56 protein-coding genes (1 of these 56 only partly in view) are annotated in these 55584 nt (G+C 63.5%); 30 read left to right on the top strand and 26 right to left on the bottom strand.

The window, feature by feature from the left end:
- Positions 1-95: 95 nt before the first annotated feature.
- The gene (locus tag NKI46_RS19840) at positions 96-683 is read left to right on the top strand and encodes a TetR/AcrR family transcriptional regulator (protein WP_023733042.1); all 588 of its coding nucleotides are present in this window, start codon (positions 96-98) and stop codon (positions 681-683) included.
- A 215-nt stretch (positions 684-898) separates the two neighbouring features.
- Here NKI46_RS19840 and NKI46_RS19835 read toward each other — a convergent pair whose 3' ends face one another.
- Positions 899-1792 (bottom strand): LysR family transcriptional regulator, encoded by an 894-nt coding sequence (locus tag NKI46_RS19835; RefSeq protein WP_352747514.1) that lies wholly within the window; start codon positions 1790-1792, stop codon positions 899-901.
- A 154-nt stretch (positions 1793-1946) separates the two neighbouring features.
- On the opposite strand from NKI46_RS19835, the gene NKI46_RS19830 reads away from it, so the two are divergent.
- The 4 genes from NKI46_RS19830 to NKI46_RS19815 all read left to right on the top strand — a co-directional run bounded on the left by NKI46_RS19830 (position 1947) and on the right by NKI46_RS19815 (position 6878).
- On the top strand, positions 1947-2780 hold the full coding sequence (locus NKI46_RS19830; protein ID WP_023733040.1) for an SDR family oxidoreductase: 834 nt from the start codon (positions 1947-1949) through the stop codon (positions 2778-2780).
- A gap of 239 nt (positions 2781-3019) precedes the next feature.
- Complete coding sequence (locus NKI46_RS19825) at positions 3020-3511, top strand: (2Fe-2S)-binding protein (protein ID WP_023730815.1); 492 nt, start codon at positions 3020-3022, stop codon at positions 3509-3511.
- Positions 3508-4500 carry an FAD binding domain-containing protein gene (locus tag NKI46_RS19820; protein WP_023733039.1) on the top strand — a complete coding sequence of 331 codons (993 nt, stop codon included), beginning with the start codon at positions 3508-3510 and terminating at the stop codon, positions 4498-4500. The genes NKI46_RS19825 and NKI46_RS19820 overlap by 4 nt, the downstream gene beginning before the upstream one ends.
- Positions 4497-6878: a xanthine dehydrogenase family protein molybdopterin-binding subunit gene (locus NKI46_RS19815; RefSeq protein WP_023733038.1), complete on the top strand. Its 2382-nt coding sequence runs from the start codon at positions 4497-4499 to the stop codon at positions 6876-6878. The genes NKI46_RS19820 and NKI46_RS19815 overlap by 4 nt, the downstream gene beginning before the upstream one ends.
- Positions 6879-7043: 165 nt before the next feature.
- Here the strand turns inward: NKI46_RS19815 and NKI46_RS19810 are convergent, their stop codons facing one another.
- The 4 genes from NKI46_RS19810 to NKI46_RS19795 all read right to left on the bottom strand — a co-directional run bounded on the left by NKI46_RS19810 (position 7044) and on the right by NKI46_RS19795 (position 12374).
- Complete coding sequence (locus NKI46_RS19810; protein WP_352747510.1) at positions 7044-8144, bottom strand: ABC transporter ATP-binding protein; 1101 nt, start codon at positions 8142-8144, stop codon at positions 7044-7046.
- A gap of 14 nt (positions 8145-8158) precedes the next feature.
- Positions 8159-10345, bottom strand: a complete 2187-nt coding sequence (locus NKI46_RS19805) for an ABC transporter permease (RefSeq protein ID WP_352747508.1) — start codon at positions 10343-10345, stop codon at positions 8159-8161.
- Between the two features lie 108 nt (positions 10346-10453).
- Positions 10454-11479, bottom strand: coding sequence for an ABC transporter substrate-binding protein (locus NKI46_RS19800; protein WP_502896824.1), 1026 nt, complete (start codon positions 11477-11479; stop codon positions 10454-10456).
- 61 nt (positions 11480-11540) lie between these two features.
- Positions 11541-12374 (bottom strand): inositol monophosphatase family protein, encoded by an 834-nt coding sequence (locus NKI46_RS19795; protein WP_050591319.1) that lies wholly within the window; start codon positions 12372-12374, stop codon positions 11541-11543.
- Positions 12375-12592: 218 nt separating this feature from the next.
- On the opposite strand from NKI46_RS19795, the gene NKI46_RS19790 reads away from it, so the two are divergent.
- The 3 genes from NKI46_RS19790 to NKI46_RS19780 all read left to right on the top strand — a co-directional run bounded on the left by NKI46_RS19790 (position 12593) and on the right by NKI46_RS19780 (position 16263).
- On the top strand, positions 12593-13612 hold the full coding sequence (locus tag NKI46_RS19790; RefSeq protein WP_352747503.1) for a LacI family DNA-binding transcriptional regulator: 1020 nt from the start codon (positions 12593-12595) through the stop codon (positions 13610-13612).
- Between the two features lie 37 nt (positions 13613-13649).
- Positions 13650-13835 (top strand): hypothetical protein, encoded by a 186-nt coding sequence (locus NKI46_RS19785; protein WP_023684018.1) that lies wholly within the window; start codon positions 13650-13652, stop codon positions 13833-13835.
- 85 nt (positions 13836-13920) lie between these two features.
- Positions 13921-16263: a response regulator gene (locus NKI46_RS19780; RefSeq protein WP_031355711.1), complete on the top strand. Its 2343-nt coding sequence runs from the start codon at positions 13921-13923 to the stop codon at positions 16261-16263.
- Here the strand turns inward: NKI46_RS19780 and NKI46_RS19775 are convergent, their stop codons facing one another.
- The 6 genes from NKI46_RS19775 to NKI46_RS19750 form a co-directional block, all read right to left on the bottom strand.
- Positions 16264-17016: a Stf0 family sulfotransferase gene (locus tag NKI46_RS19775; RefSeq protein ID WP_352538596.1), complete on the bottom strand. Its 753-nt coding sequence runs from the start codon at positions 17014-17016 to the stop codon at positions 16264-16266.
- A 79-nt stretch (positions 17017-17095) separates the two neighbouring features.
- The gene (locus NKI46_RS19770; protein ID WP_198020049.1) at positions 17096-18235 is read right to left on the bottom strand and encodes a sterol desaturase family protein; all 1140 of its coding nucleotides are present in this window, start codon (positions 18233-18235) and stop codon (positions 17096-17098) included.
- 163 nt (positions 18236-18398) lie between these two features.
- Entirely contained in the window at positions 18399-18950 is a 552-nt protein-coding gene (locus NKI46_RS19765; RefSeq protein WP_352747499.1) for a chloramphenicol phosphotransferase CPT family protein, read from the bottom strand.
- 14 nt (positions 18951-18964) lie between these two features.
- Positions 18965-19822 (bottom strand): lytic transglycosylase domain-containing protein, encoded by an 858-nt coding sequence (locus tag NKI46_RS19760; protein ID WP_023748319.1) that lies wholly within the window; start codon positions 19820-19822, stop codon positions 18965-18967.
- A gap of 3 nt (positions 19823-19825) precedes the next feature.
- Positions 19826-21079 (bottom strand): flavodoxin-dependent (E)-4-hydroxy-3-methylbut-2-enyl-diphosphate synthase, encoded by a 1254-nt coding sequence (gene ispG, locus NKI46_RS19755; protein ID WP_023834970.1) that lies wholly within the window; start codon positions 21077-21079, stop codon positions 19826-19828.
- A 286-nt stretch (positions 21080-21365) separates the two neighbouring features.
- Positions 21366-21545: a YdcH family protein gene (locus NKI46_RS19750; protein WP_023684024.1), complete on the bottom strand. Its 180-nt coding sequence runs from the start codon at positions 21543-21545 to the stop codon at positions 21366-21368.
- Between the two features lie 239 nt (positions 21546-21784).
- Here NKI46_RS19750 and NKI46_RS19745 point away from each other — a divergent pair, with 239 nt between their 5' ends.
- The gene (locus NKI46_RS19745) at positions 21785-21988 is read left to right on the top strand and encodes a YdcH family protein (RefSeq protein ID WP_023673103.1); all 204 of its coding nucleotides are present in this window, start codon (positions 21785-21787) and stop codon (positions 21986-21988) included.
- Between the two features lie 24 nt (positions 21989-22012).
- Here NKI46_RS19745 and NKI46_RS19740 read toward each other — a convergent pair whose 3' ends face one another.
- The gene (locus NKI46_RS19740; RefSeq protein WP_023673104.1) at positions 22013-22828 is read right to left on the bottom strand and encodes an IclR family transcriptional regulator; all 816 of its coding nucleotides are present in this window, start codon (positions 22826-22828) and stop codon (positions 22013-22015) included.
- A 156-nt stretch (positions 22829-22984) separates the two neighbouring features.
- On the opposite strand from NKI46_RS19740, the gene NKI46_RS19735 reads away from it, so the two are divergent.
- From NKI46_RS19735 to NKI46_RS19700, 8 genes are all read left to right on the top strand, one after another.
- Positions 22985-23815, top strand: coding sequence for a transporter substrate-binding protein (locus NKI46_RS19735; protein ID WP_352747572.1), 831 nt, complete (start codon positions 22985-22987; stop codon positions 23813-23815).
- Positions 23816-23884: 69 nt separating this feature from the next.
- Positions 23885-24550: an amino acid ABC transporter permease gene (locus NKI46_RS19730; protein WP_023673106.1), complete on the top strand. Its 666-nt coding sequence runs from the start codon at positions 23885-23887 to the stop codon at positions 24548-24550.
- Position 24551: 1 nt separating this feature from the next.
- A complete protein-coding gene (locus NKI46_RS19725) occupies positions 24552-25202 on the top strand; it encodes an amino acid ABC transporter permease (RefSeq protein ID WP_023684027.1) in 651 nt (216 codons plus the stop codon).
- 4 nt (positions 25203-25206) lie between these two features.
- Positions 25207-26001 carry an amino acid ABC transporter ATP-binding protein gene (locus NKI46_RS19720; RefSeq protein ID WP_352747496.1) on the top strand — a complete coding sequence of 265 codons (795 nt, stop codon included), beginning with the start codon at positions 25207-25209 and terminating at the stop codon, positions 25999-26001.
- Between the two features lie 117 nt (positions 26002-26118).
- On the top strand, positions 26119-26580 hold the full coding sequence (locus NKI46_RS19715; protein WP_023673109.1) for a RidA family protein: 462 nt from the start codon (positions 26119-26121) through the stop codon (positions 26578-26580).
- Between the two features lie 20 nt (positions 26581-26600).
- On the top strand, positions 26601-27806 hold the full coding sequence (locus tag NKI46_RS19710; RefSeq protein WP_352747493.1) for an aminotransferase class V-fold PLP-dependent enzyme: 1206 nt from the start codon (positions 26601-26603) through the stop codon (positions 27804-27806).
- Positions 27807-27880: 74 nt separating this feature from the next.
- Complete coding sequence (purE, locus tag NKI46_RS19705) at positions 27881-28378, top strand: 5-(carboxyamino)imidazole ribonucleotide mutase (protein ID WP_023754121.1); 498 nt, start codon at positions 27881-27883, stop codon at positions 28376-28378.
- Positions 28375-29451, top strand: coding sequence for a 5-(carboxyamino)imidazole ribonucleotide synthase (locus NKI46_RS19700; RefSeq protein WP_352747490.1), 1077 nt, complete (start codon positions 28375-28377; stop codon positions 29449-29451). The genes purE and NKI46_RS19700 overlap by 4 nt, the downstream gene beginning before the upstream one ends.
- Before the next feature lie 38 nt (positions 29452-29489).
- On the opposite strand, the gene NKI46_RS19695 is transcribed toward NKI46_RS19700, so the two are convergent.
- Positions 29490-29918 (bottom strand): lysozyme inhibitor LprI family protein, encoded by a 429-nt coding sequence (locus NKI46_RS19695; RefSeq protein ID WP_352538653.1) that lies wholly within the window; start codon positions 29916-29918, stop codon positions 29490-29492.
- Between the two features lie 242 nt (positions 29919-30160).
- Here NKI46_RS19695 and ykgO point away from each other — a divergent pair, with 242 nt between their 5' ends.
- The 4 genes from ykgO to NKI46_RS19675 all read left to right on the top strand — a co-directional run bounded on the left by ykgO (position 30161) and on the right by NKI46_RS19675 (position 32744).
- A complete protein-coding gene (ykgO, locus tag NKI46_RS19690; RefSeq protein ID WP_006327841.1) occupies positions 30161-30286 on the top strand; it encodes a type B 50S ribosomal protein L36 in 126 nt (41 codons plus the stop codon).
- A 113-nt stretch (positions 30287-30399) separates the two neighbouring features.
- Positions 30400-30981 (top strand): tetratricopeptide repeat protein, encoded by a 582-nt coding sequence (locus tag NKI46_RS19685; RefSeq protein WP_023706264.1) that lies wholly within the window; start codon positions 30400-30402, stop codon positions 30979-30981.
- A 186-nt stretch (positions 30982-31167) separates the two neighbouring features.
- On the top strand, positions 31168-32232 hold the full coding sequence (locus tag NKI46_RS19680; protein ID WP_352747486.1) for an alpha/beta fold hydrolase: 1065 nt from the start codon (positions 31168-31170) through the stop codon (positions 32230-32232).
- A 5-nt stretch (positions 32233-32237) separates the two neighbouring features.
- Positions 32238-32744, top strand: a complete 507-nt coding sequence (locus tag NKI46_RS19675) for a hypothetical protein (RefSeq protein WP_352539180.1) — start codon at positions 32238-32240, stop codon at positions 32742-32744.
- Here NKI46_RS19675 and pyk read toward each other — a convergent pair.
- The gene (pyk, locus tag NKI46_RS19670) at positions 32702-34147 is read right to left on the bottom strand and encodes a pyruvate kinase (RefSeq protein WP_023745750.1); all 1446 of its coding nucleotides are present in this window, start codon (positions 34145-34147) and stop codon (positions 32702-32704) included. The genes NKI46_RS19675 and pyk overlap by 43 nt on opposite strands.
- Entirely contained in the window at positions 34144-34632 is a 489-nt protein-coding gene (locus tag NKI46_RS19665) for a DUF1036 domain-containing protein (RefSeq protein ID WP_352747483.1), read from the bottom strand. The genes pyk and NKI46_RS19665 overlap by 4 nt, the downstream gene beginning before the upstream one ends.
- Before the next feature lie 246 nt (positions 34633-34878).
- Here NKI46_RS19665 and NKI46_RS19660 point away from each other — a divergent pair, with 246 nt between their 5' ends.
- The 3 genes from NKI46_RS19660 to NKI46_RS19650 all read left to right on the top strand — a co-directional run bounded on the left by NKI46_RS19660 (position 34879) and on the right by NKI46_RS19650 (position 37328).
- Complete coding sequence (locus NKI46_RS19660; protein WP_352539181.1) at positions 34879-35676, top strand: N-formylglutamate amidohydrolase; 798 nt, start codon at positions 34879-34881, stop codon at positions 35674-35676.
- Between the two features lie 12 nt (positions 35677-35688).
- Positions 35689-35997 carry a DUF1244 domain-containing protein gene (locus NKI46_RS19655; protein WP_023690051.1) on the top strand — a complete coding sequence of 103 codons (309 nt, stop codon included), beginning with the start codon at positions 35689-35691 and terminating at the stop codon, positions 35995-35997.
- A gap of 155 nt (positions 35998-36152) precedes the next feature.
- On the top strand, positions 36153-37328 hold the full coding sequence (locus NKI46_RS19650) for an MFS transporter (RefSeq protein ID WP_352747479.1): 1176 nt from the start codon (positions 36153-36155) through the stop codon (positions 37326-37328).
- Here the strand turns inward: NKI46_RS19650 and NKI46_RS19645 are convergent.
- The gene (locus NKI46_RS19645) at positions 37292-38200 is read right to left on the bottom strand and encodes a LysR family transcriptional regulator (RefSeq protein WP_352666359.1); all 909 of its coding nucleotides are present in this window, start codon (positions 38198-38200) and stop codon (positions 37292-37294) included. The genes NKI46_RS19650 and NKI46_RS19645 overlap by 37 nt on opposite strands.
- Before the next feature lie 95 nt (positions 38201-38295).
- Between NKI46_RS19645 and NKI46_RS19640 the strand changes: the two genes are divergently transcribed.
- The 5 genes from NKI46_RS19640 (at position 38296) to NKI46_RS19620 (ending at position 43304) form a co-directional block, all read left to right on the top strand.
- A complete protein-coding gene (locus NKI46_RS19640) occupies positions 38296-39252 on the top strand; it encodes an SDR family oxidoreductase (protein ID WP_352652179.1) in 957 nt (318 codons plus the stop codon).
- A gap of 178 nt (positions 39253-39430) precedes the next feature.
- On the top strand, positions 39431-40291 hold the full coding sequence (locus NKI46_RS19635; protein WP_023693632.1) for an FAD binding domain-containing protein: 861 nt from the start codon (positions 39431-39433) through the stop codon (positions 40289-40291).
- A complete protein-coding gene (locus tag NKI46_RS19630; RefSeq protein WP_023684040.1) occupies positions 40291-40773 on the top strand; it encodes a (2Fe-2S)-binding protein in 483 nt (160 codons plus the stop codon). The genes NKI46_RS19635 and NKI46_RS19630 overlap by 1 nt, the downstream gene beginning before the upstream one ends.
- Positions 40770-43034, top strand: coding sequence for a xanthine dehydrogenase family protein molybdopterin-binding subunit (locus NKI46_RS19625; RefSeq protein WP_352747476.1), 2265 nt, complete (start codon positions 40770-40772; stop codon positions 43032-43034). Before NKI46_RS19630 ends, NKI46_RS19625 begins: the two co-directional genes overlap by 4 nt.
- Before the next feature lie 24 nt (positions 43035-43058).
- Positions 43059-43304 carry a MoaD/ThiS family protein gene (locus NKI46_RS19620; RefSeq protein ID WP_023684042.1) on the top strand — a complete coding sequence of 82 codons (246 nt, stop codon included), beginning with the start codon at positions 43059-43061 and terminating at the stop codon, positions 43302-43304.
- A 276-nt stretch (positions 43305-43580) separates the two neighbouring features.
- Here NKI46_RS19620 and NKI46_RS19615 read toward each other — a convergent pair whose 3' ends face one another.
- From NKI46_RS19615 to NKI46_RS19575, 9 genes are all read right to left on the bottom strand, one after another.
- Positions 43581-44363 (bottom strand): hypothetical protein, encoded by a 783-nt coding sequence (locus NKI46_RS19615; protein ID WP_245261172.1) that lies wholly within the window; start codon positions 44361-44363, stop codon positions 43581-43583.
- 56 nt (positions 44364-44419) lie between these two features.
- Positions 44420-44812: a phage holin family protein gene (locus NKI46_RS19610; RefSeq protein ID WP_023693628.1), complete on the bottom strand. Its 393-nt coding sequence runs from the start codon at positions 44810-44812 to the stop codon at positions 44420-44422.
- Positions 44809-45417, bottom strand: a complete 609-nt coding sequence (locus tag NKI46_RS19605; protein WP_352747473.1) for a hypothetical protein — start codon at positions 45415-45417, stop codon at positions 44809-44811. The genes NKI46_RS19610 and NKI46_RS19605 overlap by 4 nt, the downstream gene beginning before the upstream one ends.
- A gap of 534 nt (positions 45418-45951) precedes the next feature.
- On the bottom strand, positions 45952-46368 hold the full coding sequence (locus NKI46_RS19600) for a DOPA 4,5-dioxygenase family protein (RefSeq protein ID WP_245260353.1): 417 nt from the start codon (positions 46366-46368) through the stop codon (positions 45952-45954).
- A gap of 348 nt (positions 46369-46716) precedes the next feature.
- Positions 46717-46875 carry a DUF3309 family protein gene (locus NKI46_RS19595; protein ID WP_023702789.1) on the bottom strand — a complete coding sequence of 53 codons (159 nt, stop codon included), beginning with the start codon at positions 46873-46875 and terminating at the stop codon, positions 46717-46719.
- Between the two features lie 95 nt (positions 46876-46970).
- Entirely contained in the window at positions 46971-50141 is a 3171-nt protein-coding gene (locus NKI46_RS19590; protein WP_023737354.1) for an efflux RND transporter permease subunit, read from the bottom strand.
- Between the two features lie 65 nt (positions 50142-50206).
- The gene (locus NKI46_RS19585; protein ID WP_023715055.1) at positions 50207-51385 is read right to left on the bottom strand and encodes an efflux RND transporter periplasmic adaptor subunit; all 1179 of its coding nucleotides are present in this window, start codon (positions 51383-51385) and stop codon (positions 50207-50209) included.
- A 508-nt stretch (positions 51386-51893) separates the two neighbouring features.
- Positions 51894-53024 carry a patatin-like phospholipase family protein gene (locus tag NKI46_RS19580; RefSeq protein WP_023825035.1) on the bottom strand — a complete coding sequence of 377 codons (1131 nt, stop codon included), beginning with the start codon at positions 53022-53024 and terminating at the stop codon, positions 51894-51896.
- A 201-nt stretch (positions 53025-53225) separates the two neighbouring features.
- Entirely contained in the window at positions 53226-54314 is a 1089-nt protein-coding gene (locus NKI46_RS19575) for a citrate synthase/methylcitrate synthase (RefSeq protein ID WP_352747472.1), read from the bottom strand.
- A 92-nt stretch (positions 54315-54406) separates the two neighbouring features.
- Between NKI46_RS19575 and NKI46_RS19570 the strand changes: the two genes are divergently transcribed.
- Positions 54407-55546, top strand: a complete 1140-nt coding sequence (locus NKI46_RS19570) for a citrate synthase (RefSeq protein WP_023737351.1) — start codon at positions 54407-54409, stop codon at positions 55544-55546.
- On the opposite strand, the gene ftrA is transcribed toward NKI46_RS19570, so the two are convergent.
- On the bottom strand, positions 55543-55584 hold the 3' end of the coding sequence (gene ftrA, locus NKI46_RS19565) for a transcriptional regulator FtrA (protein WP_023737350.1). The gene runs 951 nt beyond the window's last position; only the last 42 of its 993 coding nucleotides appear in the window; the start codon falls outside the window, past its right edge — the gene reads right to left on this strand; its stop codon occupies positions 55543-55545. The genes NKI46_RS19570 and ftrA overlap by 4 nt on opposite strands.

Here is a 55584-nt window from a genome sequence, read left to right as displayed (position 1 = left end):
TCCACAGACATGAGGGCTAGCTTTTTGCCGTTGATTGAATTATGATCGTAATATCACATTACACCTATAATGCAATAGCAGAAAGGAAAAGCGCCATGCGCTACGAAAAGGGCCGAAAGGACGCCTCTCGCGATCGCATCGTCGAGGTCGCAGCCCAGCGTTTTCGCGGTGACGGCATCGCCGCGTCCGGACTGGCAGCCATCATGGGCGACGCCGGACTGACGAACGGAGCCTTCTATCCGCATTTCCAGTCCAAGGCGGAGCTTGTGCGTGAAAGCCTTGTAGCGGCACTGGAGGCCCAGTCGCAGCAACTGCAGGAGGTATTGGCAGCCGGTGGTCCGGAGATGGGCATAGCGGCGTATCTGTCAGCTGAGCACCGGGACAATCCGGGAGCCGGCTGCGCGTCGGCCGCCCTGTTGCCGGAACTCGCGCGTCAGCCGCCCGAAACGCGCCAAGTCTATACCGAACGCTTGCTGGTTCTGGTGCGCCAGTTGTCTGCAGTACTTCCGCAGACCAAGGACCCGGAAGCCGCCGCCCTGGGCGTTTTTGCGACCCTCATAGGCACGCTTCAGCTGGCCCGCGCGGCAGCGGGGACGGAATTGTCGGATCGCATCCTTGCGGCAGGAGCAGACGCCGCGCGCAGCCTGATCCAGCCACGTGAGGGCGAGAAGGCATCCATTTAGAGATAGAGCGGCAGCAGCAAAGAGCCTGACATCCTCATCATGGCGGGCCGCATTACAAGAAGGGTCGCTTTGCCTAAAGTCATGGGCCATTGCCAGCACGAGGCCATCTCAACCTGCATCAGGGAATGACCGCATAAGGGCCGGAAGCGACTTGTGCTGATGAGGGAGGGATAACTCACTTTGCCAAGTTAGAGCGGCGTGTTTTCGCCCTTCCGTCACGCCTTGAGACGGAGTGCCTCCACAAGAAGAGCGAACGCTGCAGTGTGCTGGCGTCGGCTGGGATAATAGAGGTGATAGCCCGGGAAGGGTTGGCACCAGTCTTCCAGCACCCGGATCAGGCGTCCGTCTGCGACGAACGGAGCGACCTGGCTTTCAAATGTGTATGCTAGTCCGAGCCCGTCGAGGGCCGCAGCCTCCAGCATTTCCCCGTCATTGATAATGAGTGGGCCATTCATCCTGACTTCAAGTTCCTCACCGCGTTTTTCGAACTGCCAGGCAAAGAGCCCGCCGCCGGTCTTCTGACGGTAGCTGATGCCTTTGTGTTCCCCAAGTTCGCGCGGTGTCTTTGGAACCGTTCGGGTTGCAAAATACGACGGTGATCCAACTACCGCCATACGCAGGTCCGGGCCGATCCTTACTGCCACCATGTCCTTCTGGACCTGCTCGCCGATCCGGATACCGGCGTCGAATTTGTTTGCAACGATGTCAACCAGACCTTCGTCCAGGCTCAATTCCACTTCGATATCCGGATACTCCAGAAGGAGTCTGGCGATGACGGGCCACAGTACTGATTTGGCAGCATACCGGAACGTCGTCAGGCGAATGAGGCCAGTGGGCTTGTCGCGCAGGGCGGCGACGGCGGCGATCTCGCTTTCGATGTGATCGAAGGCCGGTCGCAGGCTTCGCAGCAAGCGCTCTCCAGCTACCGTCACGGACAGGCTGCGGGTGGTGCGTGAGATCAGCCGGACTCCCATGCGCTGTTCCAGCGTTCTGACAGCGTAGCTGAGCGCCGACTGCGATAGACCAAGCTTTGCTGCGGCGCGCGTGAAGCTGCCCGCCTCTGCTACGGCGATGAAGACTGCCAGCTCGCTGAAATCTCCGCGCCTCATTTATCAATCCCATTTCTAACTTCATGCAGATTATAGAGGCTAATCGTATCGAGTCCTATTCCCTATGTCACCTGGCAGACAACGAAACGCTGAGACGGACGTGCCAAGCCAACGCGGCATAAACTGAAAGATACCGACCAGGAAGGATACGACTATGAGTAGAGTATGGATGATCACCGGCGCAGGGCGAGGCATGGGCCTCGACTTTGCCAAAGCGGTCCTGGCCATCGGCGATAAGGTCGTTGCGACCGGTCGTAACCCAGATCGGGTCGCCAAGGCGATCGGGCAGTCGGACAATCTTTTGGTCGTCACGTTGGACGTGACCAAGCCGGCCGACGCCGACGCCGCGGTGAAGGCAACCCTGGACCGCTTTGGTCGCCTCGACGTGCTCGTCAACAATGCCGCGGGCTTCTATGCCGGCTATTTCGAGGACCTGACTCCGGCCCATATCGAACTTCAGCTCGCGTCCACCCTGACCGGCGCCATGAACGTCACCCGCGCAGTCCTGCCGGTCATGCGCGCGCAGGGTTCTGGCAAGGTCATTGCCATCTCATCGACGGCCGGCCTGGTCGGCTTTGAGTTCTGTTCTGCATACGCCGCGGCAAAGTTCGGCGTTGATGGCTGGATCGAGTCACTGCAAGCCGAGGTGGCGCCGTTCGGCATTGAAACGATGATCGTGAACCCCGGATTTTTCCGCACGGAGCTGCTGACGGACGAATCCACTCAATATGCTCCGTCATTCGTCAGCGATTACAGCGAACGTCGCGCCCAGCAGATAACGGGCTGGAAAGCCGCGAACGGCCAGCAAATCGGCGACCCCGCCAAACTCGCGCAGGCGTTGATCACTCTGGTCGACAAGCCGGAGCTGCCCCGTCGGTTCATCGCCGGTGCCGATGCTCTTGCAATGGTCAGGCAGAAACTCGCTCTGCTGCAGCAGCAGGTCGATGCCCATGAGGAGCTATCCGGCTCACTAGCCTTCGACAGCTGAACGTCGCATCCAGCACTGCCGTCGTCGCAGGTCTATTTATGAGCGCCATCGATAGGCTCATGCGAATTCTGGGGGCTAATCCGAATGTCGCGCCCGTGCTCTCCTGAGGGTTGACCGTTGGGCAACCGGCCAACGACCGAACTTCGGAATGGACGTTCCCTTTCCCACTGATGCCGCCAGGCGTCGTCGGTCCGATTAGCTTCGCGTCCTATATCCCGCCCGCCACTCGAGGAGACGACATGCCAGAGCCCCGACAGCTAGCCTTGGACATCAACAGCCGGCGCCACCAGTTCAATCTTGATGTACGCGTGACTCTGCTGGATGCACTACGCGAGCATGCCAACCTGCCCGGCACGAAAAAAGGCTGTGATCATGGGCAGTGCGGCGCCTGTACCGTCCACGTCGACGGCGAGCGGGTATTGAGCTGCCTGACGCTGGCGGCCCAGGTCGAAGGCCGTCAGGTCACGACGATCGAGGGCCTCCAGGCTGCCGACGGCGTGATGCACGCAGTCCAGACCGCGTTCATCGAGCACGATGCATTCCAGTGCGGCTATTGCACCCCCGGTCAGATCATGTCGGCCGTTGCATGCATTCGTGAGGGCCACGCCGATACGGACGAGGACATCCGCGAATACATGAGCGGCAACATCTGCCGGTGCGGCGCTTACCCCCATATCGTCGCCGCGGTGCGCGATGCCGCCAGCCGCCTGAAGAAGGAGGCAGCACTATGAGACCTTTCGAGTATCTCCGCGCCAAAGATGCCGCGAGGGCGCTTGCCGAGGCTGCCAAGCCAGAGACAAGATTTCTCGCCGGTGGGACCACGCTTCTTGACCTCATGAAGCTGAATGTCGAGCGTCCTGCGCGGGTGGTCGACATCACGCGCCTTTCCGGCCTGGACACGATCGAGGTATCGGCGGATGCCATTCGCATCGGTGCGCTCGCCAAGATGAGCAAGGTCGCCGACCACGCCGATATCAAGCAGGCTGCGCCGGTGCTTTCCGAAAGCCTGTGGCGCGCTGCCTCGGCACAGCTGCGCAACATGGCGTCCATCGGTGGAAACTTGATGCAGCGAACCCGTTGCACCTACTTCCGGGACCCGGACGCTTATTCGAACTGCAACAAGCGCAATCCAGGTTCCGGATGCGCTGCCCTTGGCGGCGTCAACCGCAACCACGCGGTGCTCGGCACGAGTGACGCGTGCATAGCAATCTACCCCGGAGATTTTGCGGTTTCCCTGGTGGCATTCGACGCCACGGTCATCATCCGGGGAGCTTCCGAACGCAAAATTCCCGCCGACGAATTCTTCCTTCTCCCTGGCGATACCCCGCACCTTGAGCATGAGCTGTCGGCCGGCGAGATGGTCGTCGGGATCGAGATCCCGCGTTCGGCAGCCCTGGAACGCTCGCATTATCTCAAGGTCCGGGATCGCGCGTCGTACGAGTTCGCCGCGGCCAGCGCTGCTGTCGGAATCGAATTGGAAGCCGATGGCAAGACAATTCGCGAAGTACGCATCGCGGTCGGCGGCCTCGCCACCAAACCCTGGCGCCTGCGCGCCGTCGAAAATTTGCTCAAGGGAAAGACGCTCGACGAGGCGACGATTCGTAGCGCCTCGTCAGCCGCCGGCGACGGCGCGAAGTCGAGCGGACATAACGCATTCAAGGTTGAACTGGCACCGAAGGTCGTGGCCCGCGCCCTGATGACGGTAGGAGGTATCGCATGACACATGGTAACGCGTTCGAACTCAACCGCCGCACCGTCTTGAAGCTCGGCGCCGGCGTAGCCGCTGTCGCTGGCGCCGCTGTCGATCTCTCGTCAAAAGCCGTTGCGGCTGAGACCGTCCCCGCCAAGGCGCCAGCTCTCGGTGCCAGGCTTTCCCGCGCCGAAGGCCCGTTGAAAGTAACCGGGCAGGCTCGCTATGCGATCGAGCAGAAGCTGGAGAACCTGGCCTATGGCGTAACTGTCCAATCGACGCGGCCGGCAGGGCGTATCGTCAGTATCGATACGTCGGCCGCCAAGGCTCTACCGGGTGTCCTGGATGTCTACACCGCGCAGAATTCCCTGAAGCTCAACAAGCCGACCGTCTACAGCAAGGGCGGCGGAGCGACCGAGGAATTTACCCCAATTCAAGACGATGTGGTCCGTTTCAACGGCATGCATATCGCGCTCGTGGTCGCAGAAACCTTTGAGCAGGCAACGGAAGCGGCAAGTCTTCTCAAGATCGAATATGAGGACGGCGACCCTATTCTCGACATCAACGATCCCAAGGCAAAAGTGCAGCCCATCGATGAGATGGGTGCCGCGTGGGGCGATGCAGCGACAGCGTTGGCCAATGCCGAGGTCAAGGTAGACGTCACTTACACGACGTCACGCGAATACAATGTGCCGATGGAGCCGCATGCGTGCATCGCTTCCTGGGACAACGGGAAAATCACCGTCTGGGAGCCCAGCCAGTGGGTTGGCGGGGCACGGAGCGTCGTGTCGGAATGGCTCGGCATCGACATCGAGAATGTGCGGGTGATCTCGCCCTATGTCGGCGGTGGGTTCGGGTCCAAGATCGGGGCACATCCGCATGTGGGGCTGGCTTGCGCGGCCTCGCGGAAACTGGGCAGGCCGATCAAGGTTTCTCTCACGCGGCCGCAGACCTTTACCGGCCTTGGCGGCCGACCGGCGACACGGCAGACACTCTCAATCGGAGCCTCGAAGGACGGAAAGATAAGCTCGATCGTCCATGAGAGCTGGAACGAGACGGCGATTGACGAAGTCCATATCGAGGCTTGCAACAATGTGACGAAGATCATGTATGCGACGCCGAACTTTTCTTCACGTCTCAACGTCGTCCCGGTCAATACGGTCCAGCCCGGCTGGAAACGGGGCCCCGGCGAAAACCCCAGTGCCTATGCTGTGGAAAGCGCGATCGACGAGCTGGCGTACGCGCTCAGCATGGATCCGGTCACGCTGCGCCTTGCCAACTGGGCGGAGACGGATCCCAGCAATGGGATGAAGTGGAGCACTCGACAGTTACGCGAAGCCTATGCCGTGGGCGCGGAAGCCTTCGGCTGGTGGAACCGGAACCCGGCCCCTCGCTCGATGCGCGAAGGCCGCGAGTTGATCGGTTATGGAATGGCCGCCGGGTCATACCCCATGATCCGTACCGCGAGCGAAGCCAAGATCGTACTCCATGCCAGTGGACAGATCGAAGTCCTCAGCGCGGGCACCGACATGGGAACGGGGACCTATACCATTCTCGCCCAGACAGCGGCTGACGCATTGGGCGTTCCTGTTGAGACAGTCGCGGTGCGGCTGGGCGATACCCTCCTCCCCAGATCGGCGCTCGCAGGCGGTTCCCAGCAGGCCAACAACCTGACGGGAGCGGTGGACAAGGCGGCCAGGAATGCACGGGACGCCTTGCTGGCGCTTGCCGCATCCGATCCGAAGTCGCCGCTGGCAGCCTCGAAGGCGACTGACCTCACGTTCGAAAACGGCTCGGTGCAACCGACCCGACGGCCGAACGGCGGTATCGGCATCGCGGAACTCTTGAAGGCAGTGGGCAAAGACAAACTGGAAATCGAGGGTAACACCTTTGCTCCCGGCGCCACCGAGGAGATGAAGAACGGAGCTGACCGCAGTTTTGCACAGTTGAAGGGCGCTGTGGAAGGAGGCGTCTCGGCCCATAGCTGGTGTGCGCATTTCGTGGAAGTTCGGATCGATGAGGATTTTGGCACGATCCGCGTCAAGCGCATGGTCTCGGCATTCGATAGCGGCAGGATCTTCAATCCGAAGCTTGCGGAAAGCCAGTGGATCGGCGGTATGGTCATGGGTCTCGGGCAGGCTCTCCTGGAAGAAGGTTACGTCGACCAGCGAGACGGGCGCACCATCAACGCGAATTTTGCCGACTATGCCGTCCCGGTTAACGCCGATGTGCCCGACATCCAGGTGATTTCGGTTGGAATTCCGGACATGCAGGCAACCGCTCTTGGCGGCAAAGGCGTCGGCGAGATCGGTGTCGTAGGGGTCGCACCTGCGATCGGTAATGCCGTCTTCCACGCGACCGGCAAACGCATTCGAAGCCTTCCGATCACGCTGGAAAAGCTCGTTTGAGTTCGGTCGATGCGCCCTGGTGACCCTCAGGCTCGCAAATAGGCGAGCATGCAAAAACAACGATTCTAAACCCAAGGCAAAACTGGGTCGCTAATCCCTGGTCGCCGCCTGTTGTAACGTCACCAAGCAACGCCGGGAAAGTGTGCAACGGTTTTCCCGGCGCGTTCAATCGTCTTTGATCAGCACGATCTTCGCCGGATCGAAATCGATCCCGACCATCGTCCCTTCCGCCACGGCGGGTGTGACATCAGGCGATGTCGCGAACAGTTCGACCGCCGGATCGCTGATCGCGATGCGGTATTCCATGTGGTCGCCGAGATACGAGCTCTTGACCACCCGGCCCTTCATGGTGCCCGCTGGCTGGCCGGGCAAGATGCGCACGGCATTCGGGCGCACAGCGAGCATCGCCGGCCCCGGAGCGTTACCGCGACCCGGCATGTCGAGCAGCAAGGGTCCGACCTTGACCCTTGCACTGGTCGCATTGCTGGAAAGCACCTCGACGTCGAGCAGATTGGCGTCGCCCATGAAGTCGGCGATGAAGCGGTTGGTCGGCTCGTTGTAGAGGTCGCGCGGCGTGCCGTCCTGGGCGACGCGAGCGGCGTTCATGACGATGATGCGGTCGGAGACGGCGAGCGCCTCTTCCTGGTCATGCGTGACATAGACCATGGTCAGCGCCAGATCTTGCTGGAGACCGCGGATTTCGTCGCGCACGCGCCGGCGCAGCTTGGCGTCGAGATTGGACAGCGGCTCGTCGAACAGCAGCACCTTCGGCTCCAGTACGATGGCTCGCGCCACCGCGACGCGCTGCTGCTGGCCGCCGGACAATTCGCTCGGCTGGCGCTTCTCGTAGCCGGACAGGCCGACAAGCGACAGCTTTTCGGCGGCGCGCTCGGCTGCCTGCGCCTTGCCAAGCCCCATAGCCCGCAAGCCGTAGCTGACATTCTCCATCACGTTCATGTGCGGGAACAGCGCATAGGACTGGAACACCATGGAGACATCTCGCTCGGCGGCGGACAGCAAGGTGACGTCCTTGTCGTCGATCAGGATGCGCCCGGTGCTGGTCTGTTCCAGTCCGGCGATCAGCCGCAGCGTCGTCGTCTTGCCGCAACCCGAGGGCCCGAGCAGCGTCACCAGGCTGGCCGGCGCGATGTCGAAGCTGACATTGTCGACGGCGGTCACCGCGCCGTATTTCTTGGTGACGCCCTCGAACCGCACGGCCGGCCTGTCCGTGACAACCGGGGCAGCATTCTTCGCCGTCTGATCCACGCCGCTTCTCCCCATCAGATTGCCGCCACGACGGCTTCCGGACCCGCACGGCGCCGGCCGAGCCGGCGTTCGCCGACCAGCAGCTGGATGCCGATGAGGATGACCATCATGACAACGATCATCACCGCCGAATAGACAATCGCGATGCCGTATTCGCCGACATCTGCGCGCCCGACAATGTAGACCGTGGCGAGATTGAACCGGCCGCTCGCCAGGAAGATGACGGCGCTGACCGCCGTCACCGCGCGCACGAAACTGTAGATCATCGCGGTCACGATCGCCGGCTTCAGGATCGGCAGGATCACCCGCCGCAAGGTAGCAAAAGACCGCGCCCCAAGCGTCAGCGATGCCTCGTCCAGGCTCTTGTCGATCTGTCCGAGATTGGCAAGCCCGGCACGGATCGCCACCGGCATGTTGCGGAAGATGAAGGAGATGACGATGATCAGCCCGGTGCCGGTCAACTGCACCGGCGGCACGTTGAAGGCAAGGATATAGCTGACGCCGATCACCGTGCCGGGAATGGCGAAACTCATCATGGCCAGGAACTCGAACATGGTACGCCCGGCGAAACGCTGCCGGTCGAGCAGATAGGCCGTCAGGATGCCGAGCGCCGCGGTGAACGGCATCGCCACCAGCGCCAGGCCGATGGTCATCAGCAGCGACGGCCAGGCCGAGCCGCTGAAAAACCAGCCATTGACGCCTTTCTCGATCGAAAAGGCGGTGAGGAAATACTCGAGCGTCGGCGTGTTGTCGCGCCCGATCGATTGCACGAAACCGCCGCCCAGGATGATGCCGTAGACCACGATGGTCAGAACCAGCCACGGAACGACGGTGGCGTAGCAGCCGATCCGCAAGGCCTTGGGCAGCGTCGCCGGTACGCCGCCATCGCCCTTGCCTGCAACGGTGACGTAGCTGCGGCTGCCGATCCAGCGGCGCTGGATGACGAAGGCTGCCAGCGTGAACATCAACAGCACGATCGCCAGCACCGCCGCGCGGCCCTGGTCGTGCGCCGCGCCAACCACCGCGAAGAATATATCGGTCGACAGCACGTTGAAATTGCCTCCCAGCACCAGCGGATTGGCGAAATCGGCCATGCTCTCGATGAACGAGATCAGGAAGGCGCTGGCCAGGCCCGGCCGGATCAACGGCCAGGTGACGGTGCGAAACGTCCGCCAGCGACTGGCGCGCAAGGTCTGCGACGCCTCCTCCATGCTCGGGCTGACCCCTTGCAGCACGCCGACCAAAACCAGGAAGGCGATCGGCGTGAAGGCCAGCACCTGCGCGATGGTGATGCCGGCCATGCCGTAGATCCAGCGGCTGCGCGGAATGCCGAGATGCACCGACATGAGGTTGGTGACGATGCCGGCGCGGCCGAACAGCAGGATCAGCGCCAGGCCGATGACGAAGGGCGGCGTGATGATCGGCAGGATGGACAGGCCGCGCAGCAGCCATTTGGCCGGCAGCTTGGTGCGAAGCGCAATCAGCGCCAGAGCCAGCCCAAGCGCCGTGCAGAAAAAGCCGACGAGGACCGCGATCGCCACCGTGTTCCACGCGACGCCGCAGGAGCCCTCGCCATAGAGGCAGCGCAGGCTCCATATATTGGCGCTGAAGATCTTTTCGACGAACAGCGCCGGCACGACATTGCCGTCATTGTCCTTGATGGCCGAGGTGAGGATCGACAGCAGCGGATAGGCGACGAACAGGATCAGCGAAGCAATCACGATTGAGAGCGAGCCGACGACGAAGCGGTCGCCCTTGCACCAGCCGCGCGCGGCGAGCGCCTCGGCGATGAACATCAGCATCGCCACGGCATAGAGCGCCGCGCCCCAGCCAAGCCCCGGCTGCATCGGTCCCGGCGTGCCGGCGATCCGGGTAAGCAAGCCAAATCCCCAGCCCGAATGGATGATGGAAAAGCCTTCGATGGCCAGCCACAGCAGGCCCGCCGCGCCTGCAACCGCAAGGCTCTTGGGTTTGTTGCGCCCCACCAGCCAGCTCGCCAGCAGAAGCGGCAGGACAAGCGGCAACAGCCAGGGCCGGCCACCGAGCGCCAGGATGATGGCCGGTGTCGCATCCGCCGGCTGTGCCAGCCAGTCGAACGACAGGAAGCCGCCTTCGACTTTGTACCAAGGCAAGAGCACGAAGCTCGCCCACGCGGCCATTACCCAGGCGAGCGCGCTGCGTCCAGGAGCGGAACTGACCATGGAACCGGCCGCGGCCATTCAATGTCTTTCTGTGCCAAAGGATGGTGCGCCAGCTGCCGCGAAGGGCAGCCGGCGATCAGATGCTAGAGTGAGCGCAAAAGAACGCGCTCAGCCGCCGTTGCGGACCTCGTCGGTGAACTTCTTCAACAGTCGCTTGCGTTCGGCCGACGAGCCGTATTTGGCGAAGTCGTAGTCGATCAGCTTGATCTTCGAGAGGTCCGGCGCCTCGGGCGGCACCGGCGTGGCGGTGTTCGACGGGATCTGGAAGCTGCCGTTCGGCGCCGCGAGCTTCTGCGCATCCGGGCTCAGCGCCCAGTCGTAGAATTTCTGCGCCTCTTCGACATGCTTGGCGCCCGTCACGATGCTCATCGAGCCGATCTCGAAGCCGGTGCCCTCGCAAGGCGACACCACCTTCACGGCAGGGTTCTGTTTCGCGGCATTGATCACGTCGTGCTGGAAGGAGATGCCGATCAGCGTCTCGCCCTTGCCGACGGCGAGCGCCGGCGCGGCCCCTGCCTTGGTGTATTCGGCGATGTTCTTGTTGAGCTGCTTGAGATAGTCGAATGCCTTGTCCTCGCCCATCAGCTGGACGATGGTGGCAAGCATGGTCCAGGCCGTGCCCGATGAATTCGGGTCGGCCATCTCGATCTCGCCCTGGAATTCCGGCTTGACCAGATCGGCCCAGCACGCCGGCGCGGTCAGCCCGCGCTGCTTCAGATCTTCCTCATTGTAGCCGTAGCCGAGCGCACCGAGATAAATGCCGACCGTGCGGTTCTTCGACCTGTCGGCCTGCTTCAGCGCCCAGTCGCGCAGGTTTGCCAGTTGCGGCGACTTGTATTCCTGGGTGAGGCCCTCTTCCGCCGCCTGCAGATGCGGGTCGCCGGTGCCGCCCCACCAGATATCGGCTTGCGGATTGTCCTTCTCGGCCCGGAGGCGGGCGTAGATTTCGCCGGCGCTCATGCGGGTCATGTCGACGCTGACGCCCGTCTCCTTCTGGTAGGTGGTCGCCATCGCCCGGCACCAGGCCTCGTCGACGGCGCAATACATTGTGAGGCTGCGGGCGGCCGCCTGGGCGGCACTCGCCAATCCGAACAAGGCCAGCGCCGCGCCAAGGCCAAGCCAGGCGGCGCGCAAGCCTTGCTTACTGTCAAATGTCTTCATCGATATTCCTCCCTGTCTTCTCACTGGAAACGATCTACCCGTCGTCGAGCGGCACTCCGATCACCTGGGACAATGTCGCCGCAACGCCGGGTGCTGCCGCTAGCACGGGATTGCCCTTCGCCATGCCGTCGCCGTCGAGGAACCGGTTCACACGGCCGCCGGCCTCCTCCACCAGCAGCAATCCGGCCAGGCAGTCCCACGAATTGATGTGCAGCTCGGCATAGGCATCCGAGCGGCCGTCGGCCACATAGGCCAGCCCAAGCGCTCCGGAGCCGGAGCGCCGCACATTGGCGCCGAGTGCCCAGACAAGGCTCACCTTGTCCAGATAGTCGCGATTGGGAATCCTGGGCGACCAGCCGAACTCGACAAAGGCGCGGTCGAACGCTTGCGTCGGCGACACATGGATCGGCGCGCCATTGCGCGTCGCGCCTTGCCCGCGACGGGCAAAGTACGTTTCGCCGACGGCCGGATTGGCAATGCCGCCGATCTCGCTGCGGCCGTCCTCGACGAAAGCTATCGAAATGCAGAAATGCGGAATACCGCGCATGAAATTGGCGGTGCCGTCGATCGGGTCGACGACCCACATGCGGGCAGAGCCGATGCCACCGCCTTCCTCGCCCAAAAACCCGTCCTGCGGAAAAGCCTCTGCCAGCGTCGCGCGGATGTGCTCCTCGACCTTGCCGTCGGTTTCAGTGAGAAAATCCTGCGGGCCTTTCATCGCCACCGGCTGGACGGCGCCCTGCCGGGCATAGCCTTCCATCGCCAGTTGCCCGGCCGTGACAAGCAGTTTCCGGCAGACCTCGGCACGCCTGTCCATCTCGGCCTCGGACAGCCGGTCCGCCTTCGGATGCGCCGCCGCCCTGCTCATGCAGCCGGTCCGGACAGTCGCGCCCTCAATGCCGTCTTCGGCGAAATGGACAGGGTATTCCTCCGATGCCACTCTTGAGCCGGCTTGTATTGCACGGCTGTGCAAAGCTGTTGCATTCCGCCATGCCTGTCAAGTGCGGTGGGTGGCAATGGCAGAAGAGTTGCATTACATTGCACGGGCGTGCAAAGAATCACGAAAACAGCAGCGAGAGCGTTGGCTTGACGGTTCCGAGAATCCGCACCGGTTTTTCCAGCGCCCAGCAGGTTGCCGACCTCGCCGGGGTTTCGCGCTCGGCCGTGTCACGTACCTTCACGCCCGGCGCTTCCGTTTCCGGGGAAACCCGCGAGCGGGTGATGCTGGCGGCCGAGCAACTCGGCTATCACGTCAACCATCTGGCTCGCGGCCTGATGCGGGCCTCGACCGGCATTGTCTGCCTCATCGTTGCCGATGGTGACACGCCCTATCATGCCCGCCTGCAGAAGGCGCTGACCCAACATCTGCGGGACGCCGGCAAAATGGCCATGGTGTTCAACACCTCCGGCCCCAGCCACCATGTCGACCAGGCGCTGCGCAACACGCTGAACTATCGCGCCGATGCGAGCATCGTTCTGTCCGGCTCGCCGCCGCAGTTGCTGATCCGCACCTGTCTTGAGAACGGCCAGCGGCTGGTGCTGATCAATCGCGATGACCGCTTCGACGGCCCGCACAATATCGGTGTCGACAACGCTGCAGCCGCAGAGGCAGCGCTGCATGCCTTCATCCGGGCCGGCTGTACCCGCCCCGCCCTGGTGACCTCGGCTGCCGGCACGCCCAGCCTGCTCTCCCGCGAAACCTCCTTCCTTACCGCCGCGCAGAAGGAAGGGCTGGAGGTGACCGTGTGGCGCGAGGGCCGCACCGGCTATGCCACCGGAGCCGATGGCGCCAGGCGGCTCTTTTCCGGCCGACAGCGGCCGGATGCGGCGTTTTGCGTGACCGACCTGATTGCGTGCGGCTTTCTCGATGCGGCCCGCCACGAGTTCGGCATCAGCGTACCCCGCGATCTCTGCGTCATCGGCTTTGACGACATCGAACAGGCCGACTGGGCCTCTTACCGGCTGACGACGTTCTCGCCGCCGATCGAGGAGATCGCCAGGCGCGCCGTGCGGCTCGCGACCGGCGTGCGGGAGGAGGCTGGCAGCCGTCTGATCTGCCATGCGCCCATGGTCTGGCGCAGCACGGTGAGGCCGGGCCAGGGCTGATGCGAAACATGTGTCGGTCAAGACGGGAAACGTACTGATGTCCAAGAAAAAGGCCAGGAAGACCCGCCAGGCGGCAAGACCGGTGGAGATAGCTGTAGGCCCCGAAATCCGGAGCATGATGCGCAAGTTTGGCCTGACCGAGGAAGAAGCACTGCGCATGATGCGCGAATGCGATGCCACCCTCTATGGCGCCAACTCCGGGCACGTGCAGCCAGGATCTTGACGGCCCGCCAGGCGCGAACGGAATTTTAATGTAAATCAAGCGTAATCCCGACCGTTAAAATGATGCGTATGTGTTGGGGTTGCGCATGCCGGAATATTCTTTCTTCATCCGCTCGATCCGGATCCGCTACATCTCGGGATTGCTCATCTTTGCGCTGGCTTCCACCGCGGTGATGTTTGCGCTCAATCGCGTCAATTCCTTCCGCCACGACATCGACGCGCTGAGCAGCAATCTCGTCGTCTTCACCCGCGACCTGCGCAACGCCTCCAGCTTTGCCGAAACCGCCAGCACGACCTGGCGCACCGAAACCCGTGACGGCCTTGCCGCCGCCGCGCGCGGCCATTCGCAACGCCTGACCAGCGAGATCGAAACACTGTCCGCGGAGTTGGCCGCGATCAAGCCGAGCCTGTCGGCCAAAACGCTGGACGAACTCTCGTCGGCCGCCGTCAACGGCGACCTGTTCTGGTCGTCGCGCGACATCGTGCGCAACTTCAACCTGATGTCAGCGGCGCAACAGACCGACGAATGGAGTTCGCGCGAAATCCTCAACCAGAACGACCTGTTCGTCCAGCCGATGCTGGTGCGTGTGCGTACCGCCATGGATGGCGAACGCCATCTGGCCGACGCCTCCAGCGACAGGCTGCTGTTGTGGGCAAGCGGCCTTCTGTTCGCGGTTCTTGCCATCGTTGCCCTCTGGATCTTCCGGCCGATGGAAAAGGCGATCCGCCGCGCCTTCACCGAATCCGCCGCATCCTTGTTCAAGGCCGAAGCGGCCGACCGCGCCAAATCGGAATTCCTGGCCAATATGAGCCATGAGATCCGCACGCCGATGAATGGCGTGCTGGGCATGGCCGAACTGCTCGCCAAGACCGAGCTTAACGCGCGCCAGAAGACCTTCACCGAAGTCATCGTCAAGTCCGGCAATGCGCTGCTCACCATCATCAACGACATCCTCGATTTCTCCAAGATCAATGCCGGTCAGCTGACGCTCGATCCTGCACCCTTCCGGCTTGCCGAAGCGGTCGAGGACGTGGCCACACTGGTGTCGGCGCGCGTCGCCGAAAAGAACCTCGAGCTGATCGTGCGCGTCGACCCGCGCCTGCCTGCCCATGTCGTCGGCGATGCCGGACGGTTCCGTCAGATCGTCACCAATCTGCTCGGCAATGCGGTGAAGTTCACCGAGAAGGGCCATGTGCTGATCGATGTCGGCGGCGAGGTGGTCGACGGCATGGTCCAGCTCAAGGTCCGCGTCGAGGACACAGGCATCGGCATTCCTGCCGAGAAGCTCGAGAACGTGTTCGAGAAATTCGCGCAGGTCGACGGCTCGTCGACGCGCCGCCATGAAGGCACCGGCCTCGGCCTTGCCATCGCCGCCCGCCTCATCGACCTGATGGGCGGCAAGATCGGCGTCGAAAGCGAGATCGGCCGCGGCTCGGTGTTCTGGTTCGCCGTGCCGCTGCCGGCGCATCAGCAGGACACGCGCAACGAGATCGTGCCGGTCGATGTCACCGGCGCCCGCGTGCTGGTCATCGACGACAACCCGGTCAACCGCGAGATCTTGCTGGAGCAGCTCAGAAGCTGGAGCTTCGACTGCGCGGCCGCCGAAAGCGGCGCCGTCGGCCTCGCCTTTCTAGACCGGGCCAGCCAGCTCGGTGCTGCGGTCGACTGCATCATCCTCGACTACCAGATGCCCGGCATGAACGGCGCCGATGTCGCCAAGGCGATTTCCGCCGACAGCCGTCTCTCCGCCATCCCGGTGGTGCTGCTGACCTCCGTCGACCAGGTCGATTTCGGCAAGATGGTCATCGATTTCGGCATCGCCGCGCATCTCACCAAGCCGGCGCGCTCGGCCATCCTGCTCGGCACCGTCATCTCGGCCATCCAGAAAGCGCGGGCCCAGATCGGCAAGGCCCAGTTCGTTCGCGAGCCTGTTGTTCCGCAGGCGGCACCCGTGACGCCACCCGCCTTCACCGTCATTCGCGGCCCGGCAATTCCGGCGGCCACAGTGCCTGAATCGATCGCCACGCCAAACGGCCCGATCGATATTCTGATCGCCGAGGACAATGACGTGAACCAGCTGGTGTTCGGCCAGATCCTCAATGGGCTTGGCCTCAGCTACCGCATCGCCAGCAATGGCCGCACGGCCGTCGAGATGTACCGGGCGCTGCGGCCGAAGCTGATTCTCATGGACGTCTCCATGCCGGAGATGAACGGCTACGAGGCGACCCGCGCCATCCGGGCGGCGGAGGCAGCGAGTGGCAATCACACACCAATCATCGGCGTCACCGCGCACGCACTGAAGGGCGACCGCGACAAATGTATCGAGTCCGGAATGGACGACTATCTGCCCAAGCCGGTGTCGCCCGACCGCCTCGGCAGCAAGATCGGCACATGGCTCAGCGAAACGGTCGCGGTAAAGAGGGCTTGATCAAATCGCCGCGTCCAGACGATAGCGGCGCATCCAGTCCAGACTAATCTCGTCCGAGAGCTTGGCGACGCCCGGCTTTACGTCGGCGGCATTCGGCGCCGGAACGCCCAGGGCCTTGCAGATGGATGCCAATGCCGCTGCCGGATCGCCTGACAGGCGCTCATAGCCGATGCGCAGCGGGACGATCCCCTGCTCCGCGAACCAGACGTTCCAGCCCGCGTCATAGGCTTCGAGTTCGGCAAGCTCGCGCTGGATCCGCTTGAAATCGTAGCGGGGTTCCTGCGGCGGTGCGACTCGTTCGATCTCGGTTCCGTCGGGCGCGATGTGCCAAAGCCCGGTCTGCTCGGCCTTGATCAGCGACACCGCCTGCGCCAGCTTGTTTTCGCGCGAAAGATGGATGTAGAGGACCCGCCCGAAGGCCTTTTCAAAGCGTGCTTTGTCCGATGGCAGGTCTGGGTAGATCCGGTCGAGGATTGCCGAGAGTTCATCCAGGTTTTCCCGCATCAGGCGCAAGCCGAAGACGCCCGTTCCGCCCCTTCCCGCGCTGATTGCCGCACCGAGATAGGCGAGGTCGAAATCATGCGCGCTCATCGTCTCGGGATGCGGCAATTTCCACTCTTCGGCCCATTCCGCCTTGTCCTCCCGCCTATAGAAGGAGTGCGGATCGCCGGCTGTTTTCATCGATGCCAGCAGACCGCACAGCAATGTGCTTCCGGTTCTCGGCGTGCCGCAGATTATGTAGCCGTCACGCATCTGGGGGCTCTGTCGCTTGTCATGGATTGGGCTACCTCGCCAGGCGCGGTGACACGCGCGCTTCGCTAATGGATCCAGTCTAGCCGCGCCGGAAGGGATAGAGGAATTGCTGCCAGTATCCGTTCGGAACGGGATGTCCGTGAATGCCGTAGCCGTTCGGCCAGCGTCCTTCAGGCATATGGTGGGTACCGAACAGCCGGTCGAGCAGCGGGAAATGGATGGCGAAGTTTACGTCGATCGCTTCTTTCTCGAGGCCGTGATGCCAGTGGTGGTAACGCGGCGACACCAGCACCTTTTCGACTGGACCGAAACTGGTTCCGATGTTGGAATGGATGAAAGACGAATAGACGTAGACGATCAATATATACGTCTGGATAGCCGATTCATCGAACCCCAGCACGAACATCGGGGTGGCCGTCAGGCTGCGCAGCACGATGATTTCCAGGAAATGCATGCGCGCACCGGCAATCCAGTCCATCGACTTGGCGGAATGGTGCACGGCATGGAACTTCCACAGCCAGGGAATGCGATGGAAGGCCCGATGCACCCAATACTGGGCAAGGTCGGTCAGGAACATTACCGCCAGCAGTTGCACCAGCCACGGCAAGTCGTGGACCCAGGCGCGCACCGAACCAAGGGCGCCCTGCGCATTGACGAAGTTGGACGGCGCCAAGGTCAGGTAGGTCAAAATCTGCACCAGCAGCGATGAGACCAGATAGTAGAACAGGTCCTCGCGCCATTCGTCGCGGAACACGGTCTGATCCTTGTTGCGCGCGAAAAGACGTTCGAGCGGAACGAACAGCACACCCATGAACAGGGCGTTCAGGATGAAGAAATCAAGCCCGAAGAACACCCCTTCGATGTGCAGTTGATGGCGCACCGGAAGCATGCCGACCAGCGACGCCAGCAGCACAGTGAACATCGCTGCCGCGCCGAGCGTCTTTTGCCTGCGCAGCGTCATGCTGAGGATCGCCAGGATATAGCCGGAGATGAGGACGAAATAGAGCACCGGCTTGAAGAACAGCATCTGGTGGATGGGGGCCAGATCCGGCATCGATGTAAGCGACGGGTAGCGCAGCACGATGACCATCAGCAGGGCGGTGACCCCGGCAAGCAAGCCAATCGAGCCGGACAGCCAGCCAGAACCGAACGGCCGTTTGGCGCGCGGCGTTTCAAGTTCACTTACAACGCGTCTAAGGAAATTTGCCACCGCCCCCATGCCCCGCCTTTTTGACGATCGCAAAAGCTCTCGTCGAGATATCGACCTCTTTTGCTACAGCAGGGCTCATTAATATTTAATCGCCACGACCCTGCACATGACGGGTGACTATCGCTTTCGGGCGATTGGAAGAGCTATGATTGCAACAAAAGAACACCGGCCACTATAGTCGGAATCTTTCCTGGATGCGACGGGCGCATTCAAGCGGCGTCAGCCGGCTGGTGTCGACTTCGAGGTCGTAGTCTATGCCGTTGTGGACGCGTCCATATTGCCAGCGCGCCAGGCCAGGCAGCCTGTCGGCGCGCGCGGCCTCGCCCGCTCCCAGCACCTCCAGCGGCGCCATGACGCCGACCAGATGCAGGTCGAAACCCGACAGCAGCATGCGGTGCTCCGCTATCTCGTCATTGAAGATCACGTCGTCGACAATGAGATTGTTGCCTTGCCCGGCCATGGCGGCGATGGCATGGCGCATGCCGCGCATGGCTCGCGCGCCGACCGGCCCGCTCCTGATCACCACCGACGGCTTGCCGTCTTCCAGCACGGTCTCAAAGGAAAACCCGTCGGCATGATCCTGCAGCGCCGGCGGCAGCATGTCGATGAAAGCATCCATCTGGACATGCAGGAAGGGCTCGGTGGCGATTGTTTGCAGCGCCCTGGCGATCGAGCTTTTGCCGGCGCTGCCGACGCCATTAAGCAGGACGATTTTGGCCGTCATGTCGCCCCCTCGGCCTATCGGTTGCGCACGACGATACAGGCGCCCCCGACGCTTTGCAGTTTCTGGCAGATGACGTTGGCGGCGGCACGGTCGTCGACGCCGATCCTGACGGCGTAGATGCCGCGTCGGCCGATCGGCGTGCGCACCCGGCTGACCACCGGGTCACGACCGGAAAGCAGCGCCGGAAACCGGCTCCTGACCCGCAGCCACTGATTGATCGCAGCTCCCCTGCGGAAATTGCCGGCCACCTGGACGCCCCATGGCTTCACAGTGATCGAGGCCATCGCCACGGTTCTGGACATGATCACCGGCAGCTTGCGGCAGGCGACGGGAAAGCTGGTTTTCGCGTCGAGCGGCTCGACCGTCCCGGCGTAAGCGCTGTCGGAAAACTTGTCGGCCGGTTCGCCCATGATGTCGAAGACGTAGCTCTCGGTCTCCATCGGCAGGAAACCGCCGGAATCCAGCCAGCGCGAAACGCGGCTCTCGCCGGCATTGTAGGCAGCCGCCGCCAGGCCGAGATTGCCGAAGCCGGTCTTCATTTCGGCGAGATATTTCGCCGAAGCCGGGATCGCCTGGTCGATGTCGAAAGGATCGGCCAGCCCGCGCATCTTGGCGGTGCCCGGCATGAACTGGGCGATGCCTTCGGCACCGACCGGGCTCACCGCATTGGGGTCGAAGCGGCTTTCCTTCCAGATCAGCCGGGCGAAGTAATCCTTCGGCAGGCCGTTCCGCTCGGCATGCGTCTCGATCAGGTCACAGACACGGCCGATCAATCGTTTCGCCGCCGAGCGCGATTGCGGTGGATCGGCGAGCGCCTGTCCGGCACCCAGCCCGCAGAGCAGGATCACACCGGCTTTGAGCAGCCCCCGCATGGCTTATTCGGCCGCAGCCTTGCCGTGCTGGCCAAACCGCTGCTCGATATAGTCGGCAACCATTTTTTCGAAATCGGCGGCGATCGACGGACCGCGCAGCGTCGCCGACTTCTTGCCATCGACGAAGACGGGCGCGGTCGGCGTCTCGCCGGTGCCGGGCAGCGAGATGCCGATATCGGCGTGCTTGGATTCGCCGGGGCCGTTGACGATGCAGCCCATCACCGCGACCTTGAGGTTCTCGACGCCGGGATATTTCTCCCGCCAGACCGGCATGTTCTTGCGCAAATCGGCCTGGATGTTCTGGGCGAGTTCCTGGAACACGGTGGATGTCGTGCGGCCGCAGCCGGGGCAAGCGGCGACGATCGGCACGAACTGACGGAAGCCCATGGTCTGCAGCAGTTCCTGCGAGACCTGCACCTCGCGAGTGCGATCGCCATTCGGCTCCGGCGTCAGCGAGATGCGGATGGTGTCGCCAATGCCTTGCTGCAAGAGGATGCCCATGGCCGCCGACGAGGCGACGATGCCCTTGGAGCCCATGCCGGCTTCGGTGAGGCCGAGATGCAGCGCATGGTTGGAACGCGTGGCAAGCTCGGTGTAGACGGCGATCAAATCCTGCACGCCGCTGACCTTGGCCGACAGGATGATCTTTTCGCGGGCGAGGCCTATCTCTTCAGCCATTTCGGCCGACAGGATCGCCGACTGCACGATCGCCTCGCGGGTTACTTCCTGCGCCGTCAGCGGGAAGCCTTGACGCTGGTTCTCGTCCATCAGCCGGGTGAGCAACTCCTGATCGAGCGACCCCCAATTGACGCCGATGCGCACCGGCTTGTCATGCCTGATCGCCATTTCGACGATCGCCGCGAACTGGCGGTCCCTCTTGTCCTTGAAGCCGACATTGCCGGGATTGATGCGGTATTTGGCCAGCGCCTCGGCGCAGTCCGGATGGTCGGCCAGCAGCTTGTGGCCGATATAGTGGAAGTCGCCGACCAGCGGCACATTGATGCCGAGCCGCTCGAGCCGTTCGCGGATGCGCGGCACGGCGGCGGCGCTCTCGTCACGATCGACGGTGATGCGCACGATCTCGGAGCCAGCGCGATGCAAAGCCGCAACCTGCGCGACGGTCTGGTCGATATCGGCCGTGTCGGTGTTAGTCATCGACTGCACGACGACCGGCGCGCCGCCGCCGACGACCACGCCGCCGACATCGACGCCGACCGATGTCCGGCGCCCAAAGGGGGAGGAAAAATACCCGGTCATGCCGGCAGCCTCTTGATCACCCGAGCGACACACGTCCACGTCGACGCACGCTCAATCAGCTATCAGCGCATAGCGCTGAGGTTCGGGCATGAGGTGGAGGAGCAAAGATGGCTTGTCAATGGCGACAGACAAGCAGAGCCGCCAAATCGCAGCAGCGCGGCGACCCCACAGACGGGTTTCGCCGGCAACAGTATCGGAATCAGTAGCAAACACAGGCCTCCGGCGGCATGTCGCCACCGGAGCGATAGTCACGCGCCAAGGCGGCGCGTCTAATCCTGGAAGGGCGTCAGTGTCTCGTCGGTTTCGCCTTCAGTTTTTCAATCTCGTCCTTGAGTGCCAGCTTGCGTCGCTTCAGATTCACGATTTCGAGGTCGTCGACCGATGGATGGTTCATCGCATCGTCGATCTCGCGTTCGATATCACCGTGTTTCCGCTGCAACTCATCAAGATGGGATGCAAGAGACATGATTGGTTCTCCCTTTCATGGTTTCCTCGATTGCAGCCGTCAAAGGCACGTCCACCGCAGGTCGCATCTGTGACGGCACCATGACAGTCTGCCACCATCCGGCTGCGATGTCGAATGCTGCGTGGTAGCATTCCACGACAATGTGATATGTGATATTGGCTGCGCGCCGGCGGCAATTGATGCCGCCCCCGCCCAATCATGCCCATTGCCGGGCGCCGCAGACATGCAGACGGTAGAGAATGTCCGACCAGGAAAAGGCCGATGTCCGCCTCGAATTTTCCCGCCTGAAGCAGGAGCATGCCGATTTCGACGCGGCCATCAATGCGATGATCGCCATGGGCTGCGACCCCTTGCAGATCCAGCGCATGAAGAAGAAGAAGCTTTTCCTCAAGGACCGGCTGATGGCGCTGGAAGACAAGATCATTCCGGACATCATCGCTTAGCCGACGGCCTCGGGGCCTAACTGCTCACCCCGCTATCGACAGCCGCGCCGCGCGATGGCGCAGCAACGTCAGCAATTCGTCGGTCTTCTCCGCTGAAGTGTCGATCGGCACCACCAGGCACATCGTCGCCTCGACCTTGCCGGCGGCCGCGAAGACAGGGGCGGCCAGGCATTTGGTGTAGGCGTCGACCAGCCCCGAAGTGATGCAATAGCCGGTCGTTCTGGCCGTCGCGATATCGGCAATGAAGTCGTCGAACTGCAGCCTGCGGCCGTCGGGCAGCAAAAGGTCGTCTTCCGAGACCATGTCCTGGATGGCGGCCCTTTCCAATCCGGCCAGAAGCAGCCGCCCCGATGCCGTCCATGGCAGCGGGATCTGCAAGCCAGTGGCCGAGCTGATGCGGAACGGCCTGGTGCCGGGGCTGGAATGGACGATGGTATAGCGCCCGCTTTGCAGCATGCACAATTCGGAGGTCTCGCCGGTCTCGCGCGACAGATTGTCGACCTCCTGCCGGCCCCGCCTAAGCAGGTCGTTGCCCCTGACATAGTCCATCCCATAGAGGTAGAGCTTCTTGCCGAAATAGACCCGGTTGCCGTCGCCCTCCATCTCCAGGAGACCCGCATCGACCAGCGAACGCACCAGCGTATAGGTGGTGGAGCGCGGCGCATTCACCCCCTTGGCGAGATCGCCAATGCCGATGGCGCGCTGCGTAACATGCAGGAATTCCAGGATCTCCAGCACCCGGTTGAGGCCCTTCTCGCGCGAGCCGGAGGTCTTGTCGGGCGTCGGGCTCTCGGCTGGACCAAGCTCCGCCCGATCCGTGAGTCCATTGCTGTCTTGCATAACTGATTCCTGATGTTAGTATCTGTCTTGTATAGGATACATGTGTCTATTGTAAGAGACAATTCAGGTCGGCGACACGTGTGTCTGTAAGGGGAACTCAAACAACAGGAGGTCGCAGTGAACGACGCATCCAAGCGAGATTTTCTGAAACTGGGCATGGCCGGGCTTGCAACGGCGGGCGTGATGACCGCTGTCAGCGCCGAAAAGGCGGCGGCACAAGCCGCATCCGACAGCGTTCTGCGCACCGCGCTTGACCGCGGCAAGCTGATCGTCGGCACCGGCAGCACCAACGCGCCATGGCATTTCGAAAACGATGCCGGCGAGCTAGTCGGCATGGACATCACCATGGGCCGCATTCTGCCCAAGGGTCTGTTCGACGATCCGAGCAAGGTCGAGTTCGTCATGCAGGATCCGGCGCAGCGCATCCCCAATGTCACCACCAACAAGGTCGACATTACCATCCAGTTCATGACCATGACCGCGCAGCGCTCGCAGCTCATCCACTTCTCCAGGCCATACTATGTCGAGGGCGTCGCCCTGCTGACGCTGCCGACGGCGGAAAACAAGACCTTCGACAAGCTGCTCGCCGGTGGTTCGGCGACGCGCATCTCGATCCTGCAGAATGTCGATGCCGAAAGCTCGGTCCATTACGCCCTGCCGGAGGCGCAGGTGCTGCAGATCGACACCCAGGCCAATGTGCTGCAGGCACTGGAATCGAAACGCGCCGATGCCGCCGCTGTCGATCTTTCAACCGTGCGCTGGCTGGCCTCGCGCAACCCCGACAAATATTTCGATGCCGGCAAGAGCTGGTACTCGATGCTCTACGGCGCGGCGGTCAGGCAGGGCGACCTGGACTGGCTGACCTTCGTCAACCAGACCTTCACCATCGCCATGTTCGGCCATGAGACCGCACTCTACGACGCCGCCTTCAAGGACTATTTCGGCCAAGAGCCGCCGGCCCGCCATCCGGGTTTCCCGGTTGTCTGACAAGTGCTGGCGGAAGGGTTAGCCCTTCCGCCTTCTAGTTCGCATCCCCTTGGTTATTGCGGGAGACGCATGGGCTATACGCTCAACTTCAACCTGATCTGGCGGCATTTCGACAAGCTGTGGGGCGGCCTTCTGCTCAGCCTCGAGCTTGCCGTGATTTCGATTGCCATCGGCGTCGTCATCGGCCTGATGCTGGCGGTCTGGTATGTCTCGGCCGGACGCGTGGTGCGCGCCATCATTGCGGCTTACGTCGAATTCATCCGCAACGTGCCGCTGATCCTGCTCGTCTATCTCGTCTTCTACGGCCTGCCGACGGTGATCGACGTCGCCTACGACGCGCCGACCTCGTTCGTGCTGACGCTGTCGGTCTATAGCGGCGCCTATCTGGTCGAGGTGTTCCGCTCCGGCCTGGAAGCCGTGCCGCGCGGCCAGCTCGATGCCGGCAAAGCCATCGGCCTGACGCCCTGGCAGCGGCTGGTTCATGTGCGCCTGCCGACCATGCTGCGCATCACGCTGCCGGCGCTGTCCAACACCTTCATCTCGCTGTTCAAGGACACGTCGATCGCCTCGGTGATCTCGGTGCCCGAGCTCACCTTCGGCGCCCAGTGGATCAACTTCAACACCTTCCGCATCGTCGAGGTCTATCTGGTGACGACGGCGATGTATCTGGTGACCGGTTACACCCTGCTGTTCGGACTGCGGCTGGTCGAACGCCGGTTCAGGGCTGCGCGCTGACATGCTGAGCCAGATCCTCTACGCCGTACCGTTCCTCGCCCAGGGCTTCGCCATCACTTTGTGGGTGTCGCTGCTGGTCGTGGTGCTGTCGCTGATTGCCGGCGTCGCGCTCGGCGTCGGCCTGGTCTACGGCCCGGCGCCGCTGCGCTGGGCCGTGCGCATCTTCTCCGACACCATCCGCGGCATCCCGATCCTGGTGCTGATGTTCTTCGTCTATTACGGCCTGCCGGCCATCGGCCTGCATCTGCAATCCTTCTCGGCGGCGGTGCTGGCGCTGACCTTGTTCAAGACGGCGCAGGTCATTGAGTATCTCCGGGGCGCCGTCGGCTCTATTCCCAAGGGCCAGTCAGAAGCGGCGATGGCCATTGGGCTGACTTTTCGCCAGCGGCTCACCTACGTCATCTTTCCGCAGGCCTTCCGGCGCTTCCTGCCGCCCTGGATCAACGGCGTCACCGATGCGGTCAAGGGCAGCGCCCTGGTCTCGCTGCTCGGCATCACCGACCTGATGCAGGCGATCAACCAGGTCATCGGCCGCACCTATGAGGCGATGCCGCTCTACATCCTCGGCGCCTTGATCTATTTCGCCGTCAACTATGCGCTTTCCTACGCCAGCCGGCGGCTGGAACGGCGCTTTGCCTTCATCCGGGACTAGCACGATGGCCACAAGCTCGAACGACAATGCTGCCCTTCTCGACATTGCCGGGGTCTCGAAAGCCTTTGGTTCGGTCGAGGTGCTTCGCTCGGTCAGCCTCAAGGTGGACAGGGGCGAGGTGGTCACCGTCATCGGCCCTTCCGGCAGCGGCAAGACCACCCTGCTGCGCTGCGTCAACTTTCTCGAAAGCTACGACTCAGGCTCGATCCGAATCGACGGCAAGGAGGTCGGTTTTCGTGAGGCCGGCGCGCGCCAGCGGCGCAGCGAGCGCGACCTTGCCAATATGCGCGCCGAAACCGGCATGGTGTTCCAGAGCTTCAACCTGTTTCCGCACCTCACCGCCGCCGGCAACATCATGCTCGGCCTCACCAAGGTGCGCGGCAAGAGCAAGGCCGAGGCGCGCCAGATCGCCGAGCATTGGCTGAGCCGCGTCGGCCTGGCCCACAAGGCCGACAGCCTGCCGGCGGAACTCTCCGGGGGCCAGCAGCAGCGCGTCGGCATAGCGCGGGCAGTCGCCATGGAGCCGAAGATCCTGCTGCTCGACGAGATCACCTCCGCGCTCGATCCCGAATTGGTCGGCGAGGTGCTGGCCGTTGTGCACAGCCTGGCCGAAGACGGCATGACCATGGTGATGGTCACGCACGAGATGGCCTTCGCCCGCGACGCTTCGAGCCGCATTGTCTTCATGGCCGATGGCGGTGTCAGCGCTGTTGGCCCGCCGAAGGAGATCCTTGCCGAAGAGACCACCAATGAGCGCCTCCGCTCTTTCCTGGCGCGCTTCCGCGCCTCCCATTTCTGACATGGGCGGCCCAAAGCAATTCCAGGAGAAGTGTAAGCGGTTTTCCCGGGAAAAGCGCGAAGCGCTTTCCCCTGGGAATTGCGTAAAACAACAGGCCGGCCCAAGGAGAATTCTTCCATGACGCCTTACATCCGGCTCGCCGAACTCGGCCTGACGCTGCCCGAGCCGCCGACACCGATCGCCAATTTCGTCACCCATGCGGAAAGCGGCCGGCTGATCTTTCTTTCGGGTCAAGGGCCGCTGCGCGCCGACGGCACGCTGTGCACCGGCAAGGTCGGCGAGGACGTCACCGTCGAGCAGGCCTATGAGCATGCCCGCCTCACCGGCCTCAACCTGCTCGCCGTCATGCACGCCGCCGCCGGCGATCTCGGCCGCATCGTGCGCGTCGTCAAATTGCTCGGCTTCGTCAATGCGACGCCGACCTTCAGCGACCACCCGAAAGTGGTCAATGGCTGCTCGGACCTGTTCGCCAGCGTCTTCGACAAGATCGGCGGCCATGCCCGCTCGGCGATCGGGGTCGGCTCGCTGCCTGGAAACATCACCGTCGAAATCGAAGCGGTCGTCGAGATCGCCGCCTGACCGTCAAGGGATTGCTGAACATGAAAACCTATTCCGACACCGGCTCCAACACCACGATCCGTGAACGGCTGGGACTGCGGCCGATCATCAACGTCTCCGGCACGATGACGACGCTCGGCGCCTCGATCATCGTTCCCGAGGCGATCAGCGCCATGGCCGAGATCGCCTCGCAATGGGTGGAGATGGACGATCTGCAGCGCGCCGCAAGCGTGATCACCGCCCGCCTCACCGGCGGCGAGGCCGGCTTCATCACCGCCTGCTGCGCCTCAGGCATCACAATGGCGATCGCCGGGGCGATGACCGGCACCAATTTGCTGGCGATCGAACGGCTGCCCGACGATACCGAAGGGCTGAAGTCCGAAGTCGTCATCCAGCTCGGCCATATCGTCAATTACGGCGCACCGATCGACCAGTCGATCCGCGTCGCCGGCGCCAAGGTCATTCCGGCCGGCACGGTCAGCGTCACGCAGGATTATCATGCGCGCGAGGCTATCAACGAGCGCACGGCGGCGGCGCTCTACGTCGTGGCGCACCACACCGTGCAATACGGCATGCTTTCCCTTGAGGAATTCTGCGATATCTGCCACGCCAGGGGCGTGCCGGTGATCGTCGATGCGGCTTCCGAATATGACCTGCGCAGCTTCCTGGGGCGCGGCGCCGACATCGTCGTCTACAGCGGCCACAAATTCCTTTCGGGGCCGACCAGCGGCATCGTCGCCGGCCGCAAGGATCTCGTCCGCGCCGCCTATCTGCAGAACCGTGGCGTCGCCCGCGCCATGAAGGTCGGCAAGGAAAGCATCGCCGGCACGATGGCGGCGCTCGAAGCCTGGGAAAAGCGCGACCATGCCGGCATCCGCCGACGCGAGGAAGCGGCGCTCCATCTGTGGAGGGATTCGCTGCAGGGAATACCCGGCATCGTCGCAAACATCATTCCCGACCCGACCGCCAATCCGCTCGACCGGCTGCAGATCTTCGTCTCCCCCGAAAGCCGCTTCAGTGCCGCCGGCCTCGCCTCGGCATTGGCGGCCGGATCGCCGCCCATCATCGTGCGCAACCACGAAGTCGAGCGTGGCCATTTCTTCCTCGACCCGTGCAACCTGCACCCAGGCGAGGCCGAGATCGTCGCCGAACGCCTCCGCGCCGTGCTCACCGCGGCCGACAGGCCGGCGGATGCGATGAGACAGCCGCGAAAGGATTCATCCGGCGCCCTGCGCTGGCCGGACTAGGCTGCGGCGGCCGCCATCCTTGCGGGCCAGCCCGAATTCCGCTAAGGCGCGCCTTTACCGCCGGGAGCATGCGCTTGACCGACCACCGCGCCGACGTCGCCATCATCATGGGCAGCCAGTCCGACTGGGCGACGATGCGCCACGCCGCCGAAACGCTGGAGGCGCTGGGCATTCCGCACAAGCGGCTGATCGTCTCCGCCCACCGCACCCCGGACCGCCTCTATGATTTCGCCAAAGGCGCCAAGGCGGCCGGCTACAAGGTGATCATCGCCGGGGCCGGCGGCGCCGCCCACCTGCCCGGCATGACGGCGGCTCTGACGCCGCTGCCGGTGTTCGGCGTGCCGGTCGAATCGAAGGCGCTGTCAGGCCAGGATTCGCTGCTCTCCATCGTCCAGATGCCGGCCGGCATTCCGGTCGGCACGCTTGCCATCGGCAAGGCGGGTGCGGCCAACGCCGCCCTTCTGGCGGCCGCCGTGCTGGCGCTGAACGACGAAGAACTTGCCGCCCGCCTGGATGCCTGGCGCACCGCCCAAACCGCCAGGGTCGCCACCGAACCGACGGACGCGCCGTGAGCCTGCCCGCGGGATCGAGCATCGGCATCATCGGCGGCGGCCAGCTCGGCCGCATGCTGGCTGTTGCCGCAGCGCGCCTCGGCTACCGCACAATTATCCTCGAACCGCAGGCCGATTGCCCGGCGGCTCAGGTCGCCAACCGCCAGATCACCGCCGCCTATGACGATGCGGACGCCCTTGCCGAACTGGCGGCAGTCAGCGCCGTAGTCACCTACGAATTCGAGAATGTGCCGGTAGCGGCTGCCGGCGCGCTCGCCGCCAAGGTCCCGGTCTATCCGCCACCCAGGGCGCTGGAAGTCGCCCAGGACCGGGTGGCGGAGAAGCTATTCCTGAACGGCATCGGCATCAGGACAGCGGATTTCCGCTCCGTCGACAATGACGACGAGCTGACGGCGGCGCTGGGAGAGTTCGGTGGCAGCGGCATCTTGAAAACCCGCCGCATGGGCTATGACGGCAAGGGCCAGCGCGTCTTCCGCAACATGGAGACGAGCGGCTTTGCCGGCACATGCGAGACCATGGGCAATGTGCCGCTGATCCTCGAATCCTTCGTCGCTTTCGAGCGCGAAATCTCGGTCATCGCCGCGCGCGGGTTGGACGGCGCGGTCGCCGCCTACGATCCGGCTGAGAACGTCCACCGCGACGGCATCCTGCATACCTCGACCCTGCCGGCCCAGATCAGGCTGGAGACGGCGGCGACGGCAGAGGGGTCGGCAGCGAAAATCCTGTCGGCCCTCGACTATGTCGGCGTCATCGGCATCGAGTTCTTCGTTCTTGCCGATGGCACGCTGCTGGCCAACGAAATGGCGCCGCGCGTGCACAATTCCGGCCACTGGACGGAAGCCGCCGGCATCGTTTCGCAATTCGAGCAGCATATCCGCGCGATTGCCGGCCTGCCGCTGGGCAACCCTGGCCGGCATTCAAACTGCGTCATGGAAAACCTGATCGGCGACGATGTGCTGCGCGTACCCACTTTGCTCGCCGAGCCCGATCTGATGCTGCATCTCTACGGCAAGGCGGAAGCGCGCCCAGGCCGCAAGATGGGCCATTTCACGCGCATCAGCCGCCGTAGCTAAGCCATTCCGGCACTTTGCGCGAGGGCGTGGCTCGAGCCCTATTGCAGCTCGTCGTTCAGATCCCCGTCCTCGTCGGGGCTGGCGCAACTCGCATCGCCTTCCCTACAATTGGCGCCCGCGGTGAGCTGTTTGATGCGCTGGTCCGTCAGTTCGGTCAGGCATTGTGAAACCTCCATCGGATGGATGGAGCCGCCCTCGCTGTCTGTCGTCGTATAGGCGCATTCGGCGTCGCGGAAGGCGATCCAGGCGCGTTGCACGACCTGCAGCAGCTTCCTGCCCTTGTCGTCGTTGCGACCGACGAGATCCTTGTAGGCCTGGTTGAGCTTGGCATCGGCGGCCCGATAGTCCTCGCCGGCGCAGATGTTCATCATCTGCTGGCTGTCGTCGTTGCGGTCGCATTCCTGCGCCTGCGCGGTGGATGCCGCTGCCACAACGGCAAGGCAGGCGGACACAAACAACAGGCGCATGGAGGTCTCCAAATCGGCTTGCGGGTGCCGCACCATTCCAGCCCGCCTTCGGCCGCGCAATGGCGTGGAGCCGAGATGGCGGATATTTGATGGCCAAAGCCATTCTCGGCCTCTATCCAGCACGCTTGCGGTTGACACGGGCAAGGCTCCTCGTTTATGAGCCACCGCAAGTTCAAAGGCGCGCTTTTCAGGCGCGCCTTAATAATTCGGCCCGGACAGGGCCCAGACCGACGGGCAAGACCATGAAGATCAAGAATTCGCTCAAGGCGCTGAAGGCGCGTCACCGCGACAACCAGCTGGTTCGCCGCAAGGGCCGCGTCTACATCATCAACAAGACCGCTCCACGCTACAAGGCGCGCCAGGGCTGAGTGTTCGGCCGGAGGCTCGTTGCCTCCGTCCATACGATGGTAATTGCCTGGTTCCAGGCACTTTCACGCTAATTTCAGTTTGACGATCCGCCGTCCGGGGTTAGATTCCGGCGATGCGGATTCTTTTTGCATTTTTGGCCACCCTCTTTCTTTTCGGCGTCACTCCGGCGTCGGCGGACGATCCGCCGGCAAAGCCGCCGGTTGCCCTGACCAGGGAAGCCAGGCTCGACCAACTGTTTGCCGAGCTGAAGCGCGAGCGCAACGAAAAGGCGGCCGAGCGCATCGCCGGGCGCATCTGGGGCGAATGGTTCCAGTCCGGCAGCGCCTCGATCGACCTGATGATGCAATGGTCGCAAAAGGCGATTGACGACCAGAAGTTCGACGTCGCCCTCGACTTCCTCGACCAGGTCGTCATCCTGCAGCCAAAATATGCCGAAGGCTGGAACCGGCGCGCCACCGTGCATTACATGATGAAGAATTTCGGGAAATCGATGTCCGACATCGACCAGACGCTGCAGCTGGAACCACGCCATTTCGGCGCGCTTTCGGGCCTGGCCCAGATCATGGCCGCCACCGGCCACAAGCAATCGGCGCTCGAAGCCTGGCAGAAGGTGCTTACCATCTATCCGATGATGCGCAGCGCCCAGGACCAGGTCGCGGCAATTTCGGAAGAGCTTGCCGGCGAAGGAATTTGATTAGGCAGTAGGAATTAGGGATTGGTGAGTAGTCAGTAGAGAAGATTGGTCGAGACGCCACCTCCCTACTCCCTACTCCCTACTCCCTACTCCCTACTCCCTACTCCCTACTCCCTACTCCCTACTCCCTACTCCCTACTCCCTACTCCCTAGAACTTATCCCCCTCCACCCCCGTATCTCCGCGCATGAACCTCATTTACGCCGCCTGTGCTTTGCTCCTCGCGCTCGTCTTTGCCCTGGCCGGTGTCACCCGCGCCGGCGCGTGGCTGATCGAGTGGCGAAACCCGCCGGCCGGCGAATTTGCCGACATCGACGGCACCCGCATCCACTATGTCCACGTGCCGGCGCCGCAAAATGCAGAGCTGCCGGCCATCGTCTTCATCCATGGCGCCAGCGCCAACCTCAGGGATCAGATGCTGCCGATCAGGCCTTTGCTCGAAGGCCGCGCCGAGATGGTCTTCCTCGACCGGCCGGGCTTCGGCTGGTCGGCGCGCGGCCCCGGCAAAGATAGCCCGTCTGCGCAGGCCGACACCATCGCCAGACTGATGGGCCGTCTCGGCATCCACAATGCGATCATGGTCGGCCATTCCTTTGGCGGCGTGATCACCGCCGCCTTTGGCCGCGAACACCCGGAGAAGACGCTCGGGCTGGTCTTTCTGTCGCCGGTCAGCCACCCCTGGCCGGGCGGCGCGACCGCCTGGTACTACAAGCTGACCGCCACCCCCATCATCGGCTGGCTGTTCTCGGAGACATTGACCTATCCGGCAGGCACGCTGCAGATGGACAGCGCCACGGCCTGCGTGTTTTCTCCCAACAAGGTGCCGGAAGGCTATGTCGGCAATGCCTCGATTCCGCTGGTGCTGCGTCCCGGCGCTTTCCGCGCCAACGCCATCGATGTCGCCGGCCTCTACGACTATACGCTGAAGGCCGCGCCGCATTACCGCGACATCACAGCGCCGACGATCGTCATCTCGGGCGATCGCGACAAGGTGGTCTATGCCTCGATCCATTCGGTCGGCCTGGTCAGGGACATCCCCGGCGCCGAACTGATCTGGGTCCACAATCTCGGCCACAAGCCGGATTGGATCGCCTCCGACCTCGTCGTCGGCGCGATCGAGAAAGTCGCCGGCAAGGTTGTCGACCTGCAGGCAATGGCAAAAACCGTGGAAGCACGCATCGCCGGCGATGCGTACAATGAGGGGCGATGCCCCGACATCACAGTGCCCGACGCGGAACTGGCCCCGACCTGATCGCAATGTATGTCCTGAAACACGGCGTCAAGAGAAACCCGGAGAAGCGATGGGCGTTGCCGGACCGCATCTTCTTCGGCTATGGCGCGTGCGCCATTCTTGCTGGCGCCTTTCTCGAGCATGCTCCTCTGGAAGGATTCTACGGCGAACGGATCATTCCTGGCGAGGGCTTTTCCGGGAACCATATTTACGCGACCAACGGCGTGATCGCGTTCGACTACCACGGCTATTCCGCCCGCGAGCGGCTTTTGGAACACCACAAGAGGGGCTGGGCGTCGCGCAATCCCGGGTGGCACTGCACGATCGCCACGGTCGATTTCGATCTGCTCGACACAGTCGAACTCAACCGGCGAAAGATGCTGGGTCCGGACCAGTACCTGCACGACCCCGTTCCCCGGGCTCGCCGCTTCCTTCGGCGCATCGATCACGCCGAAGGTGCGGCAAGAGCGCAGCGAACTGTGACGAGGTCTCAGCCTATGTTGCGGGTGGCCTGCACGTCCGATCCGACATAGGCGATGCGCAGCATGTTGGTCGAACCCGGCGTCCTCAGCGGCACGCCCGCCGTGATGATGACACGGTCGCCCGGCTGGCCGAACCCCTCTTCGAAAGCGATGCGGCAGGCGCGGTCGACCATGTCGTCGAGGTCGCTGGCGTCGGGCGAGACGACGCAATGCGTGCCCCACAAAAGCGACAGCCGCCGCGCCGTGTTGAGGATCGGCGACAGCGCGATGATCGGCACTTGCGGCCGCTCGCGCGCGGCGCGCAGGCCGGTGGTGCCCGACGCCGTATAGGTTATGATCGCCGACAGTTTCAGAGTCTCGGCAATCTCGCGGGCGGCGAGCGAAATGGCGTCGGCGCCGGTTGCTTCCGGTTCCGAGCGCTGCGCGTTGATGATGCCGGCATAGGTCGGGTCGGTTTCGACCTTGGTGGCGATGCGGTTCATCATCGCCACCGCCTCGACCGGATAGGCGCCGGCAGCGGATTCGGCTGAAAGCATGATGGCGTCGGCGCCCTCGAACACGGCGATCGACACGTCGGACACCTCGGCGCGGGTCGGCACCGGCGCGGTGATCATCGATTCCAGCATCTGCGTGGCGACCACCACCGGCTTGCCGGCGCGGCGCGCGGCGCGCGTGATCTGCTTCTGGATGCCAGGCACGGCTTCCAGCGGCATTTCCACACCGAGATCGCCGCGGGCGACCATCAGCGCGTCGGAGAGTTCGATGATTTCGGCCAGCCGGGCGACGGCCTGCGGCTTTTCAATCTTGGCCATGATCAGCGCCCGGCCGCGCGCGATCTTGCGGGCTTCCGCCAAATCCTCCGGCCGCTGCACGAACGACAGCGCCACCCAGTCGACGCTTTCCGCCAGCACCGCATCGAGGTCCTTGCGGTCTTTTTCGGTCAGCGCACCGACCGGCAGGTCGGTGTCGGGCAGGCTGACGCCCTTCTTGTCGGAAATGGTGGTGCCGGCGACGACGGTGCAGGTGATCGATTTGCCGTCGCTCTTCACCGCCCTGAGCTCCAGCTTGCCGTCGTCGATCAACAGACGGTGGCCGGCCTCGACCGAACTCAGGATTTCGGGATGCGGCAGGTAGACCCGCATCGACGTGCCGGGCTCGGGATTGTTGTCGAGCGTGAAGGTCTGGCCTGGCGTCAGCACCTCCTTGCCGTTGGCGAACTTGCCGACGCGCAGCTTTGGTCCTTGCAAATCGGCCAGGATGCCGATCGGACGGCCGACCTTTTCCTCGACCGCGCGGATGCGGCCGACCAGCGTGCGCATCAACTCGTGATCGGTGTGGCTCATATTGATGCGGAAGACATCGGCCCCGGCTTCGAACAGCTTCTGCAGCATCTCCTCGGACGAGGAGGCAGGACCGATGGTGGCGAGGATCTTGACCTTGCGGCTACGTCTCATTGACTGTTTGTTCCCGGGGCGGCTGGAGCGCCTCCCGTTGTGGACTCATCGGTCAGCTGGACCATCCAGCTTGCCTGCTCGCCCGTGTCATATTCCTGGAATCCGGCGCGCTGGAAGCCCCGGGCGACGCAATCGGTAACGCCTGCGATCTTGAACTCTTTTTCGGCCACGCACATGTTGATCGGGCCATCCCAGCGCCCGCCGCGCTCGGCGTCTTCTGCATAAAGATAGTAAAACCTCGATGACAGCGGACCTTCGATCAGCGTCTTGCAGCTCGATCCTTCGATGTGCCACCACCCCTCGGTGATCCAGCCTGCCTTGGCGCGGTAGCCGATGCCAACGCCGACCAGGTTCTGCGTGGCGTTGCAGACGCGGAAATCGGCGCGGGCAGGCGAAGCCGCGACCAGCGCGGTGAGCCCTAGCGTCAGGGTCAGGAGCGGCACGGCAAAGACGGTGCGCGCACGCGGCCTGCCGGCGGAACCCATCCCGAAACCCCTCAATAACGTCATCTGCATCTCTCAACGCCCCTTTTCGGAAAAGTCCGGGCGCATGTCAACGCGCCGTTCTGTCCAATTCCAATCGATTTAGAAAGGCCCCCGACACGCGATACGCCGCGCGTCACAGGATTTTCGCAGAAACCGTGGCCAAACAACGGCATTGCGCAACAGTCCTCTTCGTGGGAATGACGATACCACCCTCCCCGGAAGCCAGCGAACAGACCTTTCCAGCCAATGACCCGATCCACAGTTTTCGCGCCTTTCGATATCGTCGAAGGCGACCGCAAGCGAGGCATCGTGCTTGTCGCCGACCATGCCCGCCGCGACCTGCCGGAGGAGTATGGCAGTCTCGGCTTGCCGGCGGCGGAACTCGATCGCCATATCGCCTACGACATCGGTGTCGAGACGGTGACGCGCGAACTGGCGGCGGCGCTCGACGTGCCGGCGGTGATCGCCAATTTTTCGCGGCTGCTGATAGATCCCAATCGCGGCGAGGACGACCCGACGCTGATCCGCCAGCTCTATGACGGCACTGTCGTGCCGGGAAACTACCCTATGGCGCCGCAAGAACGCGAAAGGCGGCTCGAAGGCTTCTACCGGCCTTATCAGGACGCGGTCGGCGCCATGATCGCGTCGGCGGCGCACGCCTCAGGCAAAGCGCCGTTCATCTTCTCCGTACACTCCTTCACCCCTGTCATGCAGGGCTTCATCCGCCCTTGGCATGTCGGCATATTGTGGGACCTCGACGACCGCGTGGCGCGGCCGCTGATCGACATGCTGGCGCAGGATAAAAACCTCGTCGTCGGCGACAATGAACCCTATGACGGCGCGTTGCGCGGCGACACCATGTTCAAGCACGCCATCGTCAACGGCTTTGCCCATGCGCTGATCGAGATCCGCCAGGACCTGATATCAGACCGCAAGGGGGCGCTGGCCTGGGCGGAACGGCTGGCGCCGATCGTTGACGCCATCGACCGCCGTCCCGATATCCACCAGGTGAAGATGTTCGGCTCGCGCACCGGGCCGCTGTGAGGATCCAAGGCAATGACCGAACTCAGCGATGACCAGAAACGCGATTTCGAGGCCGCGGCCTTCCGCCGGCTGGTCGAGCATCTGCGCGAGCGCAGCGATGTGCAAAACATCGACCTGATGAACCTCGCCGGCTTCTGCCGCAACTGCCTGTCGAACTGGTATCGCGAAGCGGCCGAGGCTGAGGGCGTCGATCTCGGCAAGGATCAGTCGCGCGAAATCGTCTACGGCATGCCCTATGCGCAATGGCAGGCGCTGAACCAGACCGAGGCTTCGGACGCCAAGAAAGCGGAGTTCGAGGCAAGACGGCCGAGGGATCACTGAAGTAGCGCGCGGTTCACAGGATTGACGTCGGCGGGACAGCGCCTAACGGTTTCCCCTTAGATGTGGCCCACAAGCTTTTCGCAGCCAAGCGCTTGACGAGAAATTGAATCGATCTAATTTGCCGCGCAAAGCCATTCCTTGACCGGATTCGGGCCATGAACGCGCAAGACACCATGCAGAGCGCCCTTCAGGGGCGATGGGCCGTAGCCGCGATCTTCCTCGCCAACGGCTTCCTGACCGGCAGCTGGGCGCCGCAGATTCCGGTGTTCCTGACCCGGCTCGACATCTCGAAATTCACCCTCGGTCTGCTGATCCTTCTGTTCGGCGTCGGCGCGGTCGCGGCCATGAGCTGGTGCGGCCATCTGATCTCCAGGCATGGCTCGCGCACCGTGTTGCGCTGGTTCGGCCTGTGCGGCAGCCTCGGCCTGCTGATCGTGGCGCTGGCGCCCAACGTGCCGCTGGCGGCGATCGCCATGATCATCTTCGGCGGCTCGATCGGCGGCATGGATGTCGCCATGAACGCCAATGCCGTGGTGGTCGAGCGCCGGCTGTCCCGCGCCATCATGTCGTCCTCGCACGGCTTCTGGAGCCTCGGCGGTTTCGCCGGTGGCGGTCTGGGCGGTTACGCCATCCAGACTTACGGCCACCTCGCCCATGCGGCTGTAGTCACGATCATTGCTTTTGCCGTCATCGCCGTGGCGGTCGGCTACCTCATCGCCGAGGACAAGCCGCAGGCCGCCGAGCATCACAGATTAACGCTGCCGGCCAACCCGCTGGTCTATCTTGTAGGGCTGATGGCGCTGCTGACGATGATTTCCGAGGGCGCCGTGCTCGACTGGGCAGCGCTTTATCTCAGGCAGGAGCTCGGCGCCGACCTCGCCATCGCCGGCCTTGCCTACGCCGCCTTCTCCGGCGTCATGGCTGTCATGCGCTTTTTCGGCGACGGCGTGCGCAACCGCTTCGGCGCGGTGGCGACGCTGCGCGGCTCGGCGGTGGTCGCCGCCGCCGGCATGCTGGTCGCCGGCCTGTCGCCTTCGCCCTGGATCGCCATCGCGGCTTTTGCTCTCTGCGGCTTCGGCATCGCCAATATGGTGCCGATCATCTTCTCGGCCGGCGGCAACCAGGAAGGCATGTCGTCGGGCACCGGCATGAGCGTCGTCACCACCATGGGCTATTCCGGCATATTGGTGGCGCCGTCGGCGATCGGCTTCGTCGCCGAGCATTCCAGCTTCGGGCCGATCTTCGTCGCCATGTCGGGGCTGCTGACCGTCGTGCTGTTGATGGCCGGGCTCGCTCACCGCGCCGAATTCGCGGCCGCCCCCGCCGAATAGCGCTTCAGCTCCTCGTAGAGGAAATCCGCTACGCGGCGGATGCGCACGCTGGTGCGCACGTCGCGATGCATGGCCAGCCACACCGGCAGGCTGGGCAGTGGCAGGCCGAGCAGCAGTTTCTCCAGCGACGGGTCGCTGTCCGCCAGCGGCTCCTGGCCAAGACCGACGCCGTTTCCCGCCCGCAGCGCTTCCCACAGAACGATCTGGTTGTCGGTCCTGAAGCGGAAACTGCTTCGGGTGACGGGGATGCCGGCCTGGGTAAAGCCCCGGATCATCTCGTCGCTGCGCTCGAAGCCGATCAGCGGATGGTCGAGAAGGTCGGCGGGCTTGAGCGGGCGTCCGTGCCTGTCGAGATAGGATTTCGCCGCGCAGCAGCAGAGCTTGATATCGCAGACCTTGCGCGCCGTCAGCTCGTTCTGCGCTGGCTTGACCATGCGGATGGCGATATCGGCATCCCTTCGCAGCAGGTTCTCGACCTGGTTCGAGGCGACGATCTCGACCTCGATGCCGGGTTCCTCGATGCCGAGCCGCGCCGTCATCCTCGGCAGCACATAGGCCGCCACCACCTCGCTGGCGGCAATACGCACCGTGCCTTCGATCGCCTCGACCGAGCCCAATGCCAACAGTGCGAACGCGCTCGCCTGCTCGCTCACCGCTCTGCCGCGTTCGAACAGCGTGGCGCCTGCTTCCGTCAGCGCATAGCCGCGCCGCCCGCGCCGGAACAAGGTGACGCCCAACGCCTGTTCGAGCTCACCGATGTGACGCCCGAGCGTCGGTTGGCTGGCCGACAGTTTGCGCGCCGCGGCCGACAGACTGCCGGTCTCCGCCACGGTGACGAAACTCTTGATCAGGTTCCAGTCGATATCTTCCATTCATTTATGAATAACAAATCTGCATCCATAGTCAATTTTCATTCGCGTATGAACGCATCATGTTCACCGTGCAAACACAGACACGGAGAAGAAAAATGACCAAGATCGCAATTCTAGGCGCCAATGGCCGGCTCGGCCGCGTGGTTGGCAAGGCCTTCATCGACGCCGGTTTCGACGTCCGCGCCGTCACCCGCAGCGGCAAGGTCCCAGCCGAACTCAAGGGCGCCACCGCCGTCGCCGGCGATGCGCTCGACCGCGAGGCGCTGATCCGCGCCACGCAAGGCGTCGACATCGTCTTCAACGGCCTCAACCCGATCTACACCGACTGGGGCAAGTGTCTGCCGATGGCGGAGAACGTCATGGCCGCCTGCCATGCCAATGGCGCGCTGCATCTTTTCCCCGGCACTGTCTACAATTACGGCTCGCCGATGCCTGAGGTGGTCACCGAACACACGCCGTTCCGCCCAACGACCGAGAAGGGCCGCATCCGCTGCGCCATGGAAGCGCTGTTTCGCCGCGAGGCCGATGCCGGCCGCGTCCGCACCATCATCCTGCGCGCCGGCGATTTCTTCGGCGGCACCGGCAGCGGATCATGGTTCGACCTCGTCGTCGCCGCCAAGATGAGCAAGGGCGTCTACACCGCGCCTGGCCCTGCCAACCTCGTGCACGAATGGGCCTATTTGCCGGACTTCGGCATCGGCTTCGTCGGCCTGGCGCGTAATCAGGGCAAGCTCGGCTTCTTTGAGGCGCTCAACTTCCCCGGCCACGCCGTCACCGACATGGACATAAAGGCCGCGGCCGAGAAAGCGTTGGGACGTCCGCTGAAACTGACCTTCATGCCTTGGTGGGTGCTGCGCGCCGGCAGCCCGTTCGTGGCGATGTGGCGCGAGATCGTCTCGATGTCCTATCTGCGCTTCGAACCGCACCGGCTCGTGTCCGACCGGCTGGAAGGCATCATCGGCGAAGTCCCGCACACCCCGCTGGACGAGGCCGTGGCCGAGGCCTTGAAGGACATCGGCATCAGCCTCGACCGTGCAAAAGACGCCGCTTAAATGCATGTCGCCCAGAAGTGTGCGCGGTTCTGGGACAACGACATGCATCAAAACAAAGACTTTAGACAAAAATCTCTCTCGCGGTGCTGGCCCAATCGCTGGAAATCAGCAACCGGATGGTCATTATGAGGAGACTGTTTATAACGGTCGGCGAGATCACCATCACCAAGGGGAGACGATGCGTTACATACGTCCGCTTTCAATCGAAGACGCCGTTGGCCTGCTGGCCGACGCTTCCGGCACATCAGCCATTCTCGCTGGAGGCAGTGACCTCCTCGTTCGGATGAAGGGCGGGTTTGTCGATCCCGACCTGATCGTCGACATCAAGGCGATCGAGGGCTTGAGCGAGATCAGGGAGACGGCCGACGGCTTCAGCATCGGCGCCACCGTCCCCTGCGCCGTCCTGGGCGAGAGCTCGGTTCTGAAGAAGGCCTGGCCCGGTGTCGTCGAAGCGTCGAAGCTGATCGGCTCGAAACAGGTCCAGGGCCGCTGCACCATCGTTGGCAATCTGTGCAACGCATCGCCGGCCGCCGACAGCGTCCCGGCCTTGGTGGCCGCCGCCGCAAAGGCCGTGGTTGCCGGTCCGTCGGGCAAGCGCACCATTCCGGTCGAGGCTGTGCCGATCGGGCCTGGCAAGACCTCGCTCACCAAGGGTGAGATCGTCGAGGCGATCCTGCTCGACAAGCGCGCGCCGCGTTCGGGCGACGCCTACCTCAGATTCATCCCGCGCACCGAGATGGACATCGCGGTGGTCAGCGCCGGCGTGAACCTGACGCTCGACGAGCATGGCGTCATAACAGCCGCCCGCGTCGCGCTGGGCGCCGCGGCGCCGACCGTGCTTCTGGTGGAAGAAGCAGCCGAGGCTCTCATCGGCAGGAAGCTGGACGAGGCGGCACTTGAGCGGCTCGCCAAGATCTGCGCTGGGGCCTGCCGCCCCATCGACGACAAGCGCGGCACAATCGAATTCAGACGAAAAGTTGCGGGCGTGCTGGCCGGACGGGCCGCGACGACCGCCTACGCACGTGCAGGAGGCAAATGATGGCCGGTGTAGCAGTTTCAACGACAATCAACGGCGATCACGTCGAATACCTTTGCCAGCCCGACGAGACGTTGCTCGACGTCCTGCGCGATCGGCTCGGCCTGACCGGCGCCAAGGAAGGCTGCGGCACCGGCGACTGCGGCGCCTGCTCGATCATCCTCGACAACCGGTTGGTCTGCTCGTGCCTGGTGCTTGGCGCTGAAGCCGAAGGCCGGCATATTGAGACCGTGGAGGGCATGGCGCATGGCGATCAGTTGCATCCGCTGCAGCAGAAATTCCTCGAGCATGCGGCCCTGCAATGCGGCATCTGCACGCCGGGCTTCCTCATCGCGGCCAAGGATCTTCTGGCCAAGAACCCCGATCCTACCGAGGAAGAAATCCGCTTCGGCCTCGCCGGCAACCTCTGCCGCTGCACCGGCTACGACAAGATCGTGCGCGCGGTCCAGGATGCGGCCAATGTGATGAAGGGAGCGCACGCATGAACTTCGATCCACGCTTTTCGGGCCGCAAATTCTCCTCCGTCGGCACGCGGCCCATCCGTCCCGACGGCGTCGACAAGGTGACGGGACGCGCCCGTTACGGCGCCGACTTCAACATGGCGGGACAGTTGGTCGGGCGCATCCTGCGCAGCCCGCATGCGCATGCCAGGATCCTCAAGATCGACACTTCGAAAGCGGAAAAGCTGGCCGGCGTGAAAGCGGTGATCACCGCCGCCGACCTGCCCGATCTCACCGATGGCGATGCCGCCATGTACGACGTCCTCGACAATTGCATGGCGCGCGGCAAGGCGCTCTATGACGGCCACGCCGTGGCCGCGGTCGCCGCCGTCGATGCCCGCACGGCAAGGCAGGCGCTGAAGCTGATCGAGGTCGAGTACGAGCTGTTGCCGCATGTCACCGATGTCGACGAGGCGATGAAGCACAACGCCCCTCTCATCAACGATACCATCTTCACCGAAGGCCTCGACGAAAAGCCGGTAAAGCCGTCCAACGTCACCAAGCGCAGCCAGTTTGGCCATGGCGATGTCCATCAGGGCTTTGGCCACGCCGATGTCATCGTCGAGCGCTCCTTCAAGACCGAGCAGACGCACCAGGGCTATATCGAGCCGCATGCCTGCGTGGCGAGCGTCTCGTCCGACGGCACCGCCGACCTCTGGGTCTGCACGCAGGGCCATTTCGTCTACCGCCAGCATTGTGCGCAATTGCTCGGGCTGGAAGCCTCGAAGCTGCGCGTCACCTCGTCTGAAATCGGCGGCGGCTTCGGCGGCAAGACCCATGTCTGGGCCGAGCCGGTGGCGCTCGCTTTGTCGCGCAAGGCAGGCCGGCCGGTGAAGCTGGTGATGACCCGCGACGAGGTGTTCCGCGCCTCGGGTCCGACCAGCGCGACCTCGATCGACGTCAAGATCGGCGCCCGCAAGGATGGCACCATCACTGCCGCCGAAGCGACGCTGCGCTACACCAGCGGCCCCTATGCCGGGACCTGGGCCGAGATCGGCGCCATGACGGCGTTCGCCTGCTACAAGCTGGATAACGTCCAGACGGTCGGCTTCGAAGTGCTGGTCAACCGACCGAAGACTGCGGCCTATCGCGCACCCTCGGCACCCATGGCTGCGTTCGCGGTGGAAAGCGCCGTCGACGAACTGGCCAAGGAGCTTGGCATGGATCCGGTCGAGTTCCGCATCAAGAACGCCGCGCAGGAAGGCACCCGCTCTTCCTACGGCCCGATCTACGGCCCGATCGGCATCGGCCCGACGCTGGAGGCGGCCAAGCACCATCCGCACATGAAGGCGCCGCTGGGCAAGAACCAGGGGCGCGGCATGGCCTGCGGCTTCTGGTTCAACTTCGGCGGCCAGACCTGCGTGGACCTGAACATCGGCATGGACGGCTCGGTGTCGCTGGCCGTCGGCACGGTGGATGTCGGCGGTTCGCGCGCGTCGCTGTCGCTGGTGGCGGCGGAGGAGCTCGGCATCGACTATGCCCAGCTCAAGGCGGTGGTCGCCGACACGTCCTCGCTTGGCTACAACGACATGACCGACGGCAGCCGCGGCACCTTCTCGTCCTCGATGGCGACCATCTCGGCCGCCCGCAACGCGATCAAGATCCTGCGTGAGCGCGCCGCCCAGACGTGGGACATCCCCGTCGACGACGTGGTCTGGGAAAACGGCCACGCCATCGCCAAGGGCGAGAAATACGGCAACCTTGCAGCCCTGTCGCTGAAGGAGATCGCCGCCGCTTCCGGCAAGACCGGCGGGCCGATCGCCGGCCACAGCGAGCTCGTCGCCGACGGCGCCGGCGTCTCCTTCGCCACCCATATATGCGACATCGAGGTCGACCCCGATACCGGCTCGACCAGGGTGATCCGCTACACGGTGATCCAGGATGCCGGCAAGGCGGTGCACCCCACCTATGTCGAGGGCCAGTACCAGGGCGGTGCGGCGCAAGGCATCGGCTGGGCGCTCAACGAGGAGTACATCTACGGAAAGGATGGGCGTCTCCAGAACGCCGGCTTCCTCGACTACCGCATCCCGGTCTGCTCGGACCTGCCGATGATCGACACGCAGATCCTCGAGATACCCAATCCCAACCACCCCTATGGCGTGCGCGGCGTCGGCGAAACCTCGATCGTGCCGCCGCTGGCGGCGATCGCCAATGCCGTCTCCAACGCAGCCGGCGTGCGCATGACCCACATCCCGATGTCGCCGCCAAGGGTCCTCGCCGCGATCGAGGCGGAACGGGGAGGCTAGGGCAAAAATGAGGTTCTTGCCCTAATGGTCGAAGTGACGCTCTGGGGCGCGCTGGGCCAGCTCGCCGGCGGCCAGAGCAAGGTCGAGGTCGAGGCCAAGGACATCAGGGAGCTGTTCAGGAAACTGGCTGAACAGTATCCCGGCATCGAGCCCTGGATCGAGAAGGGCATCGCGGTGGCGATCGACGGGACGATTTATCGCGATACGTGGTCGAAGGAACTGCCGCCGGGGGCGGAGATTTTTCTGCTGCCGCGGCTGGCTGGGGGGTGAAGTGGGGTGTCGCCCTACGTCCCAGAGCGGACCGGCATCCTCGGTCTGCGAACTTCAAGTGCAATGTCGGTCCTCGCCTAGATGCCAGTTTTGCTGACCGCGTCTTATCGGCGGCGGGTTGGCCAACAATCCAGAGAACCTGATCCGCTGGATTACTATCGGCAAGGGACATCAGTCCGCACACGGCTCTGAAGTGACTCGAGCGGGTCACCGTTTGACGGACAACACCGGCCCCTTTCTGGAGAGGCCGGCTATCGTTGATCCAGGATCATCAAGCTAGGTTTGGCGCTGAGACGTATCGGAAATTCGTTCGCGCACGGCATGCTCGGTCTTGTCTGCTGTGGACTTCACGATCTCGCCGAGCTGATCGGCTATCGTGTCTGCTTCCATATCTTGCCGGCCAGCTTCCTGCTTGATGGTCTCATAGGCTTCGGCGGCGACCTGCTTGGCCTCATCGAGGCCCCTATTGAGCAAAGTTTCGGCGGAATCGCGAAGCTTGTCGCCATAGGCGCCTAGTTGCTCGTCCTCCGTTGCGGTATGGGGCAGCATTGCACCTATAGCGGCGCCGATGGCGAGACCGACGGCCGCTACGGCCAAGGGTTGGTCCTCCAACAGATCTTGCGCGGAGCGGCTGGCTTTCGCCGCCATGTCCCCAGTCGTCGAGCTTGCATTGGCAGCGCTTCCCGTCAGACCCGCCGCAGCGGCTCTTGCGGTGCTCGATATGGTGTCGCCGACGCTGGTAGCGCTCGAGGAGAGCGATTCCGCGGCGTCGGAGAGCGTGCCGCCCAAGCCGCCGCGCTCCCCTGCTACATCATGTCGTCCCGGCGCTGAAGGCAATGGATAGCCAGCCGAACGGTGGGCGGTGTTTGAGGCACCGCTGCCGAACATCAGCCAGGCCAGACCTGCGCCCACCATGGTGACCGGCAAAGGATTGTCTCGGACCTGCGTTCTGAGATTGCTGAGCATGGCCGCGCTCTCCCCTCCCGAGAACAGCCCGGTGAACTCATCCAGCAATTGTCCCGGCGTCATCTTGCCTCGAATGGATTCGGCGGTCTCCATCACCCGGGCGCGCGCCGCCTCGGCCTCGCGTTCAAGTTCGGCTGCGGATTTCTCTTTCATCTCACCTGTTCCTTAATCGCGCTCGCGTCGCGCTTCAGCTGTCCCTGGGTCCGGTCGGGGGTAAGTTCCGAAGGCGCCATGCTGGCCGTCCCGGTCCGCAGCAGGATGACGCCGAGGACCGCCACGACCACACCGACCAGCAGGGAAGACCACCCCGCGCCAAGCCCTGCCCGCGTCAGTGCGATAATGAGCGCCTGCAGCAACACCAAGAGCGCGGCGAGCAGGCAAATCGCGCCGCCCAGCACTTCCGCGGCACCTGCTCCGGCTTTGGTAAGCTTTTCAGAGAGCTCGGCCCGAAACAGCCTCGCCTCGGTTTGCACCAGAGTGGTTACATTCTGGGCCAAATCGGTGACTAGCCCGGCAAGGCTGGGATTGTCCTGGTTGTTCATCTGTCCTGCTCCGCGATCTGCGTGGCGCCATCATCGCCGACCACGCCAAAATCTTGTGGACGATCAGCGGACCAACCCTGTGGCTGATCGGTGTGTGATCTGAGGCCTCCCGGAGCGGCCTCAGAATCGGGCGTTGCCGGCGGAGAAGCCTTGATGAACCGCCCGAGAGCCAATCCGGCCAACACCGATCCCGCAAGCAGGACACCGGGATTTTGCCGGCCGAAGGACTGCACGTCATCAAGGACTTGGCTAAAGGGCTTCTGTTTCAAGGACGATGAAAGCCGCTCAAGGCCACTGGCAGCATCCAAAGCGAATTTCGATGCGTTCCTTTCATCGTTGCTGGCAAGGTGATCGCTGGCCGCTCGCAGTGCACCACCCAACGCCGCCAAGCTCGATCCGATGTCGCGCTGCGTCTCCTCCGCCTTGTCGGAGATGACCTGCGTGGCTTCAGATGCATAGTCGCCAGCCTTACGGGTCACCTCGTCCCGCGCGTCGTGAAGCAACTCGCTGGCACGCTCATTTTCCTGGCGAAGTCTGTCGGAGACGTCGCTTTTCGCCTTGTCGAAATCGGTGGGCTGTCCGCCCTGATCGTTCTCATGCTGCATGAGGCCACCTAGTGAAAACCGAGGAAGGAGAGGACCGCGAGCACGACAACGATAAGGCCGATAAGATAGATGACACTGTTCATGTGCACGTCCTCCGTAGCTTTCCAACTTCGACGAACCTGCGATGTTCCGTAAGTGAGAGCATTTATCTCAGCCGAAACGAAGGGCTTCGTCAGGCACGCACCCAGTCACCAGTGAGTTGCCCTGTCCCTCGTGCGGAGCGCCAGTTGCTCCCGTACGAACCGGTGCGCCCGACTCCGCGGGAACCGAGTGCCGGCTGCGTCCTTATTGCAATCTTTTGCCTATTCGGCGGCCCCGCCTCGGCGTACCGGCGACCAGGGAGAACTCTCCCTTGCCATCCATCGACGGTCCATCGCTCCAACGGCCCCACGCTGGTTCGGCATCTTCGACGAAGCAATGATGAAGGCATAGGATACGGCTTGAGGCGTAAAGCGGCCGGTCATGCATGCCTGAACTGGGCTATTGGTGAACGCGTCTCCATGGGCCAAGTCTCTACTTTGCAGAACGCCCTCCCTAAGCCCCCAGGGTCGGTTCCGTATTCACCTCCAGCGCCTCTTCCGCTTCATCCTCTTCTCCCAGCACCTCGCCATGCACCCCCAGCGGCCGCCCGATCCAGATCGGATCGACCAGATGGTCGCGCTTGGGGTTGGTGGTGTTGGGGTGGATGAGGATGCTCAGGCCGCCATGGTTAAGCATCAGCCAGGGGACCAGCGTGGCGAAGATCTCGGTGGCGAAGGAGACCTGGTACATGGCCTGTTCGTGCGGGCCGACCGGCTCGTCGCGCCAGTTGCCCAGGCGCACGCGGAAGCGTTCGCCGATGCGCAGGCGCAGCCATTCGGCCTGCTGCCGTTCGGCTTGCCCGACATAGTAGATGTGGGCGTGATAGCTGGCGATCTCGGCGAGCGGCCTGGGCGGGCTGGCGGTGTTCACCTTGATGGCTCCCTCGGTGATTGTCGTGCCGGCAGCGTATACGCAAGGGTGCGGGGTGGCCAAGGGGGCACAGCGTGTGCTCGTCATCTCGATTTCGGGCCAATCGCATATGGAGCTCCCCCGCTCCGTCTCGGCTTCGCCCAGCCACCTCTACCCCCACATTCGTGGGGGAGAGGAAATGCTAATCGCCAAGATCGCTGCCTTGAAAAGCTTGGCATTTCCTCTCCCCCATGGACATGGGGAGAGGTGGCCGCGCAGCGGCCGGAGTGGGGGTTGGCACCGCCGTATGCCTATTGCCAGCACTTCATCGGGCGAGGACCCGCTGATCGCAGAGGTCTCCTGCCCCGATCAAACCCTGCCCATCAGCACCAGGATCAGCAGCACCACAAGCACAACGCCGACTATTCCGGACGGCCCATAACCCCAGGAGCGCGAATGCGGCCAGGCCGGTACGGCGCCGATCAGGATCAGGATCAGAACTATGATGAGAATGGTGCTGACGGTCATAAGAGTCCCTCGCTTTGCTCTTCAGATGCGAGGGGACAATGCAAAAGGCCGCCCGGTTGTTCCGGGCGGCCTTTTGTCCGACTGGTCGAATGCAGCTATTCCGCGGCTTTCGGGAAGGCGATTGCCGGCTCATCGAGCGGACCCGGCTTCGGCCCCGTGGACGCATCCCGTTTCTTGTCGCGGCCGAACAGCCGGCGGAAGAAGGCATAGAAGCGGCTGTTCTTGCTGCGCGTGAAGATCATCAGCATGGACGGCGTCACCACCAGCGTCAGCAGCGTGGCAAAGGACAGGCCGAAGACGATCGCCGAGGACAACGAAATCCACCATTGCGTCGACGGCGCGTTGATCGTCGTCTCGTGATGGAAGATTTCGAGGCCGAGACCAAAGGCGATCGGCAGAACGCCGAGGATGGCCGAGACCGCCGTCAGCACCACCGGGCGGGCGCGCTCGCGGCAGGTCTGCAGCACCGCTTCCATCTTGTCCCAGCCTTCTTCGCGCAGCCGGTCATAGGTGTCGATGAGCACGATGTTGTTGTTCACCACCACACCGGCCAGCGCGATGACGCCGATGCCCGACATGACGATGCCGAAGGCTTCGCCTGTCAGCAGCAGCCCCAGGAACACGCCGATCGTCGCCATGACCACGCAGGACAGCACCAGCAGCACGCTGGTGAACTTGTTGAACTGCATTAGCAGCACCAGGAAGATCAGGAAGATCGCGGCGCCAAAAGCCTTGCCGAGGAAGGCGCTGGCTTCGGCGCTGTCCTCGTTCGACCCCGCCAGCTTCCAGCGTATGCCGTTGTCGAGCTTCATGTCGGTGACCGCCTTGGTCACCTCCGCCTGCACCGCCGCAACCTGGTTACCGGCGGCGACGTTGGCCTGGACGACCACGGTGCGGGCGCCATCGATGCGGTTGAGGATGCCGACGGTCGGCTCCGGCTTGCGCACGACGAAGTTCGAGATCGGCACCGAGCCTTGCGCGGTCTGCACCCGGAGTTCGTCGAGCGTCGACAGCGTGCGCCGGTCTTCGGGCAGGCGCAGCCTGATGTCGACGGCATCGTCGGCGCCGGCCGGCCGGTATTCCGACAGCTTCAACCCATTGGTCACCAATTGCACCACCGTGCCGACGGCCGTCGGGCTGATGCCATACTGCGCCGCCTTGGCGCGGTCGACCTCGAGCGCCCAGTCGACGCCGGGCGGCGGCAGGCCGTCCGACACGTCGATGACGCCGGGCACCTTGGCGATGCGCGCCGCAACCGCGCGGGCCTGGTCGTCGAGCCCTTTGGGATCGATGGCCGAAAGCCGGAGCTGGACCGCCTTGCCCGTCGGAGGACCGGCCTCCGGCACGCGCACCTCGACATCGACGCCGGGAATGCCGGCCATGACGGTGCGCAGCTCATCCAGGATATTGTTCGCCGATTTGCGCTCGCGCCAGTCGATGAACTCATACTGGATGACGCCGACGACGTCCTCCGGCACGTCCTGTCCGCCGCCCTGCGTCTTGCCGACGCGGGTATAGACCGATTTGACGCCAGGCCAGCCAAGCAGCCGGTTTTCGGCGATCCTGGTCGCCGTGTCCATTTCGGCCAGGGAGAGATTGCCGCGGGCATGCACATAGAGCAGGCCGTAATCGGGCTCGACGCTGGGGAAGAACTCGACGCCGGCGCCATATTTCGAATAGGCGAAGCCGACGCCGGTGAGCAGCACGGCGGTGAGCACCAGCACGGTGATGGGGAAGCGCACCGCCTGCTTGACCAGCGCCATGTACCAGCCGTCGCGATTTTGTTCCTCGTGATGCTCCGGCGCCTTGGCGAAAAGCGCGCCCAGCGTCGGCGCGAACACCAGCGCATAAAGCATCGAGGCCGACAGCGTGACGATCAGCGTGATCGGCATGTATTTCATGAAGTCGCCGATGATGCCGGGCCAGAACAGCAGCGGCGAAAACGCCGCGATGCGGGTCATGGTCGCGGCGATGACCGGACCGGCCATGCGCTTGGCGGCCAGCGTGAAGGCTTCCGCCTTCGGCATGCCTTCGCCCATGCGCCGTTCGGCGAACTCGGTGACGATGATGGCGTCGTCGACCAGCATGCCGACCGCCAGGATAAGGCTGAACAGCACGATCATGTTGATGGTGTAGCCCATCATCGCCAAGAGCAGGATGCCGATCAGGAACGATGACGGAATGGCAAGCCCGATCAGCAGCGAGGCGCGGCCCGACAGCGCATAGAGGATGACGATGAACACCAGGATGACGGCGATCATCACGTGGTTCTGCAGATCGCCCAGAAGCTGGTTGACGAAGACCGACTTGTCCTGCGTGTAGGTGATGTTCATGCCTTCCGGCATGGTCTTGACATAGGCGTCGGACACTTCCCGCACCTTGGCCAGCGTGTCGATCAGATTGGCGCCGATGCGCTTCTTGACTTCGATGGCGATGGCCGGCTTACCGTTGAGGCGGGTGATGGTCTCGGCGTCGGCGAAGGTCGAACGCACCGTGGCGATGTCCTTCGCCTGCACGACGGCATTGGGGCCGGCGACCACCGGCAAGGACGCGACATCCTCGGGTGTCTCGATCAGCGACGGCACCTTGACCGCGTATTTGCCTTCCGAACCCTCGATGTTGCCGGCGGCGACCAGGCTGTTGGAAGCGCCGACCGCGCCGATCAACTGGTCGAGCTGCAGGCCGTAGGAGGACAGCTTCATCGGGTCGATGACGACTTCGACAAGATCGTCGCGCGCGCCTTGTATGGTGCCCTCAAGAACGCCCGGTACTTCCTCGATGCGGTCGCGCAGTTCGCGCGCCGCCGCCGTAAGCACACGCTCGGGCACATCGCCGGACAGCGTGACGACCAGGACGGGAAACTCGGAAATGTTGACCTCGGTAACAACCGGTTCTTCTGCCGCTTGGGGCAGGTCAGCCTTCGCGTCCTGAACCTTCGAGCGTGTATCTGTCACCGCGGTGTCGACTTTTATAGACGGCAGAAACTCAAGGAAGACAAAGGCGCCGCCCTGATAGGCGGATGATTTCATCTCCTTTAACCCCTTAAGGCTCTTAAGCTTTGCCTCCAGCGGCCTAAGCAGAAGTCTTTCAGCGTCTTCGGGCGCGATGCCTTGATAGGCGACATTTATATAAACATAAGGGGTAGGAACGTCGGGTTCCGCTTCCTTCGGCGTCGACTGATAGGCGACCCAGCCCGCCAGCAGCAGGAAGACCAGCACCGCAATGGTCAGCCGGGCATTGTTGATCGCGAGTTTGACGATATCCATGGCCTGTTCTCAAAATTTCAGGAGCCGCATTGCGGCCGGTTGCCCCCGTCCGGGGCCACCCGGCGCTACTGCGTTGTCGCTTCGCCCAACAGTTTCTGGATGGTCGCCTGGTCGGCCTCGACCGGCTTGACTACGTCGCCTTCCTTCACGAGTTCCTGGCCGGCGACGATGACGCGGGCATCGGCGGGAATGCCGCCAAGCACGAGGCCCTTCGGCGAGTCGTCAACGAGGTCGATCGGGAAGAATACCACCTTGTTGTCCTTGTCGACGGCGCGGATGCCGAGGTCTCCCTTGTCGCCCAGCGTCACCACGGAGCGCGGCAACATGACGGCGTCGGTCGGCTGCGCGCTGAGCGCAATCTCTGCCGTCATGCCGGCCGGCACCGAGCCGTCGGCATTGGGGACGGCGATCTCGACGCGGAAGGTTCGGGTGGCCGACGAGGCGTCGCGGCTGATGTAGCGCACGGTGCCTTCGACGGTCTGGCCGCTGACCAGCCGGACAGTGGCCTTGTCGCCAAGCTTGAGATAGCCGAGGTCGCGTTCGCTGACTTCGCCGCGCGCAATCACCGGATCGAGCTTGAGGATGGTTGCCACCTCGCCGCCCTGCATGATGGAACTGCCGAGCTCCACCGGCACCCGGTCGATGACGCCGTCGAAGGGCGCCTTGACCAGATTGCGCTCGAGTTCGGCCTGCGCCGTTTCCAGCTGCGACTGCGCAGCGGTCAGATTCGAACGCGCCGTGTCGAGCTGCAGCTTGGGCAGATTGCCGGTCTTCATGAGCCGCAGCGATGCGTCGAGTTCAGCCTGGCGCTGCACGACGAGCTGCTTGGCATTGTCGACCATCGAGATCTTTTCTTCCGCCGCAAGCATCAGCACCAGATCGCCGGTCTTGACGTGATCGCCCTGCTTGACCGGCAGCTTTTCGATGACGCCGGCGACGCGCGTCGCCAGCACGGCGCGCTTGTCGGCCTCGGTCAGCCCGGAAATGCGGATGGCGCGGGCATAGGTCTTGCGCGGCGGCGTCACCACAGCGACGGTGCGCAGCGGCGCCTTCGGTTCGGCCTCGGCCGCCTTGGCTGCATCCGGCGCCTTGGCCTGATCGCCCGGCTTGGCCTGATCGCCTGCCTTGCCAGCACCTTCGACAGCGGCGCTGCCGACGGACGAGAACGCGCCTGTTCCCATCCAGGCCGCGAAGCCGATGAGCACAACAATAGCGGCAAGCTTGTGAAACCTGATCTTCGGCATCATTGTTTTTCCACTGCGGGGTTCGGCCAAGTCGTTATCCAACAGGAGTCCGTCGTCTAACAGCTACCGTGTCTTCCAACTCGGGCGCGTCGCCGATATGGGTGCGCGCCAGGCCGTGTTCAATTTGCCGTGAACGGCGAAGCCGCGCTTCTACATCAAAGTTGCATCGCAATACAGTCGAAAAGTTGCAGGAACATTGTGCCAGGCGATGTAGTGTGGCCAACGAAAACGGTTTTATCGGCGCCCCGTCAGGCGGCGGAACCACAGTCTCGGAACCATACGGATGTTGGAGGCGCTTTGTTTTCAAGGCGTTTTGAGCACTGACACCCCCCTGTGCCTTGACGCTCAAATGTGGGCGCGACCTGCGTAGCCACTCAGTGAATGGCAGCAGGCGTCAGTATGATTTTGTATACCGTCACACGCAACGGTTGTTCCGGGACGGAAAGTCATCGGCGCTACTCCGATTTGCCGAACACTTCGCTGATCGTCTTGATCGATCCGGGCGGACTCAGGCCCGCCGGCGTTCCGCGTCCGGCTTCTTGCGGGCGGCGAGAAATTCCTTCACCCGCCGTCCCGGTGCCGGCCCGCGCACCGGTTTGAAGCCGTCATCGAGTTCGCCGGAAAGATCGAGCGTCGGCCGCTTGCCGACGGCGTCGTAATTCTCCTCCAGCCAGTCGCTCGCCGCTATGCGGCCAAGGTCGCGCAAATAGGTCAAAAAAGCCCATTCGGCGTTGACCTTGGATGACGCCGACAGATCCTTGAACGCTTCGTCGGCATCGATGCGGTGCATGCGGATGTCGCGGTATTCGCCAGGCGGCAGCCGGCCGGCGGCGATCAGTTCCTTGACGAAGGCGATCGAGCGGAATTCGTTCAGCAGCCCGGCATTGAAGGTGATCTCGTCGATGCGGTTCTGGATTTCGTTGGCGCTTTTCGGCGTGCCTTCGCGCACCACCGGATTGATCTGCACCAAAAGCACATCCTCCGTCGCCGCCGTCTTGAAGAACGGAAACAGCGCCGGATTGCCGCCATAGCCGCCATCCCAATAGGGCACGCCCTTGATCTCGACGGCGCGGAACAATTGCGGCAGGCAGGCCGAGGCCATCACCGTGTCGAGGTCGATCTCGCCGTCGGAAAAGACGCGCAGCTGGCCGGTCTCGACATTGGTCGCCGAAATGAACAGCTCCATCGACTTGCAGGCGTGAACATTTTTGAAATCGATCTCCTGCTCGACCACGTCGCGCAGCGGGTTCAAGCCCAGCGGATTGGCGACATAGGGCGAAAACACTCGGGACATGGTGTCGAAGAAGAAATAGCCGGGCGTGTTCTCGATCGACCAGTTGCCCCAGGCGACGTCCCACGGCATGCGCTGCACCGGGCTGAAGCGGCCCTTGGCCGCCACCGCGCGCCAGAAGTCGTCCAGCTTTTGCCGTGCACCCTCGACGCCGCCGCGCACAAAACCATCGGCCAGCGCCACCGCATTCATCGCGCCGGCGCTGGTGCCGGACACGGCTGAAATGTCGAGCCTGCCATCCTCCAGCAGCCGGTCGAGTACACCCCAGGAGAAAGCCCCGTGCGAGCCGCCGCCCTGCAGCGCGATGTTGATCTTCTTCGTTTCCTCCGCCTTGCCGTTTTTGGTCATGGCGTTCCTGTTCGGTTTGGTCGCTGCTGCCTCATTCCGCCCGGAAATCGGGCGGGTTCGACGGCAGCGGACTTATATTGCAGTGCAGCATATAAGGGATGACCAAGGCAAGAACACGAACACGGTCGCGTGATCACATGAAATTTCGGTCATGAAGAAAGCCCCGCTTTGAAGGGGCTGCTCCACCGAAACAGGCGGGCCTCAGGCCACGAGGTCCGGCACCGGCCCGACATAGCGCGACTGTGGACGGATCAGCCGCCCCGTCGTCTGCTGTTCGCGCGCATGCGCGATCCAGCCGGCGACACGTCCGACGGCAAAGACATTGCTGAACGCCTGTGGCGGAAAGCCAGCCGCCTCAAGCACAAGCGCTGTGTAAAACTCGACATTGGTCTGCAGCGAGCGCTGCGGCTTGGCGATCCGCAGCACTTCGAGCGCCGTCTGCTCGACCTGTTCGGCGAAGGCCAGCCGGCGGCCGGCTTCGCCTTCGCTGCCGAGCTGCCGCACGACGGCTTTCAGCACATCGGCGCGCGGATCGCGCACGCGGTAGATACGATGGCCGAAACCCATGATGCGCTCGCCATGCGCGACCTTCTCGCGCAGCCAACCGGCCGCGTCGCCATGCGCCTGGATTGCATCGAGCATCTCGATCACCGGGCCGGGCGCGCCGCCGTGCAGCGGCCCCTTGAGCGCGCCGAGCCCGGCCAGCACCGACGATGTCAGCCCTGCCAGGGTCGATGCGACGACGCGGGTGGCAAAGGTCGAGGCGTTGAGGCCGTGATCGCACACGGTCACCAGATAGGTGTCGAGTGCCCTTGCCAGCGCCGGCGACGGGACGGATCCCTCGAGCATCCTCAGCATGTCGGCGGCATGATCGGCCTTGGCGTCAGGTGCGGTCGGCTGCTCGCCGCGCGCCAGCCGCAGCAGAGCCGGCGTCAGCACGGCGGGCGCCGCGATCAGCCGCAAGGCGTCCGTCAGCGTCTCGCCATCCGGCAGCAGCGCCATGCCGGCGCGCATGGCGCTATAGATCTCAAGCGGTGCGAGCAGCGGCAGCGAGGGTGCAAGCCGCTCGAACACCTCGACGCGAGCCTTGCCCAGCCTCGCTGCCAGTTCGGCATCGCCGGGAAGGCCGTCGAAGAAGCCGTCGAGCAACAGGCGAACCACTTGCGCATAGCGCCATCGTCCCGCCAATTCCGGCAGCGAATGACCGCGGATCGTCAGGCGGCCGCCAAGGCCATCGACATCGGAGAGCACGGTCTCCGCCGCCACCACATCATCGAGCCCGTTCGCCATATCTCATCTCCTTGCAGCTTTTCTGCATGGGAGATAAGGGTTGGGCTGCGCCTCGATCAATCTTGATCAATATAATCAATATGTGAGCTAAAATGTCCGAATGGCTGTCGCGGGAAGAGGCGCTGGAAAGGCTCAAGGTCCGGCCGCAGACGCTCTACGCCTATGTCAGCCGTGGCCGCATCGGCATGCGGCCGGATGAGAGCGACCCGCGCCGCAGCCAGTACCGCGCCGACGACATCGCGGCATTGGCGACCCGCCGGGCGCGGGGCCGCAGTCCCTCGGCCATCGCCGAGAGTGCGATCGCCTGGGGCGAACCCTCGATTGTCACCGCGATTTCGACTGTGCTGCACGGTCGACTGATCTATCGAGGGCAAGACGCCGTTGCGCTCTCCAAAGCGGCGACGCTGGAGGAAACCGCTGCTGTGCTCTGGGCCTCGCCTGAACCGGTGGCTTTCAAAGCTCCGTCACCTGAAGCGCCTCATCCAGTCGGCCGCGCCTCGGCCTTTGCGCAGCTTGCCATGCTTGCAGGCCACGGGCGGCCTTCGCTAGGACGCAGCGCCGCCTCGCTGTGCACCGAGGCCGCGCGCACAGTCGGAGCGCTGGCGCAGTCGCTGGGCGCTGAAGCCGGCACAGCGCCCGTCCATAAGCGCCTGGCGCAGGGCTGGTCGGTGGATGATGCCGGCGCGGAAGCGATCCGCTGCGCCCTCGTCCTGCTCGCCGATCATGAACTCAACGCATCGACCTTTGCCGCCCGCGTCGCAGCGTCCACAGGCGCCTCGCCTGCCGCATGCCTGCTGGCCGGCTTGGCAACGCTGTCCGGCCCGCGCCACGGTGGCGCCGGCGAAGCGGCGATGCAACTGGCTGAAGATGCAGCAGCCCACGGCGCGGATGCGGCGATCCGGCGCTGGCTCGGCCATGATCGGCCCTTGCCGGCGTTCGGCCATCCGCTCTATCCCGACGGCGATCCCCGTGCCACCGCACTTCTGGAAGTCATCCCTGTCGACGAGACGCTGCAACAGCTGCAAAAAGCCGCCATGGCGGCGGTCGGTGCCCAGCCCAACATCGACTTCGCCTTGGCCGCTCTGACGCGCGGCCTTGGCTTGCCGCGCGATGCACCGTTCCAGCTGTTTGCGCTCGGACGCAGTGTCGGCTGGGCCGCGCATATGGTCGAACAGATCATTAGCGGCAGCATCATCAGGCCGCGTGGCCGCTATGAGGGACGCGTGACTTAAGCCGACCTGGCCGTGTTCCCGAACCGCGCACGGTACGC

Source organism: Mesorhizobium sp. M0615, assembly GCF_040320805.1.
Classification (GTDB): Bacteria; Pseudomonadota; Alphaproteobacteria; order Rhizobiales; family Rhizobiaceae; genus Mesorhizobium.
Note: the sequence above shows the minus strand (reverse complement) of the source record. Positions and strands in the feature narration are given on the sequence as shown.

Coding starts and splice junctions, on each gene's coding strand:
- NKI46_RS19685 (WP_023706264.1), top strand. CDS start 30,400: ATGCGGATTCTTTTTGCATTTTTGGCCACCCTCTTTCTTTTCGGCGTC.
- NKI46_RS19695 (WP_352538653.1), bottom strand. CDS start 29,918: ATGCGCCTGTTGTTTGTGTCCGCCTGCCTTGCCGTTGTGGCAGCGGCA.
- NKI46_RS19570 (WP_023737351.1), top strand. CDS start 54,407: ATGTCCGAATGGCTGTCGCGGGAAGAGGCGCTGGAAAGGCTCAAGGTC.
- NKI46_RS19680 (WP_352747486.1), top strand. CDS start 31,168: ATGAACCTCATTTACGCCGCCTGTGCTTTGCTCCTCGCGCTCGTCTTT.
- NKI46_RS19750 (WP_023684024.1), bottom strand. CDS start 21,545: ATGTCTCTTGCATCCCATCTTGATGAGTTGCAGCGGAAACACGGTGAT.
- NKI46_RS19630 (WP_023684040.1), top strand. CDS start 40,291: ATGGCCGGTGTAGCAGTTTCAACGACAATCAACGGCGATCACGTCGAA.
- NKI46_RS19675 (WP_352539180.1), top strand. CDS start 32,238: ATGTATGTCCTGAAACACGGCGTCAAGAGAAACCCGGAGAAGCGATGG.
- NKI46_RS19795 (WP_050591319.1), bottom strand. CDS start 12,374: ATGAGCAGGGCGGCGGCGCATCCGAAGGCGGACCGGCTGTCCGAGGCC.
- NKI46_RS19615 (WP_245261172.1), bottom strand. CDS start 44,363: ATGGAGACCGCCGAATCCATTCGAGGCAAGATGACGCCGGGACAATTG.
- NKI46_RS19820 (WP_023733039.1), top strand. CDS start 3,508: ATGAGACCTTTCGAGTATCTCCGCGCCAAAGATGCCGCGAGGGCGCTT.
- NKI46_RS19715 (WP_023673109.1), top strand. CDS start 26,119: ATGACGCCTTACATCCGGCTCGCCGAACTCGGCCTGACGCTGCCCGAG.
- ykgO (WP_006327841.1), top strand. CDS start 30,161: ATGAAGATCAAGAATTCGCTCAAGGCGCTGAAGGCGCGTCACCGCGAC.
- NKI46_RS19635 (WP_023693632.1), top strand. CDS start 39,431: ATGCGTTACATACGTCCGCTTTCAATCGAAGACGCCGTTGGCCTGCTG.
- NKI46_RS19585 (WP_023715055.1), bottom strand. CDS start 51,385: ATGCCGAAGATCAGGTTTCACAAGCTTGCCGCTATTGTTGTGCTCATC.
- NKI46_RS19595 (WP_023702789.1), bottom strand. CDS start 46,875: ATGACCGTCAGCACCATTCTCATCATAGTTCTGATCCTGATCCTGATC.
- NKI46_RS19780 (WP_031355711.1), top strand. CDS start 13,921: ATGCCGGAATATTCTTTCTTCATCCGCTCGATCCGGATCCGCTACATC.
- pyk (WP_023745750.1), bottom strand. CDS start 34,147: ATGAGACGTAGCCGCAAGGTCAAGATCCTCGCCACCATCGGTCCTGCC.
- NKI46_RS19745 (WP_023673103.1), top strand. CDS start 21,785: ATGTCCGACCAGGAAAAGGCCGATGTCCGCCTCGAATTTTCCCGCCTG.
- NKI46_RS19835 (WP_352747514.1), bottom strand. CDS start 1,792: ATGAGGCGCGGAGATTTCAGCGAGCTGGCAGTCTTCATCGCCGTAGCA.
- NKI46_RS19650 (WP_352747479.1), top strand. CDS start 36,153: ATGAACGCGCAAGACACCATGCAGAGCGCCCTTCAGGGGCGATGGGCC.
- NKI46_RS19575 (WP_352747472.1), bottom strand. CDS start 54,314: ATGGCGAACGGGCTCGATGATGTGGTGGCGGCGGAGACCGTGCTCTCC.
- NKI46_RS19620 (WP_023684042.1), top strand. CDS start 43,059: ATGGTCGAAGTGACGCTCTGGGGCGCGCTGGGCCAGCTCGCCGGCGGC.
- NKI46_RS19580 (WP_023825035.1), bottom strand. CDS start 53,024: ATGACCAAAAACGGCAAGGCGGAGGAAACGAAGAAGATCAACATCGCG.
- NKI46_RS19830 (WP_023733040.1), top strand. CDS start 1,947: ATGAGTAGAGTATGGATGATCACCGGCGCAGGGCGAGGCATGGGCCTC.
- NKI46_RS19590 (WP_023737354.1), bottom strand. CDS start 50,141: ATGGATATCGTCAAACTCGCGATCAACAATGCCCGGCTGACCATTGCG.
- NKI46_RS19770 (WP_198020049.1), bottom strand. CDS start 18,235: ATGGGGGCGGTGGCAAATTTCCTTAGACGCGTTGTAAGTGAACTTGAA.
- NKI46_RS19610 (WP_023693628.1), bottom strand. CDS start 44,812: ATGAACAACCAGGACAATCCCAGCCTTGCCGGGCTAGTCACCGATTTG.
- NKI46_RS19765 (WP_352747499.1), bottom strand. CDS start 18,950: ATGACGGCCAAAATCGTCCTGCTTAATGGCGTCGGCAGCGCCGGCAAA.
- NKI46_RS19665 (WP_352747483.1), bottom strand. CDS start 34,632: ATGGGTTCCGCCGGCAGGCCGCGTGCGCGCACCGTCTTTGCCGTGCCG.
- NKI46_RS19815 (WP_023733038.1), top strand. CDS start 4,497: ATGACACATGGTAACGCGTTCGAACTCAACCGCCGCACCGTCTTGAAG.
- NKI46_RS19805 (WP_352747508.1), bottom strand. CDS start 10,345: ATGGTCAGTTCCGCTCCTGGACGCAGCGCGCTCGCCTGGGTAATGGCC.
- ispG (WP_023834970.1), bottom strand. CDS start 21,079: ATGACCGGGTATTTTTCCTCCCCCTTTGGGCGCCGGACATCGGTCGGC.
- NKI46_RS19825 (WP_023730815.1), top strand. CDS start 3,020: ATGCCAGAGCCCCGACAGCTAGCCTTGGACATCAACAGCCGGCGCCAC.
- NKI46_RS19710 (WP_352747493.1), top strand. CDS start 26,601: ATGAAAACCTATTCCGACACCGGCTCCAACACCACGATCCGTGAACGG.
- NKI46_RS19645 (WP_352666359.1), bottom strand. CDS start 38,200: ATGGAAGATATCGACTGGAACCTGATCAAGAGTTTCGTCACCGTGGCG.
- NKI46_RS19640 (WP_352652179.1), top strand. CDS start 38,296: ATGACCAAGATCGCAATTCTAGGCGCCAATGGCCGGCTCGGCCGCGTG.
- NKI46_RS19775 (WP_352538596.1), bottom strand. CDS start 17,016: ATGCGTGACGGCTACATAATCTGCGGCACGCCGAGAACCGGAAGCACA.
- NKI46_RS19660 (WP_352539181.1), top strand. CDS start 34,879: ATGACCCGATCCACAGTTTTCGCGCCTTTCGATATCGTCGAAGGCGAC.
- NKI46_RS19730 (WP_023673106.1), top strand. CDS start 23,885: ATGGGCTATACGCTCAACTTCAACCTGATCTGGCGGCATTTCGACAAG.
- NKI46_RS19740 (WP_023673104.1), bottom strand. CDS start 22,828: ATGCAAGACAGCAATGGACTCACGGATCGGGCGGAGCTTGGTCCAGCC.
- NKI46_RS19655 (WP_023690051.1), top strand. CDS start 35,689: ATGACCGAACTCAGCGATGACCAGAAACGCGATTTCGAGGCCGCGGCC.
- NKI46_RS19720 (WP_352747496.1), top strand. CDS start 25,207: ATGGCCACAAGCTCGAACGACAATGCTGCCCTTCTCGACATTGCCGGG.
- NKI46_RS19785 (WP_023684018.1), top strand. CDS start 13,650: ATGTCCAAGAAAAAGGCCAGGAAGACCCGCCAGGCGGCAAGACCGGTG.
- NKI46_RS19735 (WP_352747572.1), top strand. CDS start 22,985: ATGGCCGGGCTTGCAACGGCGGGCGTGATGACCGCTGTCAGCGCCGAA.
- NKI46_RS19725 (WP_023684027.1), top strand. CDS start 24,552: ATGCTGAGCCAGATCCTCTACGCCGTACCGTTCCTCGCCCAGGGCTTC.
- NKI46_RS19625 (WP_352747476.1), top strand. CDS start 40,770: ATGAACTTCGATCCACGCTTTTCGGGCCGCAAATTCTCCTCCGTCGGC.
- NKI46_RS19605 (WP_352747473.1), bottom strand. CDS start 45,417: ATGCAGCATGAGAACGATCAGGGCGGACAGCCCACCGATTTCGACAAG.
- NKI46_RS19840 (WP_023733042.1), top strand. CDS start 96: ATGCGCTACGAAAAGGGCCGAAAGGACGCCTCTCGCGATCGCATCGTC.
- NKI46_RS19760 (WP_023748319.1), bottom strand. CDS start 19,822: ATGCGGGGGCTGCTCAAAGCCGGTGTGATCCTGCTCTGCGGGCTGGGT.